This is a genomic window from Qipengyuania flava, assembly GCF_011762005.1.
Classification (GTDB): domain Bacteria; phylum Pseudomonadota; class Alphaproteobacteria; order Sphingomonadales; family Sphingomonadaceae; genus Qipengyuania; species Qipengyuania flava.
Map to the genome: position 1 here is coordinate 1 of NZ_JAASQU010000002.1, position 57671 is coordinate 57671.

Annotated in this window: 48 protein-coding genes; 27 read left to right on the forward strand and 21 right to left on the reverse strand. The window is 63.5% G+C overall.

Annotated features, from left to right (window positions below):
• Positions 1 to 317: 317 nt before the first annotated feature.
• The 6 genes from FHS69_RS06775 to FHS69_RS06800 form a co-directional block, all read right to left on the reverse strand.
• Positions 318 to 1484 carry a tyrosine-type recombinase/integrase gene (locus FHS69_RS06775; protein WP_166777096.1) on the reverse strand — a complete coding sequence of 389 codons (1167 nt, stop codon included), beginning with the start codon at positions 1482 to 1484 and terminating at the stop codon, positions 318 to 320.
• Positions 1485 to 1704: 220 nt separating this feature from the next.
• On the reverse strand, positions 1705 to 3669 hold the full coding sequence (locus FHS69_RS06780; protein ID WP_166777097.1) for a tetratricopeptide repeat-containing sulfotransferase family protein: 1965 nt from the start codon (positions 3667 to 3669) through the stop codon (positions 1705 to 1707).
• A gap of 80 nt (positions 3670 to 3749) precedes the next feature.
• Positions 3750 to 6395 carry a TonB-dependent receptor gene (locus tag FHS69_RS06785; RefSeq protein WP_166777098.1) on the reverse strand — a complete coding sequence of 882 codons (2646 nt, stop codon included), beginning with the start codon at positions 6393 to 6395 and terminating at the stop codon, positions 3750 to 3752.
• A 375-nt stretch (positions 6396 to 6770) separates the two neighbouring features.
• A complete protein-coding gene (locus FHS69_RS06790) occupies positions 6771 to 8480 on the reverse strand; it encodes a BCCT family transporter (RefSeq protein WP_166777099.1) in 1710 nt (569 codons plus the stop codon).
• 169 nt (positions 8481 to 8649) lie between these two features.
• The gene (locus FHS69_RS06795; protein ID WP_166777100.1) at positions 8650 to 8907 is read right to left on the reverse strand and encodes a hypothetical protein; all 258 of its coding nucleotides are present in this window, start codon (positions 8905 to 8907) and stop codon (positions 8650 to 8652) included.
• A gap of 62 nt (positions 8908 to 8969) precedes the next feature.
• Complete coding sequence (locus tag FHS69_RS06800) at positions 8970 to 9581, reverse strand: TetR/AcrR family transcriptional regulator (RefSeq protein ID WP_166777101.1); 612 nt, start codon at positions 9579 to 9581, stop codon at positions 8970 to 8972.
• A gap of 129 nt (positions 9582 to 9710) precedes the next feature.
• Between FHS69_RS06800 and FHS69_RS06805 the strand changes: the two genes are divergently transcribed.
• Positions 9711 to 12041 carry a TonB-dependent receptor gene (locus tag FHS69_RS06805; RefSeq protein WP_208380260.1) on the forward strand — a complete coding sequence of 777 codons (2331 nt, stop codon included), beginning with the start codon at positions 9711 to 9713 and terminating at the stop codon, positions 12039 to 12041.
• Between the two features lie 54 nt (positions 12042 to 12095).
• Here FHS69_RS06805 and FHS69_RS06810 read toward each other — a convergent pair whose 3' ends face one another.
• The gene (locus FHS69_RS06810; RefSeq protein WP_243844585.1) at positions 12096 to 13397 is read right to left on the reverse strand and encodes a sulfotransferase family protein; all 1302 of its coding nucleotides are present in this window, start codon (positions 13395 to 13397) and stop codon (positions 12096 to 12098) included.
• A 130-nt stretch (positions 13398 to 13527) separates the two neighbouring features.
• On the opposite strand from FHS69_RS06810, the gene serS reads away from it, so the two are divergent.
• Genes serS through FHS69_RS06825 form a run of 3 tightly spaced genes read left to right on the forward strand, consistent with a single transcriptional unit; the run spans position 13528 to position 16743 of the window.
• Entirely contained in the window at positions 13528 to 14808 is a 1281-nt protein-coding gene (serS, locus tag FHS69_RS06815) for a serine--tRNA ligase (RefSeq protein ID WP_166777102.1), read from the forward strand.
• Positions 14808 to 15572: a 5'/3'-nucleotidase SurE gene (gene surE, locus FHS69_RS06820; protein WP_067505285.1), complete on the forward strand. Its 765-nt coding sequence runs from the start codon at positions 14808 to 14810 to the stop codon at positions 15570 to 15572. Before serS ends, surE begins: the two co-directional genes overlap by 1 nt.
• Before the next feature lie 52 nt (positions 15573 to 15624).
• Entirely contained in the window at positions 15625 to 16743 is a 1119-nt protein-coding gene (locus FHS69_RS06825) for a potassium channel family protein (protein ID WP_166777103.1), read from the forward strand.
• Between the two features lie 4 nt (positions 16744 to 16747).
• Here the strand turns inward: FHS69_RS06825 and FHS69_RS06830 are convergent, their stop codons facing one another.
• The gene (locus tag FHS69_RS06830; RefSeq protein WP_151885350.1) at positions 16748 to 17146 is read right to left on the reverse strand and encodes a DUF1761 domain-containing protein; all 399 of its coding nucleotides are present in this window, start codon (positions 17144 to 17146) and stop codon (positions 16748 to 16750) included.
• Between the two features lie 77 nt (positions 17147 to 17223).
• Between FHS69_RS06830 and rimO the strand changes: the two genes are divergently transcribed.
• The 7 genes from rimO to FHS69_RS06865 all read left to right on the forward strand — a co-directional run bounded on the left by rimO (position 17224) and on the right by FHS69_RS06865 (position 27185).
• Positions 17224 to 18597, forward strand: coding sequence for a 30S ribosomal protein S12 methylthiotransferase RimO (rimO, locus tag FHS69_RS06835; RefSeq protein WP_166777104.1), 1374 nt, complete (start codon positions 17224 to 17226; stop codon positions 18595 to 18597).
• A 241-nt stretch (positions 18598 to 18838) separates the two neighbouring features.
• Positions 18839 to 21205: an EAL domain-containing protein gene (locus tag FHS69_RS06840; RefSeq protein ID WP_166777105.1), complete on the forward strand. Its 2367-nt coding sequence runs from the start codon at positions 18839 to 18841 to the stop codon at positions 21203 to 21205.
• Between the two features lie 392 nt (positions 21206 to 21597).
• The gene (gene zwf, locus FHS69_RS06845) at positions 21598 to 23040 is read left to right on the forward strand and encodes a glucose-6-phosphate dehydrogenase (RefSeq protein ID WP_166777106.1); all 1443 of its coding nucleotides are present in this window, start codon (positions 21598 to 21600) and stop codon (positions 23038 to 23040) included.
• Positions 23030 to 24847, forward strand: coding sequence for a phosphogluconate dehydratase (gene edd, locus FHS69_RS06850; protein ID WP_130586088.1), 1818 nt, complete (start codon positions 23030 to 23032; stop codon positions 24845 to 24847). Before zwf ends, edd begins: the two co-directional genes overlap by 11 nt.
• Positions 24844 to 25818, forward strand: coding sequence for a glucokinase (glk, locus tag FHS69_RS06855; RefSeq protein WP_094063662.1), 975 nt, complete (start codon positions 24844 to 24846; stop codon positions 25816 to 25818). The genes edd and glk overlap by 4 nt, the downstream gene beginning before the upstream one ends.
• Positions 25815 to 26426, forward strand: coding sequence for a bifunctional 4-hydroxy-2-oxoglutarate aldolase/2-dehydro-3-deoxy-phosphogluconate aldolase (eda, locus tag FHS69_RS06860; protein ID WP_166777107.1), 612 nt, complete (start codon positions 25815 to 25817; stop codon positions 26424 to 26426). The genes glk and eda overlap by 4 nt, the downstream gene beginning before the upstream one ends.
• An 84-nt stretch (positions 26427 to 26510) precedes the next feature.
• Positions 26511 to 27185 (forward strand): L,D-transpeptidase family protein, encoded by a 675-nt coding sequence (locus FHS69_RS06865; protein WP_166777108.1) that lies wholly within the window; start codon positions 26511 to 26513, stop codon positions 27183 to 27185.
• 7 nt (positions 27186 to 27192) lie between these two features.
• Here the strand turns inward: FHS69_RS06865 and tilS are convergent, their stop codons facing one another.
• The 5 genes from tilS to FHS69_RS06890 form a co-directional block, all read right to left on the reverse strand.
• Entirely contained in the window at positions 27193 to 28062 is an 870-nt protein-coding gene (gene tilS / locus FHS69_RS06870) for a tRNA lysidine(34) synthetase TilS (protein WP_279588316.1), read from the reverse strand.
• A 70-nt stretch (positions 28063 to 28132) separates the two neighbouring features.
• Complete coding sequence (locus tag FHS69_RS06875; RefSeq protein WP_243844586.1) at positions 28133 to 29056, reverse strand: tetratricopeptide repeat protein; 924 nt, start codon at positions 29054 to 29056, stop codon at positions 28133 to 28135.
• A 99-nt stretch (positions 29057 to 29155) separates the two neighbouring features.
• A complete protein-coding gene (locus FHS69_RS06880; RefSeq protein WP_166777110.1) occupies positions 29156 to 29992 on the reverse strand; it encodes a helix-turn-helix domain-containing protein in 837 nt (278 codons plus the stop codon).
• 141 nt (positions 29993 to 30133) lie between these two features.
• Positions 30134 to 32404 (reverse strand): phosphoenolpyruvate--protein phosphotransferase, encoded by a 2271-nt coding sequence (ptsP, locus tag FHS69_RS06885; protein WP_067462531.1) that lies wholly within the window; start codon positions 32402 to 32404, stop codon positions 30134 to 30136.
• Between the two features lie 71 nt (positions 32405 to 32475).
• The gene (locus tag FHS69_RS06890; RefSeq protein ID WP_082834702.1) at positions 32476 to 32631 is read right to left on the reverse strand and encodes a YdcH family protein; all 156 of its coding nucleotides are present in this window, start codon (positions 32629 to 32631) and stop codon (positions 32476 to 32478) included.
• Between the two features lie 162 nt (positions 32632 to 32793).
• Between FHS69_RS06890 and FHS69_RS06895 the strand changes: the two genes are divergently transcribed.
• The gene (locus FHS69_RS06895) at positions 32794 to 33003 is read left to right on the forward strand and encodes a YdcH family protein (RefSeq protein ID WP_067462527.1); all 210 of its coding nucleotides are present in this window, start codon (positions 32794 to 32796) and stop codon (positions 33001 to 33003) included.
• A 57-nt stretch (positions 33004 to 33060) separates the two neighbouring features.
• Positions 33061 to 33516 carry a DUF1465 family protein gene (locus FHS69_RS06900; RefSeq protein WP_067462524.1) on the forward strand — a complete coding sequence of 152 codons (456 nt, stop codon included), beginning with the start codon at positions 33061 to 33063 and terminating at the stop codon, positions 33514 to 33516.
• Here FHS69_RS06900 and FHS69_RS06905 read toward each other — a convergent pair whose 3' ends face one another.
• Complete coding sequence (locus FHS69_RS06905) at positions 33517 to 34980, reverse strand: glycerol kinase (RefSeq protein WP_166777111.1); 1464 nt, start codon at positions 34978 to 34980, stop codon at positions 33517 to 33519.
• 62 nt (positions 34981 to 35042) lie between these two features.
• Between FHS69_RS06905 and FHS69_RS06910 the strand changes: the two genes are divergently transcribed.
• The 7 genes from FHS69_RS06910 to FHS69_RS06940 all read left to right on the forward strand — a co-directional run bounded on the left by FHS69_RS06910 (position 35043) and on the right by FHS69_RS06940 (position 43304).
• On the forward strand, positions 35043 to 35915 hold the full coding sequence (locus FHS69_RS06910) for an MBL fold metallo-hydrolase (protein ID WP_166777112.1): 873 nt from the start codon (positions 35043 to 35045) through the stop codon (positions 35913 to 35915).
• The gene (locus tag FHS69_RS06915) at positions 35900 to 36589 is read left to right on the forward strand and encodes a DUF4230 domain-containing protein (RefSeq protein WP_166777113.1); all 690 of its coding nucleotides are present in this window, start codon (positions 35900 to 35902) and stop codon (positions 36587 to 36589) included. Before FHS69_RS06910 ends, FHS69_RS06915 begins: the two co-directional genes overlap by 16 nt.
• Before the next feature lie 70 nt (positions 36590 to 36659).
• Positions 36660 to 37436 (forward strand): hypothetical protein, encoded by a 777-nt coding sequence (locus tag FHS69_RS06920; protein WP_166777114.1) that lies wholly within the window; start codon positions 36660 to 36662, stop codon positions 37434 to 37436.
• 65 nt (positions 37437 to 37501) lie between these two features.
• The gene (gene nadA, locus FHS69_RS06925) at positions 37502 to 38488 is read left to right on the forward strand and encodes a quinolinate synthase NadA (RefSeq protein ID WP_166777115.1); all 987 of its coding nucleotides are present in this window, start codon (positions 37502 to 37504) and stop codon (positions 38486 to 38488) included.
• Between the two features lie 25 nt (positions 38489 to 38513).
• The gene (locus tag FHS69_RS06930) at positions 38514 to 40631 is read left to right on the forward strand and encodes a prolyl oligopeptidase family serine peptidase (RefSeq protein ID WP_166777116.1); all 2118 of its coding nucleotides are present in this window, start codon (positions 38514 to 38516) and stop codon (positions 40629 to 40631) included.
• A 58-nt stretch (positions 40632 to 40689) separates the two neighbouring features.
• Positions 40690 to 41985 carry a DUF2254 family protein gene (locus FHS69_RS06935; RefSeq protein WP_166777117.1) on the forward strand — a complete coding sequence of 432 codons (1296 nt, stop codon included), beginning with the start codon at positions 40690 to 40692 and terminating at the stop codon, positions 41983 to 41985.
• A complete protein-coding gene (locus FHS69_RS06940) occupies positions 41982 to 43304 on the forward strand; it encodes a DUF2254 domain-containing protein (RefSeq protein ID WP_166777118.1) in 1323 nt (440 codons plus the stop codon). The genes FHS69_RS06935 and FHS69_RS06940 overlap by 4 nt, the downstream gene beginning before the upstream one ends.
• Here the strand turns inward: FHS69_RS06940 and FHS69_RS06945 are convergent.
• Entirely contained in the window at positions 43301 to 44194 is an 894-nt protein-coding gene (locus FHS69_RS06945) for a DMT family transporter (RefSeq protein WP_243844587.1), read from the reverse strand. The two genes, FHS69_RS06940 and FHS69_RS06945, sit on opposite strands and share 4 nt — an antisense overlap.
• Positions 44195 to 44259: 65 nt before the next feature.
• On the opposite strand from FHS69_RS06945, the gene FHS69_RS06950 reads away from it, so the two are divergent.
• Both FHS69_RS06950 and FHS69_RS06955 read left to right on the forward strand, forming a co-directional pair.
• Complete coding sequence (locus FHS69_RS06950; RefSeq protein WP_166777120.1) at positions 44260 to 45372, forward strand: alkene reductase; 1113 nt, start codon at positions 44260 to 44262, stop codon at positions 45370 to 45372.
• A gap of 28 nt (positions 45373 to 45400) precedes the next feature.
• Complete coding sequence (locus tag FHS69_RS06955; RefSeq protein WP_166777121.1) at positions 45401 to 46276, forward strand: HpcH/HpaI aldolase/citrate lyase family protein; 876 nt, start codon at positions 45401 to 45403, stop codon at positions 46274 to 46276.
• Here the strand turns inward: FHS69_RS06955 and FHS69_RS06960 are convergent.
• Positions 46273 to 46596: a hypothetical protein gene (locus FHS69_RS06960; protein WP_166777122.1), complete on the reverse strand. Its 324-nt coding sequence runs from the start codon at positions 46594 to 46596 to the stop codon at positions 46273 to 46275. The genes FHS69_RS06955 and FHS69_RS06960 overlap by 4 nt on opposite strands.
• The gene (gene lipB / locus FHS69_RS06965) at positions 46593 to 47264 is read right to left on the reverse strand and encodes a lipoyl(octanoyl) transferase LipB (protein WP_166777123.1); all 672 of its coding nucleotides are present in this window, start codon (positions 47262 to 47264) and stop codon (positions 46593 to 46595) included. Before lipB ends, FHS69_RS06960 begins: the two co-directional genes overlap by 4 nt.
• Positions 47265 to 47323: 59 nt before the next feature.
• Between lipB and FHS69_RS06970 the strand changes: the two genes are divergently transcribed.
• A complete protein-coding gene (locus tag FHS69_RS06970) occupies positions 47324 to 48148 on the forward strand; it encodes a glycerophosphoryl diester phosphodiesterase membrane domain-containing protein (RefSeq protein WP_166777124.1) in 825 nt (274 codons plus the stop codon).
• On the opposite strand, the gene FHS69_RS06975 is transcribed toward FHS69_RS06970, so the two are convergent.
• Positions 48145 to 48780 carry a class I SAM-dependent methyltransferase gene (locus FHS69_RS06975; protein WP_067462479.1) on the reverse strand — a complete coding sequence of 212 codons (636 nt, stop codon included), beginning with the start codon at positions 48778 to 48780 and terminating at the stop codon, positions 48145 to 48147. The two genes, FHS69_RS06970 and FHS69_RS06975, sit on opposite strands and share 4 nt — an antisense overlap.
• A 94-nt stretch (positions 48781 to 48874) precedes the next feature.
• Here FHS69_RS06975 and FHS69_RS06980 point away from each other — a divergent pair, with 94 nt between their 5' ends.
• Positions 48875 to 50236 (forward strand): MFS transporter, encoded by a 1362-nt coding sequence (locus FHS69_RS06980; protein WP_166777125.1) that lies wholly within the window; start codon positions 48875 to 48877, stop codon positions 50234 to 50236.
• Here the strand turns inward: FHS69_RS06980 and arsC are convergent.
• Positions 50233 to 50577: an arsenate reductase (glutaredoxin) gene (arsC, locus tag FHS69_RS06985; protein WP_166777126.1), complete on the reverse strand. Its 345-nt coding sequence runs from the start codon at positions 50575 to 50577 to the stop codon at positions 50233 to 50235. The genes FHS69_RS06980 and arsC overlap by 4 nt on opposite strands.
• 144 nt (positions 50578 to 50721) lie before the next feature.
• Between arsC and FHS69_RS06990 the strand changes: the two genes are divergently transcribed.
• From FHS69_RS06990 to FHS69_RS07000, 3 genes are all read left to right on the forward strand, one after another.
• Positions 50722 to 52986: a TonB-dependent hemoglobin/transferrin/lactoferrin family receptor gene (locus FHS69_RS06990; RefSeq protein WP_243844588.1), complete on the forward strand. Its 2265-nt coding sequence runs from the start codon at positions 50722 to 50724 to the stop codon at positions 52984 to 52986.
• A gap of 11 nt (positions 52987 to 52997) precedes the next feature.
• Positions 52998 to 54032, forward strand: a complete 1035-nt coding sequence (locus FHS69_RS06995) for a DUF6607 family protein (RefSeq protein ID WP_166777127.1) — start codon at positions 52998 to 53000, stop codon at positions 54030 to 54032.
• 150 nt (positions 54033 to 54182) lie between these two features.
• On the forward strand, positions 54183 to 56297 hold the full coding sequence (locus FHS69_RS07000) for a TonB-dependent receptor (RefSeq protein WP_166777128.1): 2115 nt from the start codon (positions 54183 to 54185) through the stop codon (positions 56295 to 56297).
• Here FHS69_RS07000 and FHS69_RS07005 read toward each other — a convergent pair.
• Together FHS69_RS07005 and FHS69_RS07010 are read right to left on the reverse strand one after the other, a co-directional pair.
• On the reverse strand, positions 56294 to 56842 hold the full coding sequence (locus tag FHS69_RS07005) for a (2Fe-2S)-binding protein (RefSeq protein ID WP_166777129.1): 549 nt from the start codon (positions 56840 to 56842) through the stop codon (positions 56294 to 56296). The genes FHS69_RS07000 and FHS69_RS07005 overlap by 4 nt on opposite strands.
• 24 nt (positions 56843 to 56866) lie before the next feature.
• Entirely contained in the window at positions 56867 to 57634 is a 768-nt protein-coding gene (locus tag FHS69_RS07010) for a class II aldolase/adducin family protein (RefSeq protein WP_166777130.1), read from the reverse strand.
• Positions 57635 to 57671 lie beyond the last annotated feature (37 nt).

Below are 57671 nucleotides of genomic sequence, written 5' to 3' on the forward strand. Positions count from 1 at the left end.
TCGGTTCCAAGCGAGTGATTGGAGCGCGGAGAGCTGCCAACCAATAAAATTGCAGCTGGTCCGCAGTGAGCGGAAGTAGATCGAACGTCTTAAATAGGGTCGTAAGCCGAATGGCAGCTTTCCGCACTTTGGCCACGGAAACCGGACAGTCAGTTTACGGCCCAGTTCCAGCCATGCATATAGATACCGCACTGCTACGCTGATCGGTAAATATTCTAGGGGTCTCTGCGGTTTTCTAAAGCGTTCGCGAACAGGTGAAATTCACCTTTCCTGACTATTCAACTACGCAATCGATGACCTTATCGCACCGCGCCCGATTAGATGGCTAGGCTCGCTAGCGCGTCTTCGGCATCGTCTCGCACAAGATGACCATAGTGCTTCTCGATCATAGCGACGCTGGTGCCAGAAAGCTGAGCAACTGTCAGGATCGGCAAGCGTACGCGTATAAGGTCCGTTATAACACTATGACGCAGAGTGTACGCAGAAACAGTTTCGGGTAAGTCCGCTGCCCTCGCAGCATCCTTGATCGGGTGTTTCCATGAATCTTTGTTCCAAGCGCCGCCCGAGTGTCGAACAAAAATCGGTACGGTTGGCAATTTTCCGGTCACCTGAACATCAAAGAGTTCGACCACGACCCTCGGCAAAGAAATTTGCCTCGGCCCGCCGTTTTTGTCCCTGCCGATTGTAAGTGTTCGTGTGCGTATATCAAAATCTTGAACATTCAATCCTGCCAAGGAACCAGGACGCAGCGGTAGCAGGCACAATGCCTTCAGAAACGGTCGCGCTTCTTCGCAAGCGTTATCGATCAATTTCCTCCGCTCATCCTTGTCCAAATACAGATTTCGGCGTTTGTCCGCACCCTTAAAAGGCTTGAGCGCCTCCTGCCATGCGGCATCGGTATTGGGAGGACCGGGCGTGAGAACACGGCCGAGCGCCGCGCGCATCGGGACCATATCACGGTTCACTGTCGACTTAGCACGCTCTTTCCAGCGTTTTGCGCCTTCTTTGCTCCGAGTCACCATGGCGGGCGCTTGTTCCAATCGCTTGCGCCAGCTTCGCAAATGGTGCCTGCGAAGCTTGTCTAGCTTCACCTTTGCAACGGGATCGTCGTAGACGTGCCTCCGAAACACCCCTGCAGCGATCGAATTGGGCTTTTCTTCCAAATAAGCGACGCAGGCATCTTTAACCGTCACCATGTCGCGGGCGAGTTCACCTCCAGACTCCATAGTTAGAGCCCAGGCCTCCGCATCGGCCTTGGCATGGTTGAAGACGTCATGACCGGTAACGCTGCCGTAATCGCCGAGGCGTTTGCGAATGTTGCGATTGGCGTCAGTGTCGTAGAACCTAGCGAACCATATGCCGCCGCCTTTCTTCAATGGTCTGTAACCAAGGTAGATGCCTTGGCGTAGGCGATGCCAGTGCGGCTCATCACCCGTTTTAGGCTTCAGTTTCTTACGAGTCCCGATACGACTTAAATCTAGCATCTGTCATCGCTACCTGAGAATCCATGAAAAAAACATGAAAAACGCCAATGGACCCCTACGAACATCGATGGCCATCGGGCGTTGTTTTCAAAGGCTTTTTGGCTTTTGAAAAATGGCGGATTCTCGTGCCCCCCGCCCTTCACACGGGTGGGGTCGCAAGTTCAATCCTTGCCGCGCCCACCATCTCCCTCGATGTTCGAAGCGGCCCCAGCACACTGCCTCAGCTGTGTGCCCCCAGGGCCTTCCGCAGCGGTTCGAGCCAGGGCTCATAGGGTTTCCATGCGTCCTGGCCGCTGCGGTTGATCGGCTGGCGTACCTGCTCGCTGCTTGCCGTGCGCACGGCGCGACGGGTCTGGTGGAAATCGAGACAGGCCTGCTCGAACGGTAGTTCGAGATAATCGAGCATGCGGCGCGTCTGACCTTCCAGGTCATCGAGCACGTCCTCGTGCTGCACTCGCAGGACCTTGCCGGGCAGCACGCTATCCCAGTGGGCCATGAGATCGACGTAATCGGCATAGTAGCGGCCGACCTCGGTCAATCCGTAGGTAAACTCCTGCCCCTCCGCGAACAGCTGTTTGAAGCCGGAAAAGCAGCAGTCCATCGGCGCGCGGCGCGCATCGATGATTCTGGCATTGGGCAGGATGAGCTGAATCAGCCCGATATGCCGGAAATTGTTGGGCATCTTGTCGATGAAGAACGGCGCACCGCTGCGATGGACCCGCGTGTCTTCGATAAATTTGGCTCCGAAGGCTGCAAGTTGCTCGCCGCTCAGATCGTGCAGGATTTCAGGATAACGCGATTGTCCTGCCTTGCGCCCGCGCAAGCGGTGCGCCAGCGCCAGTATATTGGGCAGTTCCAGCGTTCCATCGATCTGGCTGTGGCTGGCGAGGATCTGTTCTAGCAGCGTCGAACCCGCGCGCGGCAGGCCCAGGATAAAAATCGGATCGGGTGCGTCGTGCCCTGCCCCTGTCTTATTGGCGAACAGTTCCGCGGTGCAGGTTTCGCGCTGACGCGCGAGTTCGGCGCTCATCGTCTCCGCGCTGTAGCGGGTCTGCGCACGTTTGAGATCGTTTCCGCGCTCGTATTGCGCGAAACTCTCGGCATAGGCGCCCTCGTCTTCCAGCGCCTTGCCGAGCGCGAACGACAGATGGACCCGGTCCATGAAAGCAAGATCGGGGCGTTCGGCCTGCTCCTGCATGCGTGCGATCTCGACATCATCGAAGCGATAGGTCTTGAGATTGGCCAGCGCGTACCAGGCTTCGCCATGGTCGGGCTTTGCCGCAATGGCCGCGCGATAGCTGACCACGGCATCGTCCTGTGCGCCCGTGGTCTTGAGCGCATGCCCCTTGCTGGTCAGCGTCGCCGGATCGTTGGGCAGCTTGGCGAGGATGGCGTCGAACAGCGCGAAGGCCCGGTCGTAGTCACCCGTCTGCATGCTTTCGATCGCGAGATGCGACTGGAACAGCGGGTTTTCGGGGTCGCGTGCGTGAAGCGCCTCGGCCTGTTCGCGCGCCTGCGTGAATTTCTGTCGGCGGCGCAGCGCATCGATATAATCGAGCCGCACCTGGATGTTGTCGGGTTCGAAACTGGTCGCGCTTTCGAGCAGGAATTCCGCGTCGTCGAGAATGCCGAGCTTGATCCCGATTTGTGCGAGCAGCCGCATCCCTTCGACATTGCGTGGATGGGTGCGAAGGAAATGGCGGCAGATTTCTTCCGCACGCAGCAGCCGCCCCTCGTGCAGGTGATGCGTCACCGCCACCAGCTCGCGCGGCAATGCTGCAATCCGGTCGGCCTGCGCACGCGCCGCCTGTGCCTCGGCCGCGCGGCCCATCGCCTGCTCGAGATCGGCTAGTGCCCGCCAGCTGGCCTCGAGCGCGGGATTGAACCGCGTCGCACGCTGGAAGGCGGAACGGGCCGCGGTATCGTCACGCTCGGCGCGCGCCAGATGACCCGCTTCCTGCCACGCGCGCCCGTATTCGGGCATCGCGGCATGCAGCGCAGCGAGAAGACGTCGGGCGTCATCATGACGGCCGAGATAGCGCGCAGCGACCGCGGCCATATACAGAGCCTCGCCATCGGCGGCATCTCGTTCGAGTAGCGGCTCCACGAGGCTGAGGCCGTACTCGAACTCACCCGCTTGCAGTGCTTTTTGCGCCTGCGCCAGACTGTCTTCGCGTGTCGTCATCGAGGATGACCCTTACATAGCGAAACGGCGGAGGCGAACCCGTGTTCGCCCCCGCCGCTGCATTTGGTACGATCGAAGGATCAGTAGTCGTAGCCGACCCGAATCCCGACGGTCAGCGGACGATTGGTGGTGATCCGTGCGCGATCGTTGACGAAGTTGCCCGAGATCTGCGCGCGTTCGTCGAACAGATTGTCGCCGTACAGTTCGACCCGCCAGTTGTCCGAAGTCACACCCGCCGCGAAGTCGACCACGGTGTAGCTGTCGAGTTCGAGCTTGTTGATTTCGATCACATCGGTGAACTTCGATGCCGAGTGGGTCACCTGCGGCTGGATGTAGGCACCCAGCGTATCCGACAGGTCCCATTCGTAGCGGACGCGGATGTTGCCCTGGAACGACGGCGCAAAGGCCAGGTCCGAACCAGCCACGACGTCGTCGGTCGGGATCAGCACTTCGGTGATCTCGGTGTCGAGGATCGAGAAGGCACCCGCGACGGTCAGGCCCGGCGCCGAATAGGGCGCCACGGTGAAGTCAGCCTCGATCCCGCGGATCTCCGCATTCGCGGCATTCGCCGAGAAGAAGAGATTGGTGATCGACGGATCGAAGATCGTCGTCTGCAAATTGCTGATGTCGACGTAGAAGGCGCTGCCGTTGAAGCGCACCTGGCCATCGGCAAGGTCCATCTTCCAGCCCAGTTCGTAATTCTTGACCTCGTCGGTCTCGAGTTCGAACGGGACAGTGAAGCCCGTACCGTTGGTGGCACCGCCCGGACGGTTGAGCAGGCCGGGACGGAAACCTTCCGAATAGGTCGCGTAGAACAGCAGGTCCTGCGTCGGGGTCACGGTGATCGTGCCCTTGTAGATCATGCCGTCGGTCTTCGCCGCATCGGGCGCGCGCACGGCGTTGAACACCTGCTGGGCCTGCGAAGCGCTGAGGCCGGCGGCCTGGATATCGGCAAGGCTGTCGTTCAGGTCGAACGTCTGGCGCAGCGAAGCATCGCACGAACCGATGAAGGTGTATTCGCCGTCGCCATCGTACAGATCGTTGAGATCGGTACCGAAGGCATTGGCATCGGTGGCCGCGCCGCTGTTGCAGAAGCTGCCGTTCGCACTGCCTTCGAAGTCGACCTCGATGTCGTAATAGCGCGCGCCCAGCGTAACCGTCAGCAGGTCGGGCACGATGTCGAAGCTGGCTTCGCCGAAGATGCCGAATTGCTCGTCCGTACGACGGATATCGTTGCGGAAGATGGTGTCAGCGGGGAACGGGCCCGGCGCGCTGGTATAGCCATCCTGCGGGAAGTTCGGCGCGAACGGGCCGAAGGGCTGCGCAAGGACATTGCCCGGATAGGCGAAGTCGTTGCGTTCCTTCAGTTCGAGGTCCGAATAGAAGCCGCCCGCCGTAACCCGCCAGCGATTTTCGGAAGGTGTGCTGAAGCGCAGTTCCTGGGTGAACACGGTCGTCTTGCTGGCCGAGGTCACATAGAGGTTGGGTGCCTGGCAGGTCCCGCTCGGATCGGCCGCGCCGGGATAGCTGACGCTGCCGTCGCAAATGTAATACGGCAGGTACTGACCGACGAACAGATAATCCGAATAATCGACGCGCTGCTCGGTTTCGCGGTCGGTGTAGGCACCGGTATAGACCACGTCGAGCATGGCGAGACGGCCTTCGACCGTCCAGCTGGTGTTCGAGAAGTCGTCTTCGAGGCGATCTTCCTCGTAACGCTGGATCTCGAGATCATCGAGGCCACCCAGTTCGGGATCGGCGAAGAACACGCCGTCGCTCTCGATGCTCTGGCGCGAGTGCGCGACGGTTACGGTCCAGTCAGGCGTGATTTCCCACAATGCAGTGGCGCGGAAACCGGCATATTGCGTGTCGTTGAAGTCGTCCTCGACCATGCCGGCATTGTCGGCATTGATGAAGTTGACGTTCGAAAGGTCAGCACCGGCCTGGAAGCCTGCGCGCAGAGGGCTGACGGGCACCCCGTTCGAACGCACCGTGCCGGCCGGACGGAAACGCGCGCTTTCGCTGGCGTTGCGCGTACCCGCGACATTGTCGACATAGCCGCCCTGATCGTCGAGATAGACCACGCCGCGCAGACCGAAGGTATCGGTCACGGGTACGTTGATCATCGCGTCGGCCTTGTAGCTCGTCTCGCCACCCTTGGTGAAGGACACACCGGCGTTCAGAGCCGCATCGAAGCCGCCGAGGTCGGGCTTGTTGGTGATCAGACGGACAACGCCGGCCTGCGAGCTGGCGCCGAACAGCGTGCCCTGCGGACCGGAGAGCACCTCGATGCGCGCCATGTCGGCGGCGTAAACGTCGAGGTTGCGGCCCGGCTGAGCCAGCGGCTGTTCGTCGAGATACATCGCGACGTTGGGCGCCAGGCCGGCGACGCCGGCGGTGGTGAGGTTCGGCGTGGTCGAGGCGAGACCGCGAATGTAGATCGTGCTCTGTCCCGGGCCGCTGCCGCCTGCGGTAACGGTCGGAAGCTGTTCGAGATAGTCGTCGAACGTGTCGATCGCGAGCTCTTCCAGCGCGTCTTCGCCGATGGCGGAGACAGAGACAGGAACGTCCTGCAGGTCTTCGCTGCGCTTCTGCGCGGTCACGATGATGACATCGACACCGCCCTGGCGTTCCTGCGCGGCGGGCGCCGCGTCCTGTGCCATGGCGGGGGTCGCGGTTGCGATAGCCAATGCGCCCAGCGACGCACCGCTTACGAGATAGTTCATTTTCGGGAAGCCCCTCGTTCTCGATTAATGCTCGTTCGCCCGACAACAGATCAGTTTCCTGCGGGCAAAAAGGAGGGCGCGAATTCACGATGGAATTTTCGCCTGAACAGGCCTTACCCATGGTATTGTCGCGATACCACAGGGCTAACCCCTATATCAGGGTTTGTCGCTCAGGCTGTTGCAACAAAACAACATTGAAATGCTCGCGAGCCACGACTTCTAGCGAATGCTGAGAATGAATCTAATATTCATTTCGAATAACTTCGATATTCAAGATGCCCAGCCGTTATTCTTACGCTGGACTGAATGATGGCCAAATGGCTGGCCGAAAGCACTTCGGCGCTTGGAAGGTGGGCAAATAAGACATGCTGCGGTTTACTTGCCCGCCGCATACTCCGCGCAAGCCTGTGCAGTAGTCGGCACGCCGTGGTGCTTTCGGCGCAGGTCGTAGACCACCGCCTTGAGGATCGCCACGCCCATCACCGCCACGACGAAGCTGAATGGCAGTGCGCCGATGATCATCGTGATACGGATCGCGTCGATCCCGCCCAGGATCAGCATGCTCCCCACGACGAAGGCCAAGGCCACGCCCCAGAATAGGATGTGGTGGCGATGCTCGCCTTCGCTGTCGCCCGCGCCATTGATCGTATTGACGATCAGGATCGCGCTATCGGCCGAAGTAATGAGATAGGTCATCAGCAGGATGACCACGAGACCCGACACGACCGCGGCGACTGCGGGATCGAGTAGAACCGCAAGCGTGGCGAACAGCTGGTCCGAGATGCCCGCCCCGACGATGCTGCCCTGCGCGGCCCCGCTCAGTTCCAGATCGATCGCGGTTCCACCGACCATGGTCATCCAAACGAAGCACATTAGCGACGGCACCAGAATGACGCCGAAAACATATTCGCGGATTGTTCGTCCACGCGAAATGCGCGCGATGAACATGCCGACGAAAGGCGCGAAAGCGATCCACCACGCCCAGTAGAAGACCGACCAGTCGAGCTGCCACTGGACGAGCGCTTCGCCGAAGGGCCCGCCCTTGTCGAACAGCGTCAGTGAATTGGGGATCAGCGTGCGCAGATAATCCCACAGCCCGACACCCAGCAGGCGCAGACCACCCAGCCCCGAGCCGACCACTGCGAACAGCGCCAGGAGAGCGAAGGACAGGCCCATATTGAGGTTCGACAGCCATTTGATGCCGCGCCCGACGCCGGACAGCGCGCTGAGCGTCGATGCCCCCACCAACACGACCAGCGCGAGGACAACTGCCATGGCGGACGACGAACCATCGGGGTCGAGCAACCAGTCGCCCAGACCCAGCCGCGCGAGACCGGCCACGAACTGCTCGACGCCGAACCCCATGGTGACCGCCACGCCGAGGATGGTCGCGACCACCGCGACGATATCGACGATATGCCCCCAGCGCCCCGACAGGTGCAGGCCGAACAGCGGTGCGAGCCCCGAACGGATCGTGAGCGGCAGATTGCGGCGATACGCGACGTAGCCGATCGCAAGGCCAACCAGCGCATAGGTGCCCCAGGCGGCGAAGCCCCAGTGCAGGAAAGTGTAGATATAGGCCGGGCGCACGGCCTCGGCGCTTTGCGCATCCACCAGCCCGCGGATGATATCAGGATTGTTCGAGAAATGCGCCAGCGGCTCGCCGGTCGAATAGGTCAGCATGCCAATGCCGATTCCCGCACCGAACAGCATGGCGAACCACGAGAAGCGACCGAACTCGGGCTGCTCGCCGGGATTGCCGATCCGCAGGCTGCCCGCTTGCGGGACCAGCGCGAGGATGAAGCAGGTGAACATCAGGAAAGCGACGAGATAGACATACCACCCCGAAAAGGTCGAAATGATCGTCGAGTTTGCGGCCGTCAGCGTTTCGCTGGCGCTGACCGGGAAGAAGATCGCCCACATGATCAGCAAGGAAACGATGATCTTGGAAGGGATCGTCACTTCGCGGCTGAAACCATCGTAGAAGCCACGCGATGCGGTCTTGATGGGGAGTTCGATAAGCGGAGGTTCGATAGAATGATCGGTTAGCGGAGGCTCGATTGGCGGATCGGTCTCGGCTCTCATGCTGTCTCCTGCACCGCTACATCAAGCGGCGTACTATTGATGAATGTTGGGAAAACGCGTGACCGGACCATAGGTTGCGCCCACGACAAAGCAACCCGGAGCTTCCCGCATGCCAAAAGGGCCGCCCCGAAAGAGGCGGCCCTTGCTGGTTCTGGATTTCGAGGAGGGCTCAGGCGGCCTGCGCCTTGCTTTCGGGTGCCGTGGACGTTTTTGGCGGCTGCGCGGCTTCGCCCTTGCCATCCTGCTTGTCGATCATGCGCTTGGCGATGTAACCGCCGACACCCAGCGCGATCATAGCGGGGAGGCTCATGCGCCGCAGCACGGTGGTTGCCACCACGCCCAATGCCGCGCCGCTGGCGCCGCCGATGCCGCCTGTCTGCTTGGCGAGCCGATCGCCGACGAATGCTCCGATAACCTTGCCGATCATGTCGATATCTCCTTTGCGATACCAACGTGCCCCCGCCAACGCGGTTCCGAGCCCGAAACCGGCTAGCTGGCGATTCCGCTCGCCAGCAAGGCATTGGCTCGCTTCGCGATTTCATCGCTTTCGGGATCGCCTTCGCGCGCCCAGATGACGTAGCGCAGGCCGAGGAAAACATTCATGCCCATGAGCGCCCAGGCTTCTGGCGCACCCAGTCCTCGTATGAACTCGCCGCTTTCGCCCCCGCGATGCAAACGCTCCTCGATCCGCGCGCCAATCGTTTCGTAATGCGTGCGATAGCTTTCGGGGTCGACGAATTCGGCCTCGTCGATGATGCGGTAGATTTCCTTGTGCTCCGCCGCGAAGGTGAGGAAGGCGCGCAAGGCAACACGCTCCACTTCGAGCGCCCCCATGCCGGGGTCGAGCGCTTCGCGGGCTGCGCGGCCGACGCCGGCGCTCATGTCGGACACCAGCGCCCGGAAAATGGCGTCCTTACTGTCGTAATAGGTATAGAACGTGCCCAGCGCGACGCCGGCACGACGGGTAATCCCGCTGATCGAGGCCTCGTGAAACCCCTTGTCGGCGAATTCGGTCGCTGCAGCATCCAGCAATTTGCGCAAGGTGCGCCGCCCGCGCTCGGTACGGGGCGTCTTGTCGTTCGAAATCTGCGCCTGTGACATCAAAAATCGCCCCTCCCGATACGCAGCCAGCCTACCAAAGGACAGCCGCCGCGCAACAATAAACTTGAAAGGTGGTTCAGGTTTCAGTATTCAGCAGGACAAACAACATATCGGGAGGGAGAATCCGAAATGCGTTCATCCAGAATCATGGCCACCGGCCTGTTGAGCGGCGTCGCCACTGCCGTGTTTGCTGCAGCACCCGCACAGGCGCAGACCGTTGCGGAAGAGACCGCCGAAGCGGCACCCGCGGCGGACGACGATGTGATCATCGTTACCGCACGCCGGCGCGAGGAACGGCTGGTCGATGTGCCCGTCGCGGTTTCTGCGATCAGCGGCGAGGAACTGGCGCAGCGGGGCGCACTCGACATCACCGATGTCGGGCAGACCGTGCCCAACGTCACGCTCGAGGCCAGCCGCGCCACCAATTCGACGCTCTCCGCCTTCATCCGCGGTATCGGTCAGCAGGATCCGGTGTCGGGCTTCGAACAGGGCGTCGGCATCTATCTGGATGATGTCTATCTCAACCGCCCGCAGGCCGCGGTGCTCGACATCTACGACGTCGAGCGGATCGAGGTGCTGCGCGGCCCGCAGGGCACGCTCTACGGCCGCAACACGATCGGCGGCGCGGTAAAATACGTCACCCGGCGACTGCCGCAGGACGCCTCGGTCAAGGTACGCGCGACTTACGGCACCTACGATCAGGCCGAAGGCGTGATCACCGCTTCCGCCCCGATCAGCGATCTCGTTCGCGTCGGTGGCTCGCTCGCGCGGCTGTCGCGCGGGGGCTTCGGCGACAATCTCACCACCGGGCTCGAAAACTACAACAAGGACATTTGGGCGGGCCGGCTGAGCCTCGAAATGGGCGGCTATGGCGAGCCTGCCTTCATTCGCGTCCAGGGCGACTATACCAAGGACAAGAGCAATCCGCGCGGCGGCCATCGTTTGATCCCCGGCCTCGTCAGCGGCGCGCCGGTGCTCGACAACGTGTTCGATACGCGCGGCGCACTCAACGATCCCGAACAGGAGGTCGAATCCTATGGCCTCTCGCTACATGCCGAAGCCGAACTGAGCGATGCCCTAACGCTGCGCTCGATTTCGGCATGGCGTAAGGACGACAGCTATTCGCCGATCGATTTCGACGCGCTGCCCGCCGTCGATCTCGATGTGCCGGGCGCCTATTTCAACGAACAGGTGAGCCAGGAATTCCAGCTGCTGTGGGACGATGGCGGTGCATTCAGCGGCCTGCTCGGCTTCTATTATCTCGACGCCAAGGCCGACACGCTGTTCGATGTGCGGATCTTCACCACCTTCGCCGGGCTGACCGCCTATACGCAGGCCAATGTCGACACCGAAACCTTCGCGATCTTCGGCGACTTCACCTACGACCTGACCGACCAGCTCAGCCTGTCGGTCGGCGGACGCTATACCTGGGACGAACGCAGCGCGGAGATCCTGCGGCAGAACTATCTCGGCGGCGGATCGCCCGTTTTCGGCGGCGCGGGCGTCCCGTTCGGCGGGGCGAGCACCGATTTCAATGGCAGCCGCGAGTTCAAGAAATTCACCCCGCGCGCCTCGCTCAGCTTCATGCCCACACCGGATCACAACATCTACGCGAGCTATTCGAAGGGCTTCAAGGGCGGCGGCTTCGATCCGCGCGGCGTCGGCGTGAACGCCCCGGCCGCGATCGCCGGCAGTCCGACCGACGAGGAAGTGACCGACTTCCTCAGCTTCGCGCCCGAAGAGGTCGACAGCTACGAGATCGGCTACAAGGGCAATCTCGGTATCCTGAACATCGCCGCGGCAGCATTCTATGCCGATTACACCGATGTCCAGATCCCCGGTTCCGTGGCCTGCGAAGTGGGCGGCCTGCCGACCTTCTGCGGGATCGTCTCCAACGCGGGCAAGGCGACCTTCAAAGGGCTCGAACTCGAAGCCAATGCGCGTTTCGCGGGCGGGTTCGGCCTTGCCGGATCGCTCGGTTATATCGATGCGCAATATGACGAATACATCACCAATATCGCCAATGTCCCGACCGACGTCGCCGATTTCCGCGTGGTGCAGAACACGCCCGAACTGACGGGCAGCCTGACAGCCAGCTATGACACGGCAATCGGTGCGGGCGATCTCTATCTTGGCGCGACCGTGTCCTATCGCAGCAAGACCAGCCAGTTCGAAATCCCCAACCCCTATCTCGATCAGGGCGGCTACGCGCTGCTCCATGCCAGCGCGGTTTACACGGCACCGGGCGGGCGCTGGAAGATCGGGATTTACGGCAAGAACCTGCTCGACAAGGAATACAAGACCAGCGGCTACACCTTTGTCGCGACCGACCCGGTCACCGGCGAGATCGTCAACGGCGCCAATGGTTTCCCTGTTCCGACGCTTGGGCCCGAAGGCACGCTTACCGCATTCTACGGCAATCCGCGGCAGGTCTTCGCCACGGTCAGTTTCACCTACTGATCCAATCCCGATCGAGGAGGGGCCGGAGGCATGCTTCCGGCCCCTTTCGCATTCTCATTCGGCAACGCGGCGGCGCAGCGGAGCGGGGGGTCCTTCGACCGGGATGCCGTAGGTGGCCGTATAATTGGCGAAGCGCTCATCCACTTCGTCCGCACGCAAGCCGAACTCGGCCAGGCTGTAGCGGTGCGGGCGGCGCTTGAGCCGCGCCGATCTGTCGAGGAAGCGCTGCATCCCATCCACCGCGGGTGCCATGTCGAGTTCGAGGAAACGATAGACGCGCTCCATCGTGCCGCGCCAGTCGGTTTCCATATCGTCATACTGGACATCGATCATCCGGTCGCGCGGGATCGAATCGCGCGCGGCGCGCATGCGTTCGATCATGGTCGCGGTCTTGCCCAGCCATTGTCGACCGGTCTGCGCCGGATCGTTATGGTCGGAATAGATGATCGTCTGGTTCCAGGCGAGCGACGCGGCACTGCCGACCACCTGCTTGGGATCGCGATGCGTGAAGATCAGCCGTGCGTCGGGGAAGACCTCGAGCAGCGCGGGCAGGTCGAGCATGTGCTGCGGCGTCTTGAGGATCCACGGCCGTAGCGAACTTTCCTGCTGCGACCAGCCGATCAGCCGCAGCAGATTGGCCATATGGCGATAGGCCTCCACCGGATTTTCGCCTTCGCACCATTGTGCATAGGAAGGCACGTGCCATTGCGCGTCGTGCTTCATGCTCCACATGCTGGCGACCAGCAGACCCAGCTCTTCCTCGGGCTCGTAAGGGCCCGTCGGGTGGATCGACAACGTGCGGGGATTGGCGAGCCGCGCCACCTTCATGATCCGCGCGGCAAGCTTGGGTCGGAAATCCTCCTTCTCGCCGGCAAGGACATCTTCGAACTCCGGTCGCGGCACCGGGCTTATCGTTTCGAAGCTGCGCAGATGGGCGAAACGCTGGTCGCTGGCCAGCAGGCGGTGCAACCGGGTGGTGCCCGAACGCATCGGCCCCACGATTACCACCGGGTTCTTGAGCGGCCGCGCGAGGATTTCGGGATGCCGCTTGAACCACATCTGCGCGTACAGCCGGTCGCGCAGCACGTGGTGGAACTGCTTCATGGCGGAAAAGTCGCCCGCTGCGTTGAGCCGCGCCTCGTGCTTGACGCTGTCGAGCAGTGCATCGAAGGGGCGTTCGAACCAGCGGTCGCCGAAATCGTCGAGCCCGGTGGCGGCGACCGCCTGATCCATCAGGAAATGCTTGTCGAGCTGCGCGGAGCCGACCACCCCGAGCTTGCGTCCGCCACGGATCACCCGGTCCGCGACATCGATGAAACGGGTACGCCGCGGCGGCTGGATCGGCTGGTCGTTCAAGCTGGCTGGCCTTTCAAGCTCTTGGATTTGCCCCTGAACGGTCGAGGCCTAGAGAGGTGCCCGCGAAAGGACAAGGCACCCACCCGAAGTGTCTGGCCAAGCGCGGAGCGAAAAGGCATAGGCGCGGACCATGCACGACATCGCCTTTATCCGCGCCAACCCCGCCGCATTCGACGCGGCACTTGCCCGCCGCGGGCTGGAACCGCAGGCCGACCGCATCGTCGCACTCGACGCCAAGAAGCGCGAGGCCGCAACCCGGGTCCAGCAGGCGCAGAGCCGCCGCAACGAAGCGTCCAAGGCCATCGGCCAGGCGATGGGCCAGGGCGACAAGGAGAGGGCCGAGGCACTCAAGGCCGAGGTCGCCGAAATCAAGGCTTCGATGCCCGAATGGGAAGAAGCGGAAACCGCCGCCGGGGCAGAACTGAAGGACCTGCTCGCCATCCTTCCCAACCTGCCCGCAGAAGATGTCCCCGAGGGCGCGGACGAGGCGGACAATGTCGAATTGCACAGTTGGGGCACGAAGCGCGACTTCGCTTTCGCGCCCAAGGAACATGCCGATATCGGCCCCGCGCTGGGAATGGATTTCGAAACCGGCACCAAGCTGTCGGGCGCGCGCTTCACATTCTTGCGCGGCGATATCGCGAGGATGCATCGAGCGCTGGCGCAGTTCATGCTCGACAAGCAGACCCGCGAAAACGGCTATACTGAATGCAATCCGCCCGTACTGGTTGGCGATGATGCGATGTACGGCACCGACAAGCTGCCGAAGTTCGCCGAGGACAGCTTTCGCACCACCGACGACCGCTGGCTGGTTCCGACCTCCGAAGTCCCACTGACCAATTCGGTCGCAGGCGAGATCCTCCCCGACCTTGCGCAGCCGATCCGGCTGACAGCGCATACGCTGTGCTTCCGCTCCGAAGCGGGGTCGGCGGGCCGCGACACGCGCGGCTTTATCCGCCAGCACCAGTTCGAGAAGGTCGAGATGGTCAGCATCTGCCGTCCCGAGGACAGCGAGGCGGAGCATGAACGTATGACCAAATGCGCCGAAGCCATCCTCGAGGCACTGAAGCTGCCCTACCGCCGGATGCTGCTGTGCACGGGTGACATGGGCTTCGGCGCGCGCAAGACCTACGATCTCGAAGTCTGGCTGCCCGGCCAGGGTGCCTATCGCGAGATTTCCTCCTGCTCGAACACGGGCGATTTCCAGGCCCGCCGGATGAATGCGCGTTATCGCCCCGAGGGCGAGAAGAAGACCGCTTTCGTCCATACGCTCAACGGCTCGGGCCTCGCGGTCGGCCGCACGCTGGTCGCGGTGATGGAAAACTACCAGCAGGAAGACGGCAGCGTCGCCGTCCCCGAAGCACTCGCCTCCTATATGGGCGGCGTCACCAAACTGGAGCCTGCGGCCTGATGCGTATCCTGCTTACCAATGACGACGGCATCCATGCGCCCGGCCTCAAGGTGCTCGAGGCGATCGCACGCCAGTTCTCCGACGACATCTGGATCTGCGCACCGGACGAAGAACAGTCGGGTATGGGGCACGCGCTAACTCTTACGCGCCCCGTGCGTTTGCGCAAGCATGACGAGCGCCGTTTCTCGGTAACGGGCACTCCTACCGACGCGGTGACGATGGGCCTGCGCAAGGTGGTCGACGCCCAGCCCGACGTGATCCTGTCGGGTGTCAATCGCGGGGCGAACCTCGCCGATGACATCACTTATTCGGGCACTGTCTCTGCCGCCATCGAGGGCGCGCTGGCGGGGATTCGCTCGATCGCGCTGAGCCAGGTCTACACCACCGAGACGCGCAACAGCGACAGCGCTTTCGCCACTGCGACCGAATGGGGCGCGCGAGTGCTCGCACCATTGCTCGACACGCCTTTGCCCAAGCGCACGCTGGTCAATGTGAACTTTCCCCCAATCACTCCCGACGCGGTCAAGGGCATTCGCGCGGTGAGGCAAGGCTTTCACGACTATTCGCGCGGCACGGTGGTCGAAGGCCGCGACCCCCGCGGGTTCCAATATTACTGGTTCGGGCTGGAGGCGATCGAACACACACTCGACCATGGCACCGACCTCGAAGCGATCGACGAGGGCTATATCTCGGTAACCCCGCTGCAGTTGGACCTGACGCATCACGCTTCGCTGGGTGCGCTGGCCGACCGCTACGCCGATTGATCACCTGCCAAACTATTGACGCTGCGATGTTCCGCGCGCACCAAGACGCCGCATGAGCAGCGACAAACAGCTTGATCGCATCGTCCCGGCATCGAAGGGGCGTACCTATCGCGGCCCGCGCTTCCAGCCGCTTCGTCGCGCGGTCAAGCTGCCGGTGTGGGGCGATCTGAGTATCCGCCTCGGCGCGGCGCTGTTCCTGATTTTCATCGTGATCATGGTCCATTGGTGGGACCGCGAGGGACTGGTCGACAATCTCGACGGGGATGTCAGCTTCCTCGACGTTGTCTATTTCACCATGATCTCGATCACCACGACGGGCTTCGGCGACATTGCCCCGATCTCCGACCGCGCGCGGCTGGTCGAGGCAGTCATCGTGACCCCGATCCGCTTTGCGGTGTTCTTCATCTTCGTAGGCACGGCCTATAATTTCATCATCAAGCGCAGCTGGGAGAAATGGCGGATGGCCCGCATCCAGGAACAGCTATCAGACCACATCGTGGTGCTGGGCTACGGCATCTCCGGCTCCGAGGCGGTCGACGAACTTATCGAACGCGGGACGGATCCGAGTTGCATCGTGGTCATCGACCCGAGCGAGGAACGGCTGCATGAGGCCGAAGCGCTCGGCTGCAACGTCATGGCCGCCGATGCCACGCGCGACCAGACGCTCAAGGCGGTACGGATAGCGCAGGCGCAGAACGTGCTGGTTTCGGCCGGACGCGACGATACCACCATCCTGATCACGCTGACGGTGCGCGCGCTTGCGCCGCACGTCCCGATCAGCGCGGTGGTGCGCGCCGACGACAACGAATCGCTCGCACGGCAGGCGGGGGCAAACAACGTCATCAACCCGGTTCGCTTTACCGGATTGTTGCTGGCCGGGAGCGCCAAGGGCGAACATATCGCCGATTATCTTGCCGACCTCGCCAGCGTCTCGGGACGCGTCCAGCTGGTCGAGCGCGAGGTCACCGCCGAGGAATGCGGCAAGGCGATCGGCGAACTGACCACGGGTGGGCGCGGCTTGCGGGTCTATCGCAACGGCAGGGCGCTGGGTTTCTGGGAAGCCGAGTGCCAGAAGCTGCAGACCGGTGATATCGTCGTCGAGATCGTCCCGACTACCAATGGCGAGACCAAGGGCGACGGGCACGACCGCGACGATCTGGAAAACAGCTGATTCCTCAGCGGAACAGCAGGAACACCCCGCCCATCGCGGCCATGCCGACGATGAAATGGCCCGCATCGATAAGGAAATGCGCGAGTTTCTTGCGCAGGAACAGGTAGTTGATTCCTATCGCGGGCACCATGATGGTGGCGCCGAAGCCGACCGCCATCATCATTACGGCGCGATCGCTTGCGCCGCTGCGCACGATGCCGTGCCACAATGTCAGCGCAATCACGATTTCGGCGAGGAACGTCAGTCCGAAGATGAGCGCCATATTGCCGCCCTGGATGGCCTCGTCGCTCAAACCCGCGGCCTTCTGCCACGCCTTCGCGAACAGCACGCCATACCAGATCGCGCCGACCAGAAAGAAGGCCAGCGCCCCCAGCAGTACTGCCAACCAGTTGATTTCCGCCATAACCGATCCTCCCCGTTCTGCTTGATGCGCAGGAAGCTAGCGCAAACCGCGTCAACCGTGTAGGGGCGCGCGCAATCATGACCACCACCAGCACTGCAATCCCCGACCAGAAGAAGGTCGGCATGGTATCCCTCGGCTGCCCCAAGGCCCTGGTCGACAGCGAGCGCATCCTCACGCGCCTGCGCGCCGACGGCTATGCGATGAGCCCCGATTACGCGGGGGCCGACGTGGTGCTGGTCAACACTTGCGGTTTCCTCGATTCCGCCAAGGAAGAGAGCCTTCAGGCAATCGGCGAGGCAATTGCGGAAAACGGCCGGGTGATCGTTACCGGATGCATGGGCGATGAGGCCGATGCGATCCGCGCCGCGCATCCGCAGGTGCTCGCGGTCACCGGCGCGCATCAGTACGAGCAGGTCGTCGAAGCGGTCCACACGCATGCCCCGCCCAGCCAGGGCCCCTTCATCGACCTGATTCCCCAGCCCGACGTCAAGCTGACCCCGCGGCATTACAGCTATCTCAAGATCTCCGAGGGCTGCAACCATTCCTGCGCGTTCTGCATCATTCCCGACCTGCGCGGGAAGCTGGCCAGCCGGCGGATCGACGCAGTGCTGCGCGAAGCCGAGAAACTGGTCGCCGCCGGAACCAGGGAACTGCTGGTCATCAGCCAGGATACCAGCGCCTACGGCGTCGATACGCGGCACGAGGAGCGTATGTGGAAGGGCGAACCCGTCCGCGCCCATATGACCGACCTCGCCCGCGAACTGGGCCAGCTCGATATCGGTAATGGCACGCCGCCCTGGGTGCGGCTGCACTATGTCTATCCCTACCCGCATGTCGATGCGGTCATCCCGCTGATGGCCGAGGGCTTGCTGACTCCCTATCTCGACATCCCCTTCCAGCACGCCAGCCCGAAGGTGCTGCGCGCGATGAAACGCCCGGCAAACGAAGCCAAGGTGCTCGAACGGCTGAAGGGCTGGCGCGAAATCTGTCCCGAGATCGCAATCCGCTCCAGCTTCGTCGTCGGCTTTCCCGGCGAGACCGAGGACGACTTCCGTTACCTGCTCGACTGGCTCGAGGAAGCGCAGCTCGATCGCGTCGGCGCTTTCCGCTTCGAACCGGTCGAGGGCGCGCAGGCCAACGCCCTGCCCGACCCGGTTCCCGAGGCGATCAAGGAAGAACGCTTTGCGCGCGTGATGGAAGTGACGGAGCGGATCAGCGCCGCGAAACTGGCAGCCAAGGTCGGCAAGACCATTCCGGTCATCATCGACGAGATCGGCGAACCTGACGAAGATGGCGATATCGGCGCCACCGGCCGCAGCCAGGCCGATGCTCCGGAAATCGATGGTGCGGTGTACCTGCGCAATGTCCCTCAGACGCTCGCCCAGGGGGATATCGTAACTGTCTCAATTGAGGACAGTGATGCGCACGACCTGTTCGGTGCGGTAGCCTGATACAATGTCTATGACCTGTTAACCATCGGCGATCACCTTGGGAGGTGCAATCTATACCTCTTATTTCGAACGATAAATTCGCCGGCGCAGCGCGCGAAGGCGCAGAAAAGCCCGGTTTCGCTTCACGCCAATTCCTAAACCGGAATTTACCTTCGTATCCCGCACCCCGTTTGGGTTACGCAGCTACCGCGCCCGAACCATCAAAACTTTCTTAAACTTAAGAGCGTCATAAGGGCGCTCGATGGGTGCCCAAAGTCTCTCGAAGCTGGCCCGGCCAATGCTTTTGCGCGGACGTTCGCTGTTCCGCGGACGCCTGCTCGAGCGCTTGCGCCATGTCGTTTGGGCGGGCCTGCTTACGCTGGGTCTCTACTCGGTGATGTTGCTCCAGCCGCTCGAAGACTTCCTGCGGCTCTTCGAATCGCGCGTCGCGGATCGCTCGCCCTCAGGCGAAGTCGTATTCGTTACATCGGACGAAGCCCTCAACGATCCGCGCACTCCGGAGAACCGGATCGAACTTGCCAAGGCTCTGGACGAATTGGACCGGCAAGGTGTCGGCAAGGTCTTTCTCGACATTCCCTTCAATGCGTCGGGCGATGCCGCGGCAGATGAGACACTTGCGCGGGCCATTGCGGATCTCGGGCCGCGCCTGACATTGGTGGACCGGTTCGTCGAAGGCACGGGCGGTGAGCGCCTCTGGCGGTCGACGTCGCCCACCATTGGGGGGTCGACTACCCGCGTCGTATCGGATGAAACCGACCGAAACTGGCTCGAATTCGCTTGGGAGCTGGCATACGGCTACGAAGTGGATGGTCGCTGGCATCGTTCTTTCGGTGCCGCAATCGCAGGTGTCGAAGGGAAACCTGGGAGCAGGTTCCCGGTCGATTATGGATTCAGTTATGATCAGATACCGCTAGGATCGGTTGCCGCCTTTGCAACCTTGGACCAAACAGCATCGAGCATTCCGGTAGAGGTTACCGGGAAGACGGTAGTCATCGGACATACGAACCAGGTCCAGGCTTCCATACAGAAAATTCCAGGCAAGTTTGGTGCTCCGGCCAGCTATATCGACATTTACGCGGGAGAAACTCTGAAGGCTGGCAACACCCGCTGGATGAAGGGCGTCACCACGCTTTCGATTTTCGCTGTTGCGCTCTTTCTAGCGATCCTCCTCAGCTCATCACGTCATCAGCGATGGGCAGCTTACGGCGCTCTTGTTATCGCCTGTCCCATTCTCACCATCGGGGCGGCCAAGATCGGCGCGCGGGTAGAGCTGTCCTACGCGATGGCGCTCTTGCTGATCTATGCAGCTTTTCGGTCACGCATGCGGTGGAAGCGCCGCGTCGAAATGGTCAATCTGGAAACCGGCCTGCCGAAGCTGCGCGCGCTAGAAGCCAGGCTGCTGCGCGATGCGGTAGGCAATGGCCACATCGTCATCACCAAGATCCAGAATTACGAGCGCGTACTCAAGACCCTTCGCGCCGACGACAAGGGCAGCTACGTACTCAAGCTGGTCGACCGGTTGCGCGCCGCCGACCCCAATCTCGCTGTCTATAGCGACGGGCATCATCTCGGCTGGCACACTGCCAGCGACGACACCGACGCGGTTGTCGAACATCTCGAAGGCCTGCGCGCCATTTTTGCAGCCCCCGTCCAAGTGGGCGGATTTTCGGTGGACGTCGGCATTACGTTCGGTGTGGCCGCCATCGAAGGCGACCCCTCTGCACGTCTGGCTGCCGCGGTAGCGGCTGCGGAAGAAACCTCCGAGGCGCACAACCCGATCGCGATCGCGGAAACAGGTTCCGAGACTGATTTGCTGTGGGACATCTCGCTCCGCGCGCGGATCGATGAGGCGATGGAAGCAGGCGAAATTTACTGCGTCTACCAGCCCAAGATCGACCTGCTCACCAATTCGGTCGCCGGCGTCGAAGCCCTGGTGCGCTGGCATGATCCCGCGCGCGGCTTCATCTCGCCGATGCACTTCATCCAGCAGTGCGAAAAAGCCGGACGGATGGAGCATTTGACCCGCTATGTATTGCAGAGCGCCTGTTCGGCCGGGCAGCTACTGCACTTCCGCGGGCACCAGATCACCATGTCGGTGAATATCTCCGCGACGCTGCTCGGGGACATGCGCGTTGTCGGCCTGGTCCGAAACGTGTTGCAGGCGACCCGTTTCGATCCGGAATATCTCACTCTCGAGATCACCGAGACTGCTCGCATTTCCGATCATACCGTGGCGGCCAGCATTCTCGAAGAACTGCGCTCGATCGGCGTTCGCATTGCAATGGACGACTTCGGCGTGGGCGCGGCGAGCTACGAGACCTTTTACGAGCTGCCCTTCGACGAGATCAAAATCGATCGCTTGTTCGTTGCCAATATCGCTCGTGACCCCAAGGCTCGCGCAATCGTGGCCAGTATCGCTGCAATGGGTCGCGAAGCGCGAATCACTGTCGTGGCCGAGGGTCTGGAAAACCCGCACGACATCCCGCTTTTGGAAGAAGCGGGATGTCAACAGGTCCAGGGATTTGCTTTTTCTCGTCCCCTGTCACTTTCCAATTTGCTTGAATATCAGGAGGTTGTGCCCGGACAGTCCTTATCAAACATGGTTTAGGCTTTACAAACAGATATGGTTAATGGCATTTAACTCTTGAGCAATCAGGAGGTATGACCATGTGGAGTTTCTGGGACTGGCTCTTTCCGGGCTGAATTTGGCCCAAAGCCAATAACGAAAGGGCTCCTTCACCGGGGCCCTTTTTCGTATCCGCTGCCTGTGTCTCTGATCACTGCGCGCTTTGCTGAAACGAAGCCTCTTCGAGAGCTTTTGTTTCGCGTGTTCATGCTCGTAAACTCCACTGCCCTTTCCCCCAGAACCGTTAAGCACGCATCGCATCGGTTCGCTCGCTCGCGTCTTGAGAGAATAGGAATGCAGCCGGGTGGAATGTCGCTGCGCACGCTGTTAACCGCTGCGTGAGGAGTGACCCGAATGATCGCTTGGCTACGCGAATGAATGTTACTGCAGACCGGCTGTTGCTGTTCGGCGCAACGGGCGATCTCGCCCAGCGCATGCTTTTGCCATCGCTATGCGCGCTCGATGCCGAAGGCCTGCTCGAACCCGACCTGAAGATCGTAGGCACCGCTCGTTCGGAAATGTCCACGCGCGAGTTTCGCGATTTCGCGCGGCAGGCGCTCGAGAAATACCTGCCCGATCATCGCCGTGGCGGGGTCGCCGATTTCCTCAACCGCCTGAGCTACGTGGCGGTCGATGCGACCACCCGCGAAGGCTATGACGATCTCGCGCGCGAAGTCGGTACCTACGACAAGGGGTTGGCGATCTTCCTCTCGACCGCGCCGAGCCTGTTCGAGCCGACGATCGATGGCCTGGTCCATGCCGGTCTTACGAAAGGCAATGTCCGGATCGGGCTGGAAAAGCCGCTCGGTACCGATCTGGCATCGAGCAAGGAAATCAACGACGCGGTTGCCAAGGCCTTCAGCGAAGACCGCATTTTCCGCATCGATCATTATCTGGGCAAGGAAACCGTCCAGAACCTGCTGGCGCTTCGGTTCGCCAACCTGCTGTTCGAACCGGTCTGGAACGCGACTTATATCGACCACGTGCAGATTACCGTGGCCGAGACGGTGGGGCTGGAATCGCGGGTCGCCTATTACGACGACAGCGGCGCGCTGCGCGACATGGTCCAGAACCACATGCTGCAATTGCTCGCGCTTGTGGCGATGGAGCCCCCGACAAGCTTCGATGCCACTGCGGTGCGTGACGAGAAGGTAAAGGTTCTGCGCGCCTTGCGGCATGTCGGGCGCGACGAAACGGTGACCGGGCAATATCGCGCCGGTGCCGTCGAGGGCGCTGTTGTACCCGGCTATGACGAGGAACTGGGCAAGGACAGCGATACCGAGACTTTCGTCGCGCTAAAGGCGCATGTCGACAATTGGCGCTGGAAGGGCGTGCCGTTCTACATGCGCACCGGGAAGCGCCTGCCCGAACGGGTTACCGAAATCGTGATCCAGTTCCGGTGCATTCCGCATTCCATCTTCGAGGGACGCGGAGCCACCACCCGCCCCAACCGGCTCGTGATCGGCATCCAGCCGGAAGAGAACGTGCAGATGTCGATGATGGCCAAGGTCCCCGGCCTCGATCGCGACGGCATCCGTTTGCGGCAGGTTCCGCTCGATATCGCCATGCCCGATGCCTTTTCGGGCACGGTCCGCCGGATCGCCTACGAACGCCTGTTGCTCGACCTGATCGAAGGCGACCAGACGCTGTTCGTACGCCGTGACGAGGTCGAGGCGCAATGGGAATGGATCGACGCAATTCGCGAGCTCTGGGAACGCGAAGACATCAAGCCCAAGACCTATGGCGCCGGCAGCTGGGGGCCGAGCGCGGCGATCGCGCTGGCCGAGCGCGACGGAGTAAGCTGGCATGACGAATAAACCGCTGAACGACACGATCCACCGCGTGACCCAGCGGGTCATCGCCAACTCGCGCGACAGCCGCAGCGCCTATCTCGAACTGATGGACCGTGAGGGTGATCGCCAGGTCAATCGCGGGTCACTGTCGTGTTCCAACCTCGCGCATGCCTTTGCTGGTGCGGAGGAAGATCAGGCAGCGATCATGGCCGCCAAGGGCCCGAACCTCGGCGTGGTCACCGCATATAACGACATGCTGTCCGCGCATCAGCCCTATCACCGTTATCCCGAACGGATGAAGATCTGGGCGCGCGAAGTTGGCGCGACGCTGCAAGTCGCTGGCGGGACCCCCGCCATGTGCGACGGGGTTACGCAGGGCGAGGCGGGCATGGAGCTCTCGCTCTTCAGCCGCGATACGATTGCCATGTCGACCGTCGTCGCGCTCAGCCATGCGATGTATGACGGCGTGGCGCTGCTGGGAATATGCGACAAGATCGTCCCCGGATTGCTGATGGGTGCGTTGCGCTTCGGTCACCTGCCCGCGATCTTCGTGCCCTCGGGACCGATGGGCACGGGCATCTCCAACAAGGAGAAGCAGCGGGTTCGCCAGCTCTATGCGGAGGGCAAGGCAAACCGCGAGGAATTGCTGGCGAGCGAGATGGGAAGCTATCACTCGCCCGGCACCTGCACCTTTTACGGCACCGCCAATTCCAACCAGATGATGATGGAAATGATGGGGCTTCACGTCCCCGGGGCCGCATTCGTCCAGCCCGGAGCCAAGCTGCGCCAGGAATTGAGCCGGGCGGCAACGCACCGTTTGGCTGCGATCGGCAAGTCGACCGACGATTTCCGTCCGCTGGCGCGGGTGGTGGACGAAAAGGCGATTGTCAACGCAGCGGTCGGGCTGCTCGCCACGGGTGGCTCCACCAACCATGCGATCCACATCCCCGCCATGGCGCGCGCAGCGGGTATCCGCTTCGACTGGACAGACCTGGCCGAACTGTCGCGTGCGGTGCCGCTGGTCGCCCGCGTCTACCCGAACGGTTCGGGCGATGTGAACCACTTCCACGAAGCGGGCGGCATGGGTTTCGTCGTCGGCACGCTGCTCGAGGAAGGGCTGGCGCATGCCGATATCCTGACCGTATGGGACGGCGGCTTCGAAACCTATGCGCGCGAACCCGGAATGGACGGCGATGCGCTGGTATGGCGCGATCCGGGCCCCTCGGGCGATCCCGAGATGCTGCGCCCCGCTTCCGATCCGTTTCAGGAGGATGGCGGCATGCGGCTGGTCGAGGGGAATCTCGGACGGGCATGCTTCAAATCTTCTGCCGTGGAGCGCGAACGCTGGACGGTCGAAGCGCCCTGTCGCGTTTTCGATACGCAACATGCGGTCAACGAAGCCTTCGCCAAGGGTGAACTCGATCGCGACGTCGTAGTAATCGTGCGGTTCCAGGGGCCCCGCGCCAATGGCATGCCCGAATTGCACAAGCTGACTCCTGCGCTCGGCGTGCTGCAGGATCGCGGCTATCGCGTGGCGCTTGTCACCGATGGACGCATGTCGGGGGCTTCGGGCAAGGTGCCCGCCGCCATTCACTGCACGCCCGAAGCGCTGGGCGGTGGTCCGCTGTCGAAATTGCGTGACGGTGACATGGTCAAGGTCTGCGCAGCGACCGGCGAGCTTTCGACGCAGGCCGATCTTGGCACCCGCGAGACGGCTCCAGCGCCCGAACCCGAATCCGGAATGGGCCGCGAATTCTTCGCCCTGTTCCGCGCCGGGGCCGACGGGGCCGAACAGGGCGCGTCGGCCATGCTGGCGGCGTCGGGCCTGTGAGTACGGACCTCGTCAGTGTCGATATCGGCGGCACCCATGCGCGTTTTGCCATCGCCACGGTAGACGAAGACGGAACGATCACGCTGGGCAAGCCCGAAACGCTGCACACCGAAGATCACGCCAGCTTCCAGACCGCGTGGGAGGACTTCCGACAGCGCATGGGCGGTTCGCTGCCACCGCGCATCTCCATGGCGATCGCGGGCCCGGTCGGTGGTGAGGTGATTCGCTTCACCAACAATCCATGGATCATCCGGCCAGCGCTGGTTCGCGAAAAGCTGGGCGTCGAGAATTACTGTATCGTCAACGATTTCGAGGCCGTGGCGCATGCGGTGGCGCGCGCGCCCGACGACCAGTTCCTGCACCTTACCGGCCCCGACCGGTCGCTGACGCCCGATGGCACGATAAGCGTGCTCGGCCCGGGCACGGGACTTGGCGTCGCCCATCTGTGGCGTTCGGGTGGCGATTACCGCGTGCAGGCGACCGAAGGCGGCCATATCGATTTCGCGCCCCTCGATACCATCGAGGATGCGATCCTCGCGCGGCTGCGCAAGAGGCACAACCGCGTCTCGATCGAACGGGTCGTGTCCGGCCCCGCGATCGTCGACATCTACCAGACGCTCGCCGCGATGGAGAACCGCAAGACCCGCGACGAGGATGATATCGCGATCTGGACGCGCGCGATGGAGGATCAGGAAAGCCTTGCCGCCGCCGCGCTCGACCGGTTCTGCCTCTCGCTCGGCAGCGTTGCCGGTGACATCGCTCTCGCGCAGGGCGGCTTCGGCGGTGTCGTGATCGCCGGTGGGCTCGGCTATCGCCTGCGCGAATATCTGCCCAAATCGGGCTTCGCCTCGCGCTTTCGCGCCAAGGGACGGTTCGCCGAATTGATGGCGGGAATCCCCGTCAAGTTGATCACCCATCCGCAACCGGGCCTGTTCGGCGCCGCAGCGGCCTTTGCCAGGAATTTCCGATGACGATTGCCGATATCATGCAGACAGCGCCGGTCATTCCGGTGATCGTGGTCGACGAGGTCGAGCAGGCCGAGCCGCTGGCACAAGCGCTGGTGGCGGGCGGGCTGCGCGTTCTGGAGGTCACCTTGCGCACGCCGGCAGCACTCGAGGCGATCCGCATCATGCGCGGCGTCGCAGGTGCCATCGTCGGGGCAGGTACGGTCACCAACCAGCGCGAACTGGCCGATGCGATCGACGCAGGCAGCGAATTCATCGTTTCTCCCGGCCTGACCGAGCCGCTGGGCAAGGCCGCGATCCGCGAGAGCATCCCCTTTCTTCCCGGCATCGCCAATGCCGGTGATATCATGCGCGGCCTCGATCTCGGGCTTACCCATTTCAAGTTCTTCCCCGCCATGGCGGCGGGCGGCTTGCCCGCGCTGAAGGCGCTGGCTGCGCCTTTCGGCCAGTGCCGCTTCTGCCCGACCGGGGGCATCGGCCTCGACAATGCGAGCGAGTGGCTGGCATTCGACCCCGTGCTCTGCGTAGGAGGAAGCTGGGTCGCGCCGCGCGGGCCGGTCGATGTCGACAAGGTAGCCAGCGTGGCACGCGAAGCGGCCGGCTTGACCGGCTGAGGTTCTCGCGCGGGTTCGCCCCGCATTGGCACAGCAGTTCCTCCATAGGTGGAAAATTCACGCATTCATGCGCATAATGGTGGCATGGATGTGATTCTGAAGTGGATCGGCGGCGGCACGGTTGCAGCCGCCTTGGTGCTCGCGGGCGTGGCTATTGGCGGTACCGCGACCGCTGAAGGCGATTCCGCACGCGAAACGCCTCTCGCCGAGACTTCGGCGGCACCTGCACCAGCCAGTGCAACGCGGTTCGACGCACATGGTGCGATCGCGGCGAAAGCGGTCGCCGATGCCGAACAGCTCTACACCGTGCGGCGGATCCTCCCGATCGACGGGCCGATCAAGTACGGGGAGTGGCATTGGGACGATGAGGGCGTGCCCGACGGACCGCTGCTGGTTACCGTCGACCTGCAGGCCCGCACGATTTCCATTTTCCGTGGCGGCTATGAAATCGGTGCCGCAGCGGTCCTGCTGGGCACCGACGAACATCCGACCCCCACCGGCGTCTTCCCGATCCTGTGGAAGCAGCGGCACAATGTTTCAGAGAAATACGGCAACGCGCCGATGCCTTGGTCGATGTTCCTGACCAGCGACGGTGTGGCGATCCACGGGGGCAGCGAGGTCGAGAACGGCTATGCCAGTCATGGCTGTATCGGCGTCCCCGACCCGATCGCCGAGCGACTGTTCGCCATCGCGACGACAGGCGACAAGGTTGTCATCACCGATGGCCAGCGCATCGGCATGGGCGACAGCATCATCTGAGGCCGGCCTAGCCCGATCGCCGGGGTGGCTCACGGCTACAGCGATAGCATCCGGCCTCCCGTTCGATCAGTATGCCCGCGAAATTGCCGCGCCGGGCGAGCTTCTTTAGGAAAGCGGCGGTTTCTCCCGGCGCGTTCTCGCCGCCCAGCGTGGCCATGGCTCGTGCGACCAGACGCGCAGTGATTTCTGGATGGCGGGTTTCGGGTACGATGACCGCCTCATCGCGCACCACCGCTTCCGCCTGCCAGATGTCGTCTGCCATCGCCTGCAGCGTGGCTTCCGCCTCGGCCAGATGCGCAGCGGAACGCGCCAGCGCGGCGGGATCGATCCATTCCGCTTTTGCCAAATGCGCCCGCATGCGCACCCGATCGAAACTTTCATCACGATTGCTAGGATCCTGCACCGACGGCAGCCCGCTTTTGGTACTGATCGCCGCCAGTTCCCGCTTGCGAAACCCCAGTAGCGGACGGATCACCGGGACCGCGCAGCCATCGATTGCCGTGCTCGCGCGAATGCCCCCCAGTCCGCCAAGCCCTGCACCGCGATTGAGCCGCATGAGCAGCGTCTCGGCTTGATCGTCGGCATGATGCGCGGTGGCGATCGCATTCAGACCTTTCCGCGCGGCCCAGTCACCCAGCGCGGCATAGCGTGCAGCCCGTGCGCGGTCCTGCAGATTGCCCTTGTTAACGGTGACCCGGATCACGTCGCACGCGATGGCGCGCTGTTCGCAGACCCGCACCACCATGGCGCATTCCCTCGCCGCTTCGGGACGCAGGCCATGGTCGACCGTGGCAACCGCAATGGCATCGCCACGAATGGCATGGGCAAGCGCAAGCAGCGCCATGCTGTCGGGGCCGCCCGATACCGCAAGACCCAAGCGGCCTGTCGGGTGCAGGCTGTCGAGTTCGGCCCGGAAGCGCGCTAGCAGCGCCGGGTCGAGCCCTGCGTCAATCGCACTTCACCTTGCCGCGATTGGCTTCGTACTGGCCCTGCAACCGTCCCGCGGCAAGCGCGGGATAGGTTTCGGAAAATTCGGCCAGCGCGATGCAGGCGCGTCGCGTATCGTCGAGCGCGATCATGGATTCCGCGAGATAAAGCAGGCTGTCACCCGCGCGTGCGCCGGTCTTGTCTTCCTGGTAGTTCTTGAGGAACCACGGCGCGGCCTCCTTGGCCTTGCCATCGTCGAGATAGGCACGCCCGAGCAGATTGCGGCCATAGGTGGCGCGCCAGTGAGCCGGGTTCTGTTCGACGAACATGGTCAGCTGCTGCTGGGCTTCCGGGAAGAAGCCCGCATCCCATAGGCGGAAGCCATAGGAATATTCGTCATCGCCGCTGTCGTCGGTCTGCGGCTTTGCGATCGCCTGCACCGCGGCCAGCCGCTCCTGCGTCGGTCCGGCGGGTTGCGCCGTAGCCACCGCCCGCGTTGCGCCGGTGGATGGGGGTGCCGATGCGTTGGTCGTCGTTACCGTGCCGGCACCTGCGGTTCCCCCGGCCGATGCACTGCGTCCTTCGACCGCGTCGAGACGTTCGCTCAGCTGGCGCACCGCATTGGCGTTCTCCTCGTTCAACGCGGTCTGGCGCTGCAATTGCGCTTCGAGCGCATCGAGCCGCGCGAGGATATCGGTGACTGCCGTCGTCGATGTGCCGGAAGTTGTCGAATTGACCGAGGGCTGCGCGGTCATTTCGGGTTCGAAAAAGCGTCCGTCCCCGCCCGGGAAGACCTTGCGCTGCAACGCGCGCACTTCGGCCTCGAGACGGCGCAGGCGGGCTTCGTCATTGCCATCCTGCGGCAGCGCCGGCGTGGCCGTGGCGAGCAGGGCGAAACCGGCCCCGAAGACAGACAGGTTGCGGGCAAACGATCCGAAAATCATCGGGATCTCCTGGTGGAATATCGGTAGCGAAGGAAAACTGCCCTAGCCCGGCGAATCTGTCGAGGCCGTGAAGCGGGCTTATCCCCTTCGCAACAATGGTTAACCCTCGCCGGGAGCCGGAGTAGCCGGCGCCCGCGGGGCGGCGTCAGCGCGCGCAAGCAGCGCTTCGGCAGTGATCGGCACGTCCTTGATCACCTCGTCCACTTCGGAGAGCTTGGGTACGCTGCGCCCGCCCACGGTTATCGCCAACGCATAGGGGCGACCGGTCCATACCTGCGGCCCTTCGGCATCGGCCGGCACGGTGAAACTGTCGCCCTCGTCCATCTGTGCTTCGTAGAGCCGTTCACCATCTGCGTCGTAGAACTTGACCCAGGTGCCATCCATTTCGCTGGTAAACACCACCGGTCCGCTGGCCGCGGTGGGGATGCGAACCTGCCCGCTCTCATCGGCATCATCGGTTTCCGCCTCGGCCATGCGGGCGGCCGGATCGTCGAGCGGTGCCGGCCCCATGCCGGGCGCGAGATAGCTGCTGTAGAAGGCGTAGATGCCACCGATCAGCAGGATTGCAGCGAACAGCGCAAACCATGCAAGCCCCTTGCCCGGCACACGCGCGGGATCGCCGGGTTCGAATTTCGCTGGCGTGTGCCCTTCGTCTTCCTCTGCCGCCAGTTCCATGCGCACCTGCTCGACGATCTCGCGTTCATCGAGCCCGACGAGCCGCGCGTAAGTGCGCGAAAAACCGACCGCATACGTGCGCGCAGGCAAATCGGTCAGCGCGCCATTCTCGATCGTCAGCAAATGGCGCTGCGGTATGCGCGTCTTGGCCGCAACTTCGTTCAGCTCGAGCCCGGCTTCCTCGCGTGCTTCGCGCAACCGCGCGCCGACCCCTCCGGCTACGACAGCCGGTTCCTGTTCTTCTGTGTGTTCGTCGCTCATGCGATCCCCGAATAATGCGAACCTGCGGTTTGTCCGCATGTGATCTTGACGCAGGCAAAGCGAACCTGCGGCATGCCTGTCAAGCACGCATCATAACACAGTCGCGGCCTGCCGACGAGAAGAGGCGGTTTCGCGATGAAATCAGTCGAACTCGATATCCCGCTCGGTTGCCCATGCCTGCAGTTCCGCGCGCAGGCTGGGTGGCGGGGAGGCGAGCCAGCGGCCCATCTGTTCGCTCAACTCGCCCAAATCCACCTTGCGGATCACTTCCTTGATCGGTCCGACCGCCGCCGGAGTGATCGAAAGGCGGCGATAGCCGATGCCGAGCAGCGCCAGCGCCTCCAGCCGACGTCCGCCCATTTCACCGCACACGCCAAGCCGGACATTCTGCCCGACCAGCGATTGCGAGACGCGCGCGAGGTAACGCAGGATCGCAGGGCTCAGCCAGTCATAGCGTTCGGCCAGCTTGGGATTGGCGCGATCGGCGGCAAACAGGAACTGCGTGAGGTCGTTGGTCCCGACCGAGATGAACGAGAGTTTCGGTGCCAGCAGGTCGAGCATGTCGGCCAGCGCGGGCACTTCGAGCATGCAGCCGTATTCGATCGCCTCGGGCACCAGTTTGCGGCGTTCGCGCAGGAAGGAAAGCTGGTCCTCGAAGACCTTCTTGCCCGCGTCGAACTCCCATGGCTCGCTGACCATCGGAAACATCACCGACAGCGTGCGCCCCGCCGCCGCTTCCAGCAGGGCGCGCGCCTGAGCCTTGAGCAGGCCTTCGCGTTCGAGCGATAGCCGCAGGGCACGCCAGCCCATTGCCGGGTTCTCGTCGCGATCCTCGAGTGGGCTATCGAGATAGGGCACCGCCTTGTCACCACCGATATCGACGGTCCGGAACACCACCGGCTTGTCTCCGGCAGCGTCGAGCACGTCGCGATAGAGCCGCATCTGGCGGTCGCGTTGCGGCAGGGTGGAAGACACGAGGAACTGGAACTCGGTGCGAAACAGGCCGACGCCGTCGGCACCGCTCATCGCCAGCGCACTCATGTCGTCGCGCAGGCCGGCATTCATCATCACGGCGATGCGCGTGCCGTCGCGGGTGAACGGTTCGACATCGCGCATTTCGGCATAGGCAGCCTGTTTCTGACGCGTCTTGGCAAAGCGTGTCTCGAAGGCCTCGAGCACCTGCTGATTTGGTCGCAGGGTGACCATGCCGCGGTCGGCATCGAGAATGACTTCGTCGCCTTCCGCCACGCGTGTGCGAATACCTGTGACACGGCCCATGACAGGCACACCCATCGCGCGCGCGACGATCACCACATGCGCGGTGAGCGAGCCTTCCTCGAGCACCACGCCCTTCAGTCGCCGACGATCGTATTCGAGAAGTTCGGCCGGGCCGAGATTGCGCGCAAACAGGATCGTATCGCGCCGCAACCCTTGCGTCGCGGCGGTGCCCAGCTGGCCCGACACGATGCGCAGCAGGCGGTTCGACAAGTCTTCCAGATCGTGCATACGGTCCGCCAGCAGCGGATCGTCGATCTCGCGCATCCGCATACGGGTGCGCTGCTGGACGCGCTCGATCGCCGCTTCGGCGGTCAGCCCGCTGTCGATCGCCTCGTTGATGCGCCGGCTCCAGCCTTCGTCATAGGCGAACATCTTGTAGGTCTCGAGCACTTCCACATGCTCGCCGCCCTTGCCGAATTCGGGTTCGCGGCCCAGCGCATCGATCTGGTCGCGCATCTTGTCGAAGGCGCGATAGACGCGCTGGCGCTCGGCCTCGATATCCTCAGCCATCACCTGGTCGATCTCGATTCGCGGCTGGTGGAACACCGCGCGCCCAGCGGCGAGCCCTTTCACCAGCGCGAGTCCTTCGAGCACGTCGTTTTCGACATGTGCGATCTCGAGGTCGATCGCCTCTTCGTCGTCGACCAGTTCCTTGTGCGCGATCAGTTCGGACAGCACCATGGCGGTCGTCTGCAACGCTTCGATCTCGACTTCCTCATAGCGCCGCGGATCGACATGCTGGACGCACAGCACGCCCACCGCGCGTTCGCGGTAGACGATCGGCACGCCGGCGAAGGAATGGAACTTTTCTTCGCCTGTTTCGGGACGATAGGCGAAATCGGGATGCGCCTTGGCCTCGGCCAGATTGAGCGTTTCGATGTTCTCGGCGATCGTCCCGGTCAGGCCCTCGCCCACCGCCAGACGCGTCACGTGGACCGCTTCCGGATTGAGACCCTGCGTCGCGTATAGCTCGAGCGCGCCCTCGCGCAGCAGATAGATCGAGCAGACCTCGCTCGACAGGCTTTCGGCGATGATCTCGACCACCCGATCAAGCTTGTGCTGCGCATGGGTGCGACCTGCCATGATTTCATGCAGGCGGGTGAGAATCTGGCGGGCTGAGGCTGCGGCGGACATGGCCGAAGCCTATAGCAAATTCAGGGGGGTGCGGAAGCGGGGCGCATAGCCCCGCCCCCAAAAAGCCAGGATCAGCAGGAAGCGAGTTCTTCCTTGATCCGCAGTTTCTGCTTCTTGATCTGGCGAACCATCGCGATGTCGGGAGCCGGCCGAGTCTCTTCTTCGTGCAGGCGGGCTTCGAGACCGGCGTGCTTGGCTTTGAGAGCATCGATATGGGATGAATGCATCGGGCTGTCTCCTTGACGGTTGTGCGACCCAGGAGCGACTCGTGCGCTAGCGCGGCACGGGCCGCAGAAGCAGTATCAAACCACAGGATTGCCAATTTACAAAGCTCCGAGTTGCGGGCATGCGGCGAGACGGTTGCGACAGGCGATCGTCCGGGAAGGTCCATGAACGAACAGGAACTGCGCAAGCGGCTGGCCCTGCTCCGCAGCGAGCATCGCGACCTCGATGTCGCAATTGCTGCGCTGACCGAAGCGGGCGATCAGAACGGCTTCACCGACCAGTTGCAGATGGCCCGGCTGAAGAAGCGCAAGCTCGCGCTCAAGGACCGGATCGCGGCTATCGAAGACGTCCTGTTGCCCGATATCATCGCCTGATCGGGAGACGTGGTAAACACGCTGGCGGTCGCCCGGTGGGCGGTTTAGAAGACGTGCATGCCCACGCGCGACATCAATTCGGAAATCATCGAAGGCCTCTACACCGAAGCGCTGGTGCTGGCCGAGGATGCCCGGGCAGCCTTCGATCTGCGATTAACCGAAGGCGCGGTCCAGCCTGACGATCTGACGCGCGTCGCCTTGTCGATCGAGGGGCTGCGTACGACCACGCGGCTGATGCATGTGCTTGCCTGGCTGCTCAACCAGCGCGCCTATCTGGCAGGCGAACTGTCCGAATTGCAGCTCGAGCGTAGCGGTCCGCTGCCCGACGAGCGCGAGGCCGACGCCGACAATCTTGCGCGGCTCGAACCCACCACCCGGGCGCTGATCGAGGAAAGCGAGCGGCTGCACGCGCGCGTCGCCCGGCTCGATCGCGACTGGCGGTCGAACCGCACATCGGCGACACCCGTCGAAGCGTTGCATGGACGGATCGCGCAAGCCTTCGCGCGGTATTGATCAGGCAGCGGTGAGCGCGCGCGCATAGCGCGCCAGCCGCGCCTCACGGACTTCACCGTCCATCTGTGGTCCGAAGCAGCGGGCCCCGCCCCGCATCGCGTCCGCCGCTTCCTGCAGCGATGCGTGCATTCCGCATCCGACCGCTGCAAGGATCGCAGCGCCCAGGGCGGTGGTCTCGACGAAATCGGGCCGGTCGACCTCCAGCGCGAGAATGTCGGCCAGATCCTGCGCCATCCAGTCATTGACGCTCATTCCGCCGTCGATGTGCAGCCTGCACCATGGAGCGCCGTCGGCAGCAAAGGCATTGGCCAGGTCATGCGTCTGGTGCGCCATCGCCTCGAGCGCGGCGCGCGCAATCTGCGCCCGTCCGCTCGCAAAGCTGAGCCCCGAGATGACCCCGCGCGCATCGGGCTTCCAGTGCGGCGCTCCCAGCCCGGCCAGCGCAGGCACGATCACCACTTCACCGCTGTCCTCGATCGAGCGCGCCAGGTCCTCGGTTTCCGCGGCGCTGGCAATCAGCCCCAGCTGGTCGCGCAGATATTTGATCAGGCTCCCGGCGACGAAGCACGACCCTTCGATCGCATAGGTGCGCGCACCGTTTTCCTGATACAGCACCGTACCCAGCAGGCGGTTGTCCGAATGCGGAATATCCTGCCCCTTGTTGGTGAGCACGAAGGCGCCCGTACCGTAGGTCGCCTTGGTCTCGCCGAAGGCAAGACATCCCTGCCCGATCGTTGCCGATTGCTGGTCACCGGCCAGCCCGCAGATTGGAATCTCGCCGCCGAGCCATCGGGCATGGCACCGTGCCAGTTCGCCGTGTGTATCGACCACACGTGGGAGCGCCGCCTGCGGGACGCCGAACAATTCGCACAGATCGCCATCGAACTGCGCACCATCCAACGCCAGCAGCAAGGTGCGGCTGGCATTGCTGGCATCGGTGACATGGTCGCCGCCCGAGAGCTTGTAGACCAGCCAGCTCTCGACGGTGCCGAATGCGAGCCGGCCGGTCTGCGCGGCGCCGCGCACCGCCTCGTCATTGTCGAGCATCCAGCGCATCTTGGTGCCCGAGAAATAGGGATCGAGCAGCAGGCCGGTCCGCCGCTGGACCTCCGTCTCGTGGCCGTAATCCTTCATGCCCGCACAGAATTGGGCGGTTCGCCGGTCCTGCCACACAATCGCGCGCGCAAGCGGATCGCCGCTCTCGCGGTCCCATGCGACCACCGTCTCGCGCTGGTTGGTTATTCCGATCGCCGCGATCGCGCTCGCATCACCGCCAGTCACCTCGCGCGCGCAAGCCAGCGTCCGCTCCCAGATTTCGACCGGATCGTGTTCGACCCAGCCGGGACGCGGATAATGCTGGGTCAGTTCGGCCTGCGCGACCTCTTCCATCCTCCCGTCGCGGGCGAAGATCATGGCCCGCGTCGACGTGGTCCCGGCGTCCAGTACGAGAATGCGATCGGCCATGCTCTCTCCCATGCGAATGGCAGGTGGTGACATGGCGCAGGCGAACCCCCATATGCAAGGGCATGGCAGGACCTCCTCCCAAACCGTGGCCCACCGGGAAGGCCATCCAGCTCGAACCGCTCGTACGCCGGGTGCTGGCGCCCAACCCGTCGCCCTATACCTACACCGGGACGCAGAGTTATATCGTCGGCATCGGCGATGGCTGTGCGGTGATCGATCCCGGACCGGACGAGAAGGAGCACTTGCTCGCGCTCGATGCCGCGATCGGCGAAGAACATGTCTGCGCGATCATGTGCACGCATACGCACCGCGACCATTCACCCGCCGCCAAGACGCTGGCGGCGCGCACCGGTGCGCCGATCGTCGGCTGCGCCCCACTGGTGCTCGACGACAGCGGGCCGCGCGCCGATGCCTCGTTCGACCGCACCTACGAACCCGACAGGGTCATGGAAGATGGCGAACAGATGACCGGCCCCGGCTGGACGCTTACCGCGGTTGCCACACCCGGCCATGTGTCCAACCACCTGTGCTTCGCGCTCGAGGAAAGCGGCGCGCTGTTCACCGGCGATCATATAATGGGGTGGTCGACCAGCGTCGTGATCCCGCCCGATGGTGACATGGGCGACTATATGAAAAGCCTCGAGAAGCTCTACGCGCGCGAGGACCGGGTCTTCTACCCCGCACATGGCGAAGCGGTCGAAAAACCGCGCCAACTGGTGCGCGGCATGATCGGGCATCGCCGCCAGCGCGAAAACCAGATCGTCAGATTGCTGGGTGAAGGGCCGCATGAAGCCGGCGATTTCGTGCCCAAGATGTACAAGGGTCTCGACCCCAAGCTGCACAAGGCGGCGGAAATGTCGGTAACCGCGCACCTGATCGATCTGGAACAGCGCGGCCTCGTCGCTCGTTCGGGCGAGACATGGCAGACGATCTGAAACCCGCCGAGCAGACTCTCGCCCCCGAACTGCGCGAGCAACGCCCGCTCGCACGCGTCCAGGCGGTGCCATGGCTGATCGTCATCCTGCTCCTTGCTGCAGTCGCCTGGCTTGGCTGGCGGGCCTTCTTCTATCAGGAGGAAGGCGACCCCGTGGGCAGCGCGATGCTGGCGTTCGAGAAGCAGAATTCGCTGACAGTCTTCTCCAGCCGCTTCGAGGTCGTTGCCGAAAGTGTCGACCGGCGCGGCGTCTTGAAATTCGACCTGCTCGAAAGCCGGCAGGCGGCGATCATTCCCGCAACGGTCGAATACCGGCTCGACCTCTCGAACATGGACCGCGACCGGTTCGCTTGGGACGCGGACAGCGAAACCCTTTCGGTGGTGCTGCCGCCGCTGCGCATCTCGCGGCCCAATCTCGACGAAGGCGCACAGAAGACCTTCACCGAGGGAACCTATGTCAGCCGCGATGCGAGCGCCGATCTGGCGCGCAACAATTCGCAGCAGGCGGAGCGCAAGGCCGCCGCTTTCGCCAAGAACCCCGAAGTCCTGGCGCTCGCCCGGCAGGCCGCAAAGGACGCAGTGCGGCAGAACCTCGCTATTCCGCTACAGGTCGCGGGCTATGGCGAAGTGACGGTCGAAGTGCGCTTCGACGGTGAAACACCGCCCCGAAATTGACGCTCCGTCACCCGCTCGGTAACCTCCTCCAAAAATAATCCGGTCGCGGTTTTGGAGGAGACCCGGGATCATGGCGACCATTCAACCTCAGCATATAGCAATTCCGCGCGAACAGACGCGCTTCTTCCTTGTCATGGCCATGGCCATGGCGCTGGTGATCGTAAGCGGCTTCACGCTCCAGCTGGCGATGGGCCGTTCGAGTTTCGCGGTGCCCGCCTCCTATCACCTGCATGCCGTGGTCTTCATGGGCTGGATCGGCATCTACTTGGCTCAGCATGTCACCGCTGCGCGCGGCCAATGGCGCTTGCACGCCGGGTTCGGCCGGATCGCCTATCTCTGGATTGCGCTGATGCTCGCTTTTGGCAGTGTGCTGATGGTCGTGGTCGCGCGCCGTACGGGTGGGCCATTCTTCTTTCATGTCAGCGAGTTCCTGTGGAGCAACATGATGCTGCTGTGGTGCTTCGGCGGGCTCGCTTTCTGGGCCTTGCGCCGCCAGCGCCATACCGGATGGCACCGGCGGTTGATGCTGTGCGCGATGGCGATCCTCACTGGACCGGGGCTGGGCCGGATCCTGCCCCTGCCATTGATGATCCCGAATGCTTGGACGATCACCACGCTGGTGACGATGGTGTTTCCCCTGATCGGCATGGTCGCCGACAAGCGTGCCACGGGGCGCGTGCATCCGGCCTATGCTTGGGGCCTCGGCATTTACGCCGCCGTGTTCGTGCTTTCGCTGCTGCTTGCCTATTCGGAACCGGGCATGGCGATCACTCGCGCCGTCATTGCGGGGACGCCCGGCGAACTGCGACCGATGGAGGCGTTTCTGCCGCCCGGCTTCGCAATGTAGGAACGCCCTCGCCTTCCGGGCCGTTCGGTCTATAAGCGCCCCAAACGCAGCAGACGGGACCCCAAATGACCGCACAGACCGACCTGCCCACCGGCCAGGACCTGCTCGCCGAGATCGATCGCCTCCGCAAGGAGAAGAACGCGATCATTCTCGCGCATTACTACCAGACCGCCGATATTCAGGACCTCGCCGATTTCGTCGGCGACAGTCTGGAGCTGAGCAAGAAGGCCGCCCAGACCGATGCAGATGTCATCGCCTTTTGCGGCGTGAAGTTCATGGCCGATACGGCCAAGATCCTGAGCCCGGAAAAGATCGTGGTGCTGCCCGACATGGACGCGGGCTGCAGCCTCGAAGACAGCTGCCCGCCGGATAAGTTCAGGGCCTTTCGCGAAGCGCATCCCGATCATATCGCGCTGACCTACATCAATTGCTCGACCGAGGTGAAGGCGCTGAGCGACGTGATCGTCACGAGCTCCAGCGCGGAAACGATCATCAGCCAGATCCCCGAAGACCAGAAGATCATCTTCGGACCCGACCGGCATCTGGGCGGCTATATGAGCCGCAAGTTCAACCGCGAGATGCTGCTGTGGCCGGGCGTGTGCATCGTCCACGAGGCCTTCAGCGAAACCGAGCTGCTGAAGCTCAAGGCGCAGTATCCCGGCGCGCCGGTTGCCGCACACCCCGAATGTCCGCCGACCATTGTCGACCATGCCGATTATGTCGGTTCGACCAGCGGCATATTGCAGTTCGCGGAGACCTTCGAGGGCGAAACGCTGATCGTCGCGACCGAGCCGCACATCATGCACCAGATGGAAAAGGCGCTCCCCAACAAGACCTTCATCGGCGCGCCGGGCGCGGACGGCAATTGCAGCTGCAACATCTGCCCGTACATGGCGCTGAACACGATGGAAAAGCTCTACACCTGCCTGCGCGATCTCGAACCGCGGATCGAGATCGAGGAAGGCCTGCGCCTCAAGGCCAAGCAAAGCCTCGACCGCATGCTCGAAATGGCCAGCGGCACGATCGGCAAGGGCGATCTGGGCCGCGTCTAGGATACGATTTCAGGGAGAGAAAAGAATGGTCGCACGTCTGGCGCTGGCCGCCGCGCTTGTTTTTACCACCGCCCCGATTGCCGCGCAGGATAATGATGCGGACGATCCCTATATCTGGCTGGAGGAAATCCAGGGCGAACGCGCGCTGGCCAAGGTCGACCAGTGGAACGCCGATACCGAAGCGGTGCTGACCGCGCAGGCGGAATATCCGCTGGCCAAGGCCTGGGCCAGGCAGATCCTCGACGACACGCGGCAGATCGCCATGCCCGATGCGATCCAGGGCGACATGGTCACGAACTTGTGGCGCGACGCGGACAATCCGCGCGGGCTGTGGCGCACCGCGACGCTGGAGAGCTATCTGGCGGGTGCCCCCGACTGGCGCACACTCATCGACGTCGACCAGCTCGGCGAGGACGAGGGCCAGAGCTGGGTGTGGCACGGCGCCAATTGCCTCGCGCCCGAATACACTCGCTGCCTCGTTTCGTTCAGCCCGGGCGGCACCGATGCCGATGTGGTCCGCGAATTCGATGTCGCGACCGGCAGCTTCGTCGACGGCGGGTTCACGCTTCCCGAAGCCAAGTCGAACGTCGCCTGGTTCGATGAGAACACGCTGTTCGTCGGCACTGACGAGGGCCCCGGATCGCTGACCGATTCGGGCTATCCGCGCCTCGTCAAGCTGTGGGAGCGCGGAACCGATTTCGCGCAGGCCCGGCTGATTGCCGAAGGGCAGCAGACCGATATCAGCATGAACGGTTTCTCGGTGCTCGACGGCGAGACCCGCTACCGCTTCGTGCGCCGCGGCCCCGATTTCTGGACCGGAGAATATTCGCTAGTGGCGGAGGATGGCGCGACCACCGCGCTCCCGCTGCCTGTCGATGCCGAATTCGAGGCGGTGCTGGACGGATATGTGATCGCCAAGCTCAATTCCGCGCTGGTCACGCCTGCGGGGACCGAACAGCCGGGCGCCCTGCTCGCCTGGTCGCTCGACGACGTGCAGCGCGGCCGCGATGCCGCGCCCTTCGCGGTCTTCCGGCCCAGTGAAACGCAGGCGATCGAACAGGTCGCCGCTTCAGAAAACAAGCTGTGGGTCAAGGTGCTCGACGATGTCTCGGGCAAGCTGATCGAGCTGACACCGGACGCCACCGGCTGGACCGAACGCGCGATGGACCTGCCTGCCAACAGCACGATCCAAATCGTTGAGACCAGCGGAGCGGGCGACACCGCTTTCGTCACGGTCGAGAGCATGCTGACCCCGCCGACGCTTTACGCCGTGCCGAGCGAGGGCGCGCCGCGGGCGATCGCCAGCGAACCCGCCCAGTTCGACGCGAGCAAGTTCACCGTCGAGCAGAAATTCGCCACCTCGAAGGATGGCACCAAGGTCCCCTATTACCTCGTCCGCCCCGAGGGCGCCGAGGGACCTCTGCCCACGCTGATCCACGCCTATGGCGGATTCCGTGCCGCACAAACGCCCAAATATCTCACCGCCGAACCCTATCGCAGCGGCCCGCTGGGACTGTTCTGGGTCGAAAGTGGCAATGCCTATGTCCTCGCGAACATTCGCGGCGGCGGCGAATACGGGCCGCGCTGGCACGAGGACGCGCTGCGCGAAAAACGCCAGAACAGCTTCGACGATTTCCATGCGGTGGCCGACGACCTCGTCGCCAACCGCCTGGCTGATCCGGGCCGTATCGCCGCCTCGGGCCGCTCGAACGGTGGCGTACTCGTAGGAGCGGTCGCGAACCAGCGTCCCGACCTCTACGGCGCGATCATTTCGGGTAGCCCGCTGATCGACATGAAGCGCTACAACAAGCTGCTCGCGGGCGCATCGTGGATGGCCGAATATGGCAATCCCGACGCACCGGCCGACTGGGCCTTCATGCGCGAATGGTCGCCCTACCAGAACATGCGCGACAGCGCCGACGTGCCCGCCGCATTCTACTATCTCTCGACGCTCGATGACCGTGTGCATCCCGGCCATGCGCGCAAGGCCGCTGCCAAGCACGAAGCCTGGGGGCAGACCTTCTATTATCACGAGTATCGCGAAGGTGGCCATTCGGTCGGCTCGGACCATGAAGAGGACGCCAAGCGCGCCGCGCTGCTGCTGGCCTATCTGAACCGCGAAATCGGCGACGGGGCGGACTAAGGCACCCTTGGCGCGCTGAAGCGTTGATATCCCCGACCGCAACGACAGGGGAAATGCTTTGGCGGCCAAGGGCCCGCTTCGCGGGATCAAGCAATATGCGCTTCACCAGCTGGTGGCCAATTACTGGTCGCTGCCGCTGATCGCGGTTTTCGGCGCGCCGCTGATCGGCGCGCTGGTCCTGTGGGCGGACCGGCAATTCGCCGCACAGTGGCTGTTCGAGCGGGGGGTTACCCTGCTTGTCGCTGGAGACACGGCGCAAGACCTGGCGATCGCCATCGTCGGGGTAAACGCCGCACTGCTGACGCTATACTGGTCGGTCACGCTGATCGTGCTCACGCTTGCCACGGGCAATCTCGGCGTGCGCCTTGTCGATCGCTGGCTCGACAAAGTCCTGACCCGCGTGTCGGTTGCGGGGCTCACATTCTGCCTCGTGTTCTCGATCGCGGTGCTGACCCGTATCGACCCCGAATCGAGCCTGTCGGAGCTGCCGCATTTCGCACTGGCTGTTCTATTCGCGCTCGAGCTGGTGAACATAGCGATGCTGGGCGTGGCCATCCACGACCTGGGGCGGACGATGTTCGTCGACCGATCGATCGCGCATCTCGGCACCGAAGCGTCGAGCATCGCCGTGCCGATAGTACCCGCCGAACCCTTCACCGGGAAATGGAGCTTCACACTCAACGCTCCGCGCGAAGGCTATGTCGAGGGGATCGATCTCGCCCGGCTCTGCAAGCGGCTCGGCAGCGAAGGGCATATCCGGTTATGCGCCGCGCCCGGGCAACATGTACTCATGGGAGAGCCGCTGGTCCGTTTCGAGCATGAGCCCGAAACCACGAAACCGGTCCTGCGCGCGATCGCCATCGGCGATTACCGTTCGAGCGTGCAATCAACCGTCTACCAGGTGCGCCTGCTGGTCGAAGTGGCCGCGCGCGCGCTGTCGCCCGGCATCAACGACTTCTACACCGCACTCGCCTGTGCCGACCAGCTGGCCGCAGCAATGGCGGGACACGCACGGACATGGGTCGATGACGGATTGGTACCAGCTTATGATCACGCGCCGCGCTTCGAGCTTCCGGGGCAGGATTTCCGCGGGCTGTTCGAGAAGCCGCTGAAAGGCTTCCGCCAGGCGGCGGCGGATTACCCTTCGGTGTCGATCCGCATGATCGAGAATTACTGTCGCCTGTGTGCCTTGCTCGAAGCGCGCAACTGTCCCGAGGGGATGCTCGCCTTCCTGCGCCAGTGCGCCAGGGACCTGCGCGACCAGGCGATGGCCTGCGCGCAATTCGAGAGCGACCGCGCCGATATCGCACAGGCCTTCGACCGCATGCGAGCCGAGGAAGGGAACGGCGCATGATTGCGCGATTGCGTAAGATCTGGCGCGACATCAATGCCAGCTACTGGTTTCTGCCGGCGCTGTTCGCATTGGGAGCAGTCGGACTTTCGCTGATAACCCTGTGGCTCGATCGCAGCGGCTGGTCGGACTTCCTGAGCGATGTCAGCTGGCTGCAACCCGCACGCCCCGACGGGGCCAGCAATATCCTGACGGTCATTGCCGGGTCGATGATCGGCGTCGCTTCCACCGTCTTCTCGATCACCATTGCCGCTGTGGCCTATGCCAGCGGCAATTACGGTCCGCGGCTTCTGACCAATTTCATGGAAGATCGCGGCAACCAGTACAGCCTCGCAACCTTCATCGGCACTTTCGTCTTTGCCATCACCGTACTGCGCACCGTGCGCGCGGAGGACGAAGCGCCTTCCAATATTGAAGACGCCGCCGCGACCGCCCTCCCCGGTTTTGTGCCTCAATTGTCACTGCTGGTTGCTTTTGGGCTGATGGCGCTGTCCGTTGCGGTGCTGGTCTATTTCCTGAACCACATCCCCGCGTCGATCCGGATCAACACCGTGCTGAAGGATATCGGCGCGAGATTGCTCGCCGATATCGCCGGACGCTATCCCGAACCGAACGGTGGGGAACAGCCGGGCACCGTGCCGGATGGCGAGCCGGTCACCGCAGATGACACCGGCTACGTACAGGCGATCTCCTTCGGCAGGCTTGAACGCATCGCGCGCGATTCCGACGGCAAGCTCAAGCTCGCCGTGCGGACCGGCGATTTCGTCCACCCCAATGTCACCATCGCCTATTGGGCCGGTATGGACCGAGTGGCCGACTGCCCGTCCGACGAAGTCCGCGAATGCTTTACGCTGGGCAGTATGCGCACGCCCAGCCAGGACATGCAGTTCCTGATCGACGAATTGGTCGAGATCGGTTTGCGCGCGCTGTCGCCCGGCATCAACGACCCCTTCACCGCGGTTACGGCGGTCCACTGGCTGGGTGCCGCGACCGCCGAGCTTGCGCACCGCAATCTGACTCGCAGCTTCGCCAGCAATGGCGACGAGCCGCGCGTCGTCCTGCTCGAGGACGATTTCGAGCACTTCGTCGGTCGCGGCTTCGGCGCCATGCGGGGCGGGCTCGCCAGCAATCGGATCGCCGCACTGGTGGCATTCGATGCCATCGTCGATGCGGCGTCTATGCTCGACGACGAAGCGCGGCGCGCCATCCTGATCCGCGAAGGCGATTTGCTGGTCACGCAAGCGCGCGAGCATCTGGTCGGGCCCGAGCTCCACCTGGTCGAAGCACGCTACCAGCGATTCCTGCAGAAAATGGAGCGTTAGCGAAGGCGCGGCTTGCGGCGGGTGCGCGCCATCACCAGCGCCGTCCCGACCAGAACCATGCCCAGCACGTCGAGCGGGACGAGCGCCTCACCGAAAGCGAGCCAGCCGACCAGCGCCGCGAGCGCGGGCTGGGTCAGCAGCGCCATTCCGATGATCAATGGCGGGAAATGGCCCAGCGAAAAGACCAGCAGTCCCTGCCCGACGATCTGGCTCGACAGCGCCAGCGCGACCACCGGCGTCCAGCCTGCCTCACCGGGCCACACCGGTTCGCCTGCGGCAAGGGCGATCGTCAGCAGTAGCGGCGCAGCGGCGATGCTGACGAGCAGCAGCACGGTCCATTGCCCGAGCCCCCCACGCGCGTGCTGCGCGGGCAGCAGATAGAAGGCATAGAACACGCCCGCCAGCAGGCAGAACAGGTCGCCGACAAAGGTCGCGGACGAAATCTCGAGACTGCGGCCAAGCAGGATGGCAGCCCCCGTCAGCGCGGCAGCGACGCCCACCATTTCCTGACCAGAAGGCGCACGGCGGGCGGCTATGAGACCCCAGACCATGAGGATTATACTGCCCGAATTGCCGAATAGTGTCGCATTCGCCAGCCGGGTCTGTTCGATGCCGACATGCCAGCTTGCCAGATCGAGCGCGAAGAACGCCCCTGCGGCGAGGCACATCAGCGCCAGCTTGCGGTCGATCGGCCCAGGCGTCCTTGTCCGCCATGCCAGCAGACCCAGCAGCGGTATCGGCATCAGCAGGCGCCAGAACCCGACGGAAACCGGCCCCGTATCGGACAGGCGCACCAGCCAGGGTCCAAGCGCCAGCGCGATATTGCCAGCGACCAAGGCGGCAAAGTGCCATGCACTTGCCTGATAGCCATTCTTGTCTTGCGGGGTCATTGCGCTGGCCATGGGCCGCCCCTAGCTTTTTGCTCAATTCGCGCCAGCAAAAAGGATTTGCCCGCATGCATGACACCCTGTTCCAGCCGCTCAAACTGGGCGCAATCGAAGCCAAGAACCGCATTCTCATGGCGCCGCTCACCCGTGGCCGTTCGACGCAGCCGGGATCGATCCCCAACGAGATGATGGCAACCTATTACCGTCAGCGCGCCGGGGCCGGACTGATCATCAGCGAAGCCACCGGGATCAGCGTCGAAGGACTCGGCTGGCCCGCAGCGCCGGGTATCTGGAGCGACGAACAGGTCGAGGGCTGGAAGCAGGTCACGAAGGCTGTCCACGAGGAAGGCGGGCTTATCGTCCTGCAGATGTGGCACATGGGCCGCATCGTCCATCCCGATTTCCTCGGCGGGAAACCGCCGGTTTCGGCAAGCGCGACCACCGCGCCCGGCCATGCGCACACTTTCGAGGGACGCAAGGACCACCAGCAGGCACGCGCCGCTACCAAGGAAGACATTGCACGGATCGTCGAGGATTACCGTAAGGCAGCTGAGAATGCGAAGCGTGCGGGGTTCGACGGGGTCCAATTGCACGCGGCAAATGGCTATCTGATCGACCAGTTCCTGCGCGACAGTACCAACCTGCGCGAAGACGAATATGGCGGCAGCGCCGAGAATCGCACGCGATTCCTGCGCGAAGTGCTGACCGCGATCATCGACGTATGGGGCAAGGACCGGGTCGGCGTCCGCCTGTCGCCCAATGGCGAGACACAGGGCTGCGACGACAGCGATCCGGCCGCCACCTTCGGCGCCGCCGCCAGGGTCGTCGAGGAACTTGGCGCAGCTTTCCTCGAATTGCGCGAGCCGGGTCCCGAGGGCACTTTCGGCAGCACCGATGTTCCCAAGCAGAGCCCCCTGATCCGGCAGATCTACACCGGCCCCTTGGTGCTCAACAGCGATTACACTGCCGACGAAGCAGTGGCGGACATCGAGGCCGGACGGGCCGATGCGGTCAGTTGGGGGCGAGATTTCATTTCCAACCCGGACCTTCCCACACGCCTGCGGACCGGGGCCCCGATCGCTCCCAATGTCAATGTGCCGCACAGCTGGTATGGTAAGGGTCCTGCCGGATACATCGATTACCCTACGCTAACCGAGCAGGAGCATATTGCCGCCGGATAATCGCCTGCGGCGATAGTCTGGAGGTTGGATGCGATCGTGGATCCTGATCCCGGCGGAAAATGACAAGGCGATCGGCGCTGCCGCGGGAACGGGCGCCGACGCGGTCGTCATCGACCTCGCCCGTCCCTTGCCGCCGGGCCTGAAGGCCGCCGCCCGGGTCGCCTGCATGGAATGGCTGCGGGCGTATCGCGATCAACGCCAGTCCGAGCACAAGTTCGCGCGCTGGGCACGCATCCCGGCGCTCGACACTGCCACCTGGCGCGAGGATCTCGCGACGGCGATGGCGGGTTCACCGCATGGCATCGTGCTGTCGCAATGCCACGGGCCGGAGGATCTTCGCCAGCTCGCCGCAGCGCTCGATGCGATCGAGGATGAGAACGGGCTGGCGGCCGGTGTTACCCGGATCGTGCCGCAGCTCGGTTCGACCCCCGCATCCGCGCTGGCCTTGCCTCGCTTCGCTGACGATCTCCACCCGCGCGTCGCGGCGCTGACTTGGGATGCGGTCGGACTGGCGCATGCCATCGGCGCGCGCCGCCTGCGCGGCCCGGGAGGGCGCTGGAGCGATCCTCTCGCCCATGTGCGTGCGCAGGTCCTGCTGATCGCGCATGCGCGCGGGATCGACGCGATCGAACATCCGGTCCGCCAAGCCAACGATGCCGACGCCGGATTGCGCATCGCCGAAGCGGCCCGTGCCGACGGCTTTAGCGGCATGGTAGCGGTCCATCCGGCGCAAGTGGCATGGATCAACCACGCCTTTGCGCCGCTCGAGCGCGAGATGGCCGAAGCCCAGAACATCGCCGCCGCATTCGCCGAACACCCAGAGGCAAAATTTCTCACCATCGGCGACCGTCGGGTCGAGCGGATCGAATTGCAGCGCGTCCTGCGCATGCTCGGCGAAAACTAGGGCTCCATTACCGGAACATCGGTTTGCGGCTCGGCCGCATCAGCTCCCTCCGTTTGGGGTTCGGCGGCGGGTTCTTCCTCGGGCTCGGCAGTCGTATCGACAGTCTGCGCAGTATCGCTTCGCGGTGCCGGGCGCACCGCAGGCGATTGCGAGCGGAGCCGGTCGATCGGGATCATGGCGTCGCTGATTGTACCGCCCACGACTTCGCCCTGCGCATCGCGCCCTTCCTCGACCGGGGTTTCTTCGGAGGGCGTTTCGCCGCCGCATGCGGCAAGTAGCGCGGCTCCCGGCAGGAGGATCGCTAGTGGGCGGAATATCATGGCAGCGCGCAGGCCTTTCCTTCGAGTGCCTCGAGAAAATCGCCGAAGCGCGCCTGCATTGCCTCATCGAAGGCCGCAGGTGCAAGATCGATTCCCAACCGGGCAAGGCTGGTCACGCCGAAGTCGTCGATGCCGCAAGGCACGATGCCTGCAAAATGGCCCAGATCGGGATCGAGGTTGACCGAGAACCCGTGCATCGTCACCCAGCGCCGGACACGCACGCCGATCGCCCCGATCTTGGCCTCGCGCCCGTCGATATCGCGCGTCCAGATGCCGATCCGGCCTTCGCTGCGCCAGCTTTCGACACCGAGATCCGCCAGCGTCGCGATGACCCAGCCTTCGACCGCATGGACGAAACAGCGAACGTCCCGGCCGCGCTGCTTGAGGTCGAGCATGATGTAACCCACGCGCTGCCCCGGCCCGTGGTAGGTATAGCGACCGCCGCGCCCCGCTTCGACGACTTCGAACCGCGGGTCGAGCAATTCGGCGCCATCCGCGCTGGTCCCCGCAGTATAGACCGGCGGGTGTTCGAGCATCCAGACCATCTCGCGCGCTTCACCCTCGCAAATCGCGCGGTTACGCTCGGTCATGCGTTCAAGCGCGTCGCGATAGCCGATCTGGCCTGGCTCGACGCGCCATTCGACGGTTTCGGTTGAAGGCGTGGACATGCGCGATTGCGTGGCGACTGGCGAAGCGCTTATCAAGAGGCAAACGGGAGTAGCACTGCATGAAATTCGATCTCGATACCGCGTGGAAGGACACCATGGGACTGCTCACGCGCAATCTCGGCCTGCTGGCCGTGGTCGCCGGGGTCTTTTTCTTCCTGCCCTATGCGGGGATCACCATCGCGAGGCCCGAAATGGGCGAACTCGAACAGGCTTCGGCCTCGGGCGATTTCGAGGTGATGATGGCCGCGGTCAGCGATCTCTACCTGCAGCATTGGTGGGTGTTCCTGATCCTCGCAATTGTCCAGGGGGTCGGCTTGCTCGCCATGCTCGCCCTGGTGCGCCAACGCCCCAGTCCGACGGTAGGCGAAGCGCTCGGCACCGGCGCGCGTTCGGTGCTGAGCTACATCGCGGCGCAATTGCTCCAAACCGCGCTGATCGTATTTGCGGTAACGGTGCTGATCACTGTCGGCGCACTCACCGGCCTGCAGGCGCTGGCAGCGCTTGGCGGGGTAATCGGCTTCTTCGCGACCTGCTACATTTTCACCAAACTGTCGCTGGCCGCGCCGGTGATCGCCATCGACGGTGAACGCAATCCGGTGCGGGCGCTGGCCCGGTCATGGACGCTGACCAAGGGTAACAGCATCCGGTTGTTCTTCTTCTACCTGCTGCTGCTGGTCGCCTTCATCATCGTTTCGACGGTCATCTCGCTGGTTCTCGGGCTCGTCTTCGCTCTGGCCGGGGAACAGGCAGCATTGTTCGGACAGGGGATCGTCTCCGGGCTCACCAATGCGGTCATGATCGTCGTGGCGATCTGCGTGTTGGCGGCGGTGCACACGCAGTTCATGCGGCTCGCCGGCGGACCGACGGAGCCGGCCGACGCCTAGTCGTCGGCGTCCTTCCAGCCCCAGAAGAGCTGGCAGGGAAGCACGTTCCATAGCTCGAACCCGCTGTCGATCCGGCGGAAGTGCTTGGCCATGAAATCGCGGGCCCGGGCGGAGAACTGGTAGACGAGGAACGCGCCGCCGGGGCGGATCACCTCATGCGTCGCCTGGGCGATCGCCGGTCCAACGCCATCGGGCAAGGTCGAGAACGGCAGGCCCGACAGCACGTAGTCGGCATGGTCGTGGCCGTGCGCCTTGACGATCTCGACCACATCGGCAGCCGAGCCGTGGACGGCGTGGAAGCGGCTGTCGCGGAAGTGCTTGCGCAGATAGTCGATATACAGCGGGTTGGTGTCGATCACGATCAGCGTGCCGTCGCGCCGCAATCGGTCGAGCACGGGCTGGCAGAACGTGCCCACGCCCGGACCATATTCGACGAACACTTCGCAACGATCCCAATCGACCGGGGCCAGCATCTTACGGATGGTGAAACGCGATGACGGGATGATCGAGCCGACCATGCGCGGTTCCTCGACGAATCCGCGGAAGAACACGCCCCACTGCCCGAAAAGCCGCCCGATCCGTTTGCGCAGGCTCGGCCTGGCAATGGCACCAACGCCTTGATGTCCGGTCAAAATCGCAACCCTGTCATAGTTCCATGAAGGCTTTCGTCTGCCATTGCGGCAAGTCCATTGCAAGGTGACCGGCCCGCGCCTACCGCCTTATTGCATGAGCCAGCCCGATCCCGAACGGACCGCACCAACGCCCCCGTCGGACACCGTGCGCAGCATTCCGCGCGCGCGCATGGCGCTGCTGTTCGCCGTCATGCTGACGACCGCTGCGGGCAACACCGCGATGCAATCGGTCATGCCGTCGATCGGCACCTCCCTGGGTGTCGACGACGTATGGATCAGCCTCGCCTACAGCTGGTCCGCCTTGCTGTGGGTGATTTGCGCGCCGATCTGGGCACAACGCTCGGACCAGCGCGGACGCAAGGCGATGATGGCGCTGGGCATGCTCGGCTTCATTTCGAGCTTCGTATTGTGCGGCGTCATGCTGTGGCTGGGGTTGAGCGGTATTCTGCCAGCCTTCTGGGCACTGCTGCTGTTTGCCGCGGCGCGCAGCCTCTATGGCGGGTTCGGCAGCGCGGCCCCGCCCGCAGTGCAGGCCTATGTCGCCAGTCGCACGCCCCGCGCGGAACGCACGCAGGCCCTGTCGCTGATCGCCTCGAGCTTCGGCCTCGGCACGGTCATCGGCCCCGCGCTCGCCCCGCTGATGGTCCTTCCGATGATCGGCCTGCCGGGACCGTTCCTGATCTTCGCATTGATCGGCCTGGTGACGCTGGTCGCGCTGCGCTGGCGCCTGCCCAACGACGAACCGCAGTTCCCGGCGCGTGGCAGCACCTATGAATCGCCCTATTCGGCAAGTCCGACATCCGAGGTCGCGGACCGCAGCGGCGATGATCATCCCGAAGATGACACACCGGCACCGGCCAAGCTCCGGTGGTTCGAACCGCGCTTGCGGCCCTGGGTCGTATCGGGCCTGCTGGGCGGCCACGCGCAGGCAATGGTGCTGGGCATTGCAGGCTTTCTCGTACTCGACCGACTGGGCTTGCGCGACGATCCGACCGCGGGCGCCGGACCGGTGGGCCTCGTGCTGATGGCCGGGGCGATCGCCACGCTGCTGGCCCAATGGGGGCTCATCCCGCGGCTCGACCTGGGGCCGCGCGCCGCATCGCTATGGGGCATCGCCATCGCCGGGCTGGGCACGGTAGTGCTCGGTCTCGGGCAAAACCTCCACGCGATCGCGCTCGGCTATTCGATCGCATCGCTCGGCTTCGGCCTGTTCCGGCCGGGCAACACCTCGGGCACTTCGCTCGCCGTGACCCGCGCCGAGCAGGGCCAGGCCGGCGGGGTTACCGCTTCGGTGGCGGGCGCCAGCTTCATCTATGCCCCCGCGCTGGGTGTATGGCTGTACAATCACTCCGACTGGCTCGGCTTCGGCCTCATCGTCGGGATCTGCCTCGTGGTCTTTGCTTATGGCTGGCGCACGCTGCAACGCGACAGCGTGCTCACGGCCGAGCGCATCTAGAGAATCTCGAGTACCCGATCCTGCGGGCGGCACAGCCGCGCGCCCTTCTCGGTCTCGACCAGCGGCCGTTCGATCAGGACCGGCTCCGCTGCCATCGCCTCGAGAATCGTCGTATCGTCGGCTTCGGGGAGCCCGCGTTCCTGCGCGTCGGTACCGCGCATCCGCAAACCTTCGGCAGGGGCAATTCCCGCGTCGCGATAAAGCTGCGCGAGTTTCTCGGCGCTTGGCGGCTGCTTGAGATACTCGATCACTTCGACCTCGACCTGTGAGAGATTCTCGAGAATCGCCAGCGTCTTGCGTGACGTGCCGCATTTCGGATTGTGCCAGATAGTAGCTTTCAACGGTGCCTCCTCTGCTTTCGCGCTCGCTACGGCAATGGCCGCCGCGACGAAAGAGGTTCTGCCCGACAAACCTGCTTAGCTCTTGCAAATGCAACTAAGTCGCAATATCGATCTGTGAACATGAACGGATCGACAGGGAAAAACATGGGATCGACAACGGGTTCGCCGGCACGTCACGCCGCCATCGCATCACGCGCCGACAAGCGCGCCATCGGAAGCAGTAGTGCACTGGCGGCTCTCGGAATGGCGCTCGCCACTCCCGCTTACGCCGCTGAAGAGTCCGCGCCATCGGCGGACGACCAGATCGTTGTGACGGCGACGCGTACGCCGCTGGAGATTGCGGACGCACCGGCGAGCGTGACGGTCATCGATGACGAACAGATCGCCGATCAGCTCGTGACCGACATCAAGGATCTGGTTCGCTACGAACCCGGCGTTTCTGTCCGCCGGGCGCCCGCCCGCTTTGGTGCCGCACTCGGCACCACCGGCCGCGCTCGCAACGAGGATTTCGTCATTCGCGGGATTGGCGGCAACCGCGTGCTGATCCAGGTCGACGGCATCCGGTCGCCGCAGGGCTTTTCTTTCGGCGCGCAGGATGCGGGCCGCGGCGGCTATACCGATGTAAGCCTCGTCAAATCGGTCGAGATCCTGCGCGGCCCCGCCTCCGCGCTCTACGGCAGCGACGGTTTGGCAGGCGCAATCAGCTTCACCACCAGCGATCCGGTAGACCTCGTCGAACCGGGCCGCACCTTCGGCGGCTTCCTGCGCGCCAGCTATGCCAGCGCCGACGACGAATTCGCGGAAACCGCTGCCGTGGCGGGCCTGTTCAGCGATGTGTCCGCCATGCTTTCCTACACCCGCCGCGACTTCGGCGAGCTTTCGAACCAGGGCACGGTCGACGGGCTCGGCAGCGGGCGCACCCTGCCCAACCCGCAGGACGGCCATTCGGATGCGCTGCTCGGCAAGCTGGTGTGGGATGCGGGCGCGCACCGGGTGCGGCTGACGGGCGAATATCTCGAAACCGAAGTCGCCACCGATGTGCTGTCCGGACAGGGGCCGGCCTTCCTCTTCGGCCCCACCCCCAGCTGGATCGTCGACGATCTGACCGCGCTCGACACCACCGAACGTGGCCGCGTATCGATCGACTGGACCTATGTCGGCGAAGGCGCGATCGATTATGCGCATGCCGCGGCCTATTACCAGACCGGCGAGGACGTGCAGTTCACCGATGAGGACCGCTCGCCCGTCAGCGCCACGCCGCGCCCCGATCGCGAACGGCTCAACACCTTCGAGAACGAAGTCTACGGCCTGTCTGCCGAAGCCCGCAGCGTGTTCGGCGACGATGCCTTCCGCACCACGCTCGCCTTTGGCGGCGATATCAGCTGGACGCGGCAGGAAGGACTGCGCGACGGCACCGAACCGCCGTTCGGCGAAGTGTTCCCAACGCGCGCCTTCCCCGCCACCGACTTCATGCTCGGCGGGGTGTTCCTGGCGAGCGAATTCACCTTTTTCGACGGTGCGCTGACGCTGTTCCCCGCGCTGCGGTACGATTTCTACGATCTCGACCCGACCGACGATCCGCTGCTGCCCGATTTCGCGGGGTCTGCGCAGAGCGATGATCGCCTGTCACCCAAGTTGGGCGTGACCGTCAAACTGGCGGACGACGTCCTGCTCTATGGCAATTACGCGCAAGGCTTCCGCGCGCCGACGCCATACCAGGTGAACAACTTCTTCGAGAACCTCGCTTACGGCTATACCTCGCTGCCCAATCCCGATCTGGGCCCCGAGACCAGCGAAAGCTGGGAGGCCGGGATCAAGTTCTCGACCGAGGCGGTGTCGCTGCAAATTGCCGCCTTTACCGCCGACTATGACGATTTCATCAGCCAGCAGGTGGTCGGCGGATCGTTCACGCCGATGGACCCGGCGCAGTACCAGTTCGTCAATTACGACGCGGTCGAGATCGAGGGCGTCGAGGCCAAGGCGAATTTCCGCATGGGCAACGGCTTCTACAGCCGCTTCGCAATCGCCTATGCCGATGGCGACATCCTGTCGCCCGGCGCGGCACCGCGCCCGCTGGACACGATCGACCCGCTCAATCTGGTGATCGGGGCAGGGTACCGTGAGCCGCAGGGTCGCTTCGGCGGCGAGCTGATCGCGACGCATCACGCACGCAAACCGCTCGACGAAACCGATGGCGGTTATCGTCCCGATGCCTTCACCATCCTCGATGCCACGGCGTTCTTCGCGGTGACCGACGCGCTGAAACTGCGCGCGGGCATCTTCAACATCTTCGACGAGAAATACGCCTACTGGCAGGACGTCAGGGGTCTCTCGGCCACTTCCACCACGACCGACGCCTATACCCGGCCCGGTCGCAATGCGAGCGTTTCGCTCAGCTTCCAGTTCTGAGGGAGGACACCATGACCAACGTACGGACTTTCTTTCGCACCGCCCTGCTCGCCACCGCGCTCGTCGCCGCCCCCGCACTGGCCGACGGACCGATCGCGGACCGCGGCGAAGCAGTCGAGAACGCGCATTTCCAGCGCGATCGCGAAACCATCCTGAGCATGGCGGGCGACTACAAAGTCCGCTTCGACATGCAGGAATCGACGCCGTGGATGGCGGGGTACGAACCGCTCGACCGCAAGATTTCGGGCGGGCACGAATCGGTCCGCGTGATCGAGGATACCGGCACCAGGATCGTCCTCCAGCACCTGCTCGTCGTGGGCGAGGAAGGCGAGGAATTCGTCATCAAGCACTGGCGCCAGGACTGGGAATACGAGCCCGAGAAAATCCTCGCCTACACCGGCCCCAACAGCTGGGAATGGATGGAAATGCCCGAACGGCTGCGCAATGGCCGCTGGTCGCAGACGGTCTATCAGGTCGATGATAGCCCGCGCTATGCCGGGTGGGGCGAATGGCAGGACAGCCAGGGCATTCGCCGCTGGCGCTCGAACTGGACCTGGCGCCCGCTGGCCCGCCGCGATGCGGTGCGCGACCCGGTCTATGATCGCTATGCGTCGATCAACCGCCACCAGCTGACCCCCACCGGCTGGATCCACTGGCAGGACAATACCAAGATGATGCCCGACAGCGCGGGCGAGGACGGCCTTGCGCCGGTGGTGCAGGAATATGTTCTCAACACCTATGACCGGTTCGGCGATTACAATATCGCAGCGGCGGATGCCTATTGGGCGGATACGGCGGGTTACTGGGCAGCCGTGCGCAGGGAATGGGACGCAGTGGCCGAAGAGCGCGATGGCATCACCATAACCGAGGAAGCACAGACCGGGACCGTGATCAGCGGTCGCCTGCTGACCATCGCGAATGAGATCCGCGCAGGCGAACTGACCGAGGGCAATGCAATCACCGAGGCCCGCGGACTGATTCGCTCTGCCACTGCAGGCCCAGCGAAAACGCCCGATGCCACGCCGGAGGAAAGCGCCGCATATTGATGCGTTGAAACCCCACCACACCGGGCGGCGCGGATGACACCTGTGTCAGGGTGAGGCAGGCTACGGGATAACCCTGATAGAGCTTGCATGTGCGAATACTTCTCAATAGCTGGCCGCAGCAATTGAGCCCATTTCGCCTGCGAGATCCCAATGACCTGTCTTCACCAACGCGCCGCCCTGCTGGCGGGCGCAGCCCTCCTCGTCCCTGCTACCGCACAGGCCAGCGAGGAGGCCCAGCCCGAGCGTCGCTATCTGCCGACCGACATTATCGTCACGGGCGATAGTGCATCCGATTACGACACGCAGGACGGGTCGAGTGCGACCAAGACCCCGACCCCGCTGATCGACGTGCCGCAGGGCGTGAGCTACATCACCGAAGACCAGCTCGAAGACCAGTCGATCCGCCAGCTCAACGAAGCGCTGCGCTATGTCCCGGGTATCAGCATGGAAACCGGCGAGGGCCATCGCGACGAGGTTTTCATCCGCGGTCAGGAAAGCACGGCCGATTTCTATATCGACGGGCTGCGCGACGACGCGCAATATTACCGCTCGCTCTACAACATCGAACGCGTCGAGGTGCTCAAGGGCGCCAATGCGCTGATCTTCGGTCGCGGCGCCGGCGGTGGTGCGATCAACCGCGTCGCGAAACGTGCCGAACTGGGCAGCCAGGCGATCTCTGGCGAAGCGAGCGTCGACAGTTTCGGCGCATTCGCACTGCTGGCTGACATGAACCAGCCACTGTCGGACAGCGTCGCACTGCGCATCAATGGCACATACGAAGAATTCGACAGCCACCGCGACTTTTACGAAGGTCGTTTCATCGGTGTCTCACCGACACTGACCGCGCAGCTCGGCCCGCAGACGACCCTGATTGCCAGCTATACCTATGACGACGACCGTCGCGTGACCGATCGCGGCATCCCGTCGGTCGACGGCGTTGGCCCGTTGCGCGGATATGACGACACTTTCTTTGGCGATCCCGCCTTCAACGAGGCCGAAGCGCAGGTCCATATCGGACGCATCCGTCTTGAGCATGATTTCGGCGGTGGGCTAAGTGCGAACGGCACCATCCACTATGCCGATTACGACAAGGTCTACGCCAATATCCTGCCCAGCGGTGTCGATACGGCCGCGCAAACCGTCTTCCTTGGCGGCTATCGCGATTACACCGATCGCGAGAACTGGATCGGCCAGGGCAATCTGGTCTGGCAGGCGGGCAATGACACGATAGAATCGACCCTGCTGCTGGGCTTCGAAGCGAGCCGGCAGGACACGCGCAACGGGCGCGACACGGTCAGCTTCACGCGCGCCGCCGTTCCCGGCGGTCTCGATCCGAACGAAACCCCGCTCGCCGATACGATCTTCGTACCTCCCTATACGCTCGATGCGGGCGCGCGGCTGCGCAATTCCGAGCTGGATACGCTGAGCTTCTACCTGCAGGAACAGTTGCAGATCGGAGACCACATCGAACTGGTCGGAGGGCTGCGCTGGGATCGCTTCGACCTCGAGACGCTCGATGTCGTAGGCGGCGTCACGGGCGATCGGGTAGACGAGAAGGTCAGCCCCCGCTTCGGCGTAATCGTGAAGCCCAATCGCGACCTGTCGATCTACGCTTCCTATGCCGAAAGCTTCCTGCCGCAGGCGGGCGACCAGTTCCTCGTGCTGAGCCCGACCTCGGCGCAGTTCGAACCCGAGAAGTTCACCAATTACGAACTCGGGGTGAAGTGGGCGCCGCTCGCCAAGGTTCTGGTGACCGCGGCGATCTTCCGCCTCGACCGGAGCAAGACGCCGTTCACCGATAGCCTGGGCAACACCACGCTAACCGGCGAAAGCCGTGTCGAAGGTTTCGAGATCGGCGCCGTCGGCGAAATCAGCGACTTCTGGAAAGCCAATATCGGCTACACCTATCTGGATGGCGAACTCCGCTCGGCGAACAGCTTCGGACCTGCGGGCCAACGGCTGCAGCAGACGCCGCGGCACCAGATCGCCGCATGGAACCGCTTCGACGTGACGCAGGCGCTGGGCTTCGGCTTCGGGATTATTCATCAATCGGATCAGTATGCGAGCTTCTCGAACACGGTTGAACTGCCCAGCTATTGGCGCGTCGATGCGGCGGCATTCTACACCGTCAGCGATCGCCTGAGCCTGCAGCTCAATATCGAGAACCTGTTCGACGAGACCTATTACCCGAGCGCGCACGGCAACAACAACATTCAGCCCGCCGAGCCCTTCAGCGCGCGGATCGGGGTCCGCTTCGCGCTCTAGTCGCGCGTCGCCGGTGCGCTGATTGCGGGGACCTCGCGCGCGGCGTCCTCGGCATTGATGCCCGGCGCGGGCGCGGCGCTGATGGTCTCGGCCCGCCGCGCCACCCGCCCCGCGCGTTCGATCGCGCGGACCAGCCGCGGGTAAACACCGCAGCGGCACAAATTGGGGATGGCGGCCTTGATCTCGGCCTCGCTCGGCGAGGCGGTCTTGGCCAGCAGCGCGCTGGCGGCCATCGCGATGCCGGGCGTGCAATAGCCGCACTGGATCGCCTGCTCGGCCACCAGCGCCTGCTGCACCGGATGCGACCGATCACGGCTGAGCCCCTCGATCGTGGTGATGAAACGCCCTTCGGCCTCAGAAATTGTGATCAGGCACGATCGCAGCGCCTCGCCATCGACATGCACCATGCAGGCGCCGCAATCCCCCTCGCCGCAGCCATATTTGGTGCCGGTCAGATTGGCCGCATCGCGCAAGGCCCACAACAGGGGGGTATCGGGATCCATCAGGAAGCGCATCGGCTTCCCGTTCACGGTCATGCTGGTCATGCGCGGCGCGGCCTGTGTCTGGGCTTAGTACTTCCAGCTGTCGTCGATCTTCGACACGCGGCGCTTCCACGCTTCGAAATCGAACACACCCGCGCCGCCCTGCGATTGCATCACCGACAGATCGCGCTGGTGCACATCGACGACTTCCTGCGAGATGACATTGGCTTCACCCTGGCTCAGCGTGGCAACCTGGATTTCGCAGGCGCGCTGCAGCGCCCACATCTTCACGAACATCCCCTGGATGGTCTTATCCATCACCACCGGCCCGTGATTGCGCAGCATCAGGATCGAATTGTTGCCGAGGTTCTGGACCAGCCGTTCGCCTTCTTCGGCGCGAACGGTGACGCCTTCGAAATCGTGATAGCCGATCTGCCCCTGGAAATTGCAGGCATAGAAATTGGTCGGGAGCAATCCGTCCTTGTGGCTGCACACCGCCATGGTGGCGGTTGTATGCACGTGGCAGATCGCATTCGCGCGTTCGCCCAGCTTCTCGTGGAAGTAGGCGTGCTGGGTGAAGCCCGCCTTGTTGACCATATATTGCGACGGTCCGACATTGTTGCCCTCGACGTCGATCTTGACGAGGTTCGACGCGGTCACTTCATCGTAGAGCAGCCCGAAAGGATTGATGAGGAAGACATTTTCCTCCCCCGGAACGGCAACCGAAATGTGATTGTAGATACTCTCGCCCCAGCCGAGATGATCGAAAATGCGATAGCAGGCCGCCAGGTCCTGTCGCGCCTGCCATTCGGCGTCGCTGCATTCGAAATCGCGGGTCTTCATCTGGGTGGCCATGGCTCGATCTCTCCGTAGGGTCTTGTTTCGAGACCTG

What these genes read in the sequence shown, in the direction of transcription:
- FHS69_RS06775 (WP_166777096.1), bottom strand. Translation starts at nt 1,484, where the DNA reads ATGCTAGATTTAAGTCGTATCGGGACTCGTAAGAAACTGAAGCCTAAA.
- FHS69_RS06780 (WP_166777097.1), bottom strand. Translation starts at nt 3,669, where the DNA reads ATGACGACACGCGAAGACAGTCTGGCGCAGGCGCAAAAAGCACTGCAA.
- FHS69_RS06785 (WP_166777098.1), bottom strand. Translation starts at nt 6,395, where the DNA reads ATGAACTATCTCGTAAGCGGTGCGTCGCTGGGCGCATTGGCTATCGCA.
- FHS69_RS06790 (WP_166777099.1), bottom strand. Translation starts at nt 8,480, where the DNA reads ATGAGAGCCGAGACCGATCCGCCAATCGAGCCTCCGCTAACCGATCAT.
- FHS69_RS06795 (WP_166777100.1), bottom strand. Translation starts at nt 8,907, where the DNA reads ATGATCGGCAAGGTTATCGGAGCATTCGTCGGCGATCGGCTCGCCAAG.
- FHS69_RS06800 (WP_166777101.1), bottom strand. Translation starts at nt 9,581, where the DNA reads ATGTCACAGGCGCAGATTTCGAACGACAAGACGCCCCGTACCGAGCGC.
- FHS69_RS06805 (WP_208380260.1), top strand. Translation starts at nt 9,711, where the DNA reads ATGCGTTCATCCAGAATCATGGCCACCGGCCTGTTGAGCGGCGTCGCC.
- serS (WP_166777102.1), top strand. Translation starts at nt 13,528, where the DNA reads ATGCACGACATCGCCTTTATCCGCGCCAACCCCGCCGCATTCGACGCG.
- surE (WP_067505285.1), top strand. Translation starts at nt 14,808, where the DNA reads ATGCGTATCCTGCTTACCAATGACGACGGCATCCATGCGCCCGGCCTC.
- FHS69_RS06825 (WP_166777103.1), top strand. Translation starts at nt 15,625, where the DNA reads ATGAGCAGCGACAAACAGCTTGATCGCATCGTCCCGGCATCGAAGGGG.
- FHS69_RS06830 (WP_151885350.1), bottom strand. Translation starts at nt 17,146, where the DNA reads ATGGCGGAAATCAACTGGTTGGCAGTACTGCTGGGGGCGCTGGCCTTC.
- rimO (WP_166777104.1), top strand. Translation starts at nt 17,224, where the DNA reads ATGACCACCACCAGCACTGCAATCCCCGACCAGAAGAAGGTCGGCATG.
- FHS69_RS06840 (WP_166777105.1), top strand. Translation starts at nt 18,839, where the DNA reads ATGGGTGCCCAAAGTCTCTCGAAGCTGGCCCGGCCAATGCTTTTGCGC.
- zwf (WP_166777106.1), top strand. Translation starts at nt 21,598, where the DNA reads ATGAATGTTACTGCAGACCGGCTGTTGCTGTTCGGCGCAACGGGCGAT.
- edd (WP_130586088.1), top strand. Translation starts at nt 23,030, where the DNA reads ATGACGAATAAACCGCTGAACGACACGATCCACCGCGTGACCCAGCGG.
- eda (WP_166777107.1), top strand. Translation starts at nt 25,815, where the DNA reads ATGACGATTGCCGATATCATGCAGACAGCGCCGGTCATTCCGGTGATC.
- FHS69_RS06865 (WP_166777108.1), top strand. Translation starts at nt 26,511, where the DNA reads ATGGATGTGATTCTGAAGTGGATCGGCGGCGGCACGGTTGCAGCCGCC.
- FHS69_RS06875 (WP_243844586.1), bottom strand. Translation starts at nt 29,056, where the DNA reads ATGATTTTCGGATCGTTTGCCCGCAACCTGTCTGTCTTCGGGGCCGGT.
- FHS69_RS06880 (WP_166777110.1), bottom strand. Translation starts at nt 29,992, where the DNA reads ATGAGCGACGAACACACAGAAGAACAGGAACCGGCTGTCGTAGCCGGA.
- ptsP (WP_067462531.1), bottom strand. Translation starts at nt 32,404, where the DNA reads ATGTCCGCCGCAGCCTCAGCCCGCCAGATTCTCACCCGCCTGCATGAA.
- FHS69_RS06890 (WP_082834702.1), bottom strand. Translation starts at nt 32,631, where the DNA reads ATGCATTCATCCCATATCGATGCTCTCAAAGCCAAGCACGCCGGTCTC.
- FHS69_RS06895 (WP_067462527.1), top strand. Translation starts at nt 32,794, where the DNA reads ATGAACGAACAGGAACTGCGCAAGCGGCTGGCCCTGCTCCGCAGCGAG.
- FHS69_RS06900 (WP_067462524.1), top strand. Translation starts at nt 33,061, where the DNA reads ATGCCCACGCGCGACATCAATTCGGAAATCATCGAAGGCCTCTACACC.
- FHS69_RS06905 (WP_166777111.1), bottom strand. Translation starts at nt 34,980, where the DNA reads ATGGCCGATCGCATTCTCGTACTGGACGCCGGGACCACGTCGACGCGG.
- FHS69_RS06910 (WP_166777112.1), top strand. Translation starts at nt 35,043, where the DNA reads ATGGCAGGACCTCCTCCCAAACCGTGGCCCACCGGGAAGGCCATCCAG.
- FHS69_RS06915 (WP_166777113.1), top strand. Translation starts at nt 35,900, where the DNA reads ATGGCAGACGATCTGAAACCCGCCGAGCAGACTCTCGCCCCCGAACTG.
- FHS69_RS06920 (WP_166777114.1), top strand. Translation starts at nt 36,660, where the DNA reads ATGGCGACCATTCAACCTCAGCATATAGCAATTCCGCGCGAACAGACG.
- nadA (WP_166777115.1), top strand. Translation starts at nt 37,502, where the DNA reads ATGACCGCACAGACCGACCTGCCCACCGGCCAGGACCTGCTCGCCGAG.
- FHS69_RS06930 (WP_166777116.1), top strand. Translation starts at nt 38,514, where the DNA reads ATGGTCGCACGTCTGGCGCTGGCCGCCGCGCTTGTTTTTACCACCGCC.
- FHS69_RS06940 (WP_166777118.1), top strand. Translation starts at nt 41,982, where the DNA reads ATGATTGCGCGATTGCGTAAGATCTGGCGCGACATCAATGCCAGCTAC.
- FHS69_RS06945 (WP_243844587.1), bottom strand. Translation starts at nt 44,194, where the DNA reads ATGACCCCGCAAGACAAGAATGGCTATCAGGCAAGTGCATGGCACTTT.
- FHS69_RS06950 (WP_166777120.1), top strand. Translation starts at nt 44,260, where the DNA reads ATGCATGACACCCTGTTCCAGCCGCTCAAACTGGGCGCAATCGAAGCC.
- FHS69_RS06955 (WP_166777121.1), top strand. Translation starts at nt 45,401, where the DNA reads ATGCGATCGTGGATCCTGATCCCGGCGGAAAATGACAAGGCGATCGGC.
- FHS69_RS06960 (WP_166777122.1), bottom strand. Translation starts at nt 46,596, where the DNA reads ATGATATTCCGCCCACTAGCGATCCTCCTGCCGGGAGCCGCGCTACTT.
- lipB (WP_166777123.1), bottom strand. Translation starts at nt 47,264, where the DNA reads ATGTCCACGCCTTCAACCGAAACCGTCGAATGGCGCGTCGAGCCAGGC.
- FHS69_RS06970 (WP_166777124.1), top strand. Translation starts at nt 47,324, where the DNA reads ATGAAATTCGATCTCGATACCGCGTGGAAGGACACCATGGGACTGCTC.
- FHS69_RS06980 (WP_166777125.1), top strand. Translation starts at nt 48,875, where the DNA reads ATGAGCCAGCCCGATCCCGAACGGACCGCACCAACGCCCCCGTCGGAC.
- FHS69_RS06990 (WP_243844588.1), top strand. Translation starts at nt 50,722, where the DNA reads ATGGGATCGACAACGGGTTCGCCGGCACGTCACGCCGCCATCGCATCA.
- FHS69_RS06995 (WP_166777127.1), top strand. Translation starts at nt 52,998, where the DNA reads ATGACCAACGTACGGACTTTCTTTCGCACCGCCCTGCTCGCCACCGCG.
- FHS69_RS07000 (WP_166777128.1), top strand. Translation starts at nt 54,183, where the DNA reads ATGACCTGTCTTCACCAACGCGCCGCCCTGCTGGCGGGCGCAGCCCTC.
- FHS69_RS07005 (WP_166777129.1), bottom strand. Translation starts at nt 56,842, where the DNA reads ATGACCAGCATGACCGTGAACGGGAAGCCGATGCGCTTCCTGATGGAT.
- FHS69_RS07010 (WP_166777130.1), bottom strand. Translation starts at nt 57,634, where the DNA reads ATGGCCACCCAGATGAAGACCCGCGATTTCGAATGCAGCGACGCCGAA.